Source organism: Legionella sainthelensi, assembly GCF_900637685.1.
Taxonomy (GTDB): domain Bacteria; phylum Pseudomonadota; class Gammaproteobacteria; order Legionellales; family Legionellaceae; genus Legionella; species Legionella sainthelensi.
In genome coordinates this window covers 1,934,900-1,992,570 of sequence record NZ_LR134388.1, presented here as the reverse complement: position 1 = coordinate 1,992,570, position 57,671 = coordinate 1,934,900, and the positions used below count along the sequence as shown (strand labels likewise).

Below are 57,671 nucleotides of genomic sequence, written 5' to 3'. Positions count from 1 at the left end.
TGGGACGTTCAACGGGGATTTACTTTGAGCCTGCCGAGATTAAACCGATTACAGAGTTTATCAAGTTATTTTGCAAGCAGTTTGAATTCAGTGGGCAAATTGCTTTTGATTTTATTTTAGCGGATGACAAAGCCTATGTTCTTGAGTGTAATCCAAGAGTTACAAGCGGTTTTCATTTGCTTACTGATAAAATTGATTGGAACGCTATTTTTAGTGGACAACGACAATGTGATATTCCCAACATGCAGCATATGAAACCTTATATGCTTGGCCAAGGAATGATTCTTCATGGTATGAAGTATTTTGCAAGAAATCCACGGCAATTTGTTAAAGATTATTGCCAAGCTCATGACATTTTAAAAAATCAAGCATATCCCTGGATTAGATTAAAGAGTACTCTAATGATGCTTAATGTTCTCTGTAGGGTGATCCAAGTTAAAAAAGGTTTTTATCCTGCTTCAACCTATGATATTGATTTTAATGGAATTAAAAACTCTATAGAATGAGATATAATTAAACTAGTGAATCAACAGGAATGATCAATTATTTATTACTCAGTGCCCTAATTTCTTGCATTGTAAATGTATAAGTAACCCAAGAAATTAATATGTTTCCGCCCTAATGGTGATAACTTTGCTTCATCTTCTTCATTTATCACTTCACCCTGTGCGCGCCAAGCTGTGGCGACTTTCACCTTTATTGAGTTGTATCAAAATATGACGTCGGTACTCTTCGCTATCAATATAATTGAGCAGATATAAGGTAGACCTAAGTTCATAAGGCTTTGGCCAGTCTAGATAGTCTATTTTTTCGAAATAAAGAACGGATTAAATCTGAAGCATTGGGGCTTTCTTAACCCTCAGCATCGTTTCGTTATCTAAAATTTAGGAGGATCTATAGCTTGCAGGCATTCCCAAAGAAGTCATTTTATTAAGTACACCACAGCCAATCATGGCCTCTTGTTTTTGTCTTACAAAATCTCTAGCATGCATCGTATTACCCAGTATTTTCTGATAACTCCGCATAGCAAGCTCGGATAGATCTCTCTTGCCATATTGCCTTTTTTCTACCACACCATTCTGCCGTGCTCCTTGAGCTTATTAAAGCCTATATCGTTAGATTGCCATTTTTGATACCAATACTCTTTGTTCATTTTTCTAACACCCGTTATCTTTTCCTACGGAAACTATAAACCCTAAATCAGGACAGTCCAATGACAATCCTATTATCCTAAATATTGAATCAATAAAGCCTTGCCTTTGCCGCAAGGGCAGCCTATAAACCTGGCGCATTTTATGGCACGTTATTATCGCAAAATCACTGTAACGCTTTGGTGTTCCAGTGCCGTCATAAACCCTGTCTTTCTCATACCACTGCGATATTGTTTCCGCTGATAACCAAACTATAATATTACCCCATTGCCGTAAGGCGTCATTATAATCTGACCAATTAGTTAACTTATATTTTGGTTTTGGAACGTTCCATCCTTTCTTTTGGGGATATTTATTCGGCATTATTGGTGGCCAGCTATTTATAATTTAAAGGTCGCAGAGCATATCAATAATTTGAGATTCTTATTTTAAACTGCCCTACTTTTGAGCTAAGACAAAGCCCCTTAATCACTCGATCAGCACAAAGACTGATGGCATTTTCTAGCTGTCAGCAGATCCTGGGAGCTTATACGAACGTTATTAGTTAAACCCATTGCGTCTCCCAATTAAACTCGCGATAATACATGATTAACACACAACTGATTACCAACCGATGCTGAACATCCTAGAGAATATTGATTTAACTCCTTTAAATACATTGCACCTAAAATCAACAGCATCTCATTATGTTGTCTTAAATCAAATCAAACAACTAGATGAACTTAGGAAGCTTATTTCTAAATTTTCTAAGTTCTTTGTCTTGGGAGGAGGTAGTAATTTAATTATACCCACTCGATATCAAGGTTTAGTTGTTCATAATGAGTTACGTGGTATTTCAATTACTACAGATGGGCAAGAGCAGATTGTTACGGCGATGGCTGGTGAGAGTTGGGATGAGTTTGTGGCTTATTGTAACACTCATGGTGCTTTTGGGTTGGAAAATTTAAGCTTAATCCCAGGAACAGTGGGCGCATCACCGATTCAAAATATTGGCGCCTATGGAGTTGAAGTTAAAGATTTTATAAAAAAGGTTTTGGTCTATGATCTTCAAACTGCGAAATTAGTTAGTCTCAGCAACAGTGAGTGTCAATTTAGTTATCGAAACAGTATTTTAAAAAATAATTCGCGCTATATCGTTATTAGCGTTACTTTTACTTTATTATCAAATCCAACTTTTAACGCAAATTACGGTGATGTTGCTCAAAGACTTTCATCTTTAACTAATCCAACACCATATGATTTGCGTAATATAATCATCAATATTCGTCAAAGTAAATTGCCTGACCCAAACGAGCTAGGTAATGCAGGTAGTTTTTTTCATAATCCAATCATACCAAAAAAATTAGCGCAGAAATTATGTATTCAACACCCTAATTTACCGGTGTACACCACGCATGAACACGAGAAAATTAAAATATCAGCAGGATGGCTGATTGATAGTTTGGGTCTGAAAGGATTGCGACAAGGGAATGTTGGAATTTACCAGAAACATGCATTGGTTATGGTAAATTATGGAGGTGCATATCAAGCAGAGTTATTGGAGTTTGCTGCCTGGATCCAATCACGAATTAAAGAGCGTTATAGTGTACAACTTAATATTGAACCGATTATTTTAAAATGAAGTCACCATCGTGGTTAAAAGTTGCAGCTAAAAAATGTATAAAATTTAAAACTGCAACTCGTCGCTTTGCTACTTGATTGAAGTCTCTCTATTTAATATGCCGCATAACCTGGGCTAATTAGAAGTGCTCCAGTAACATCACCCACCAAAAATCTAAACGCATCAAATGTATTAGTTGAGGTCGTCCCTTCAGGAAGAACTCTGAATGACAAAGTTAATGGTGCAGTAACTATAAAGTTCGTTCTCATCAGCTGCCATTGGGGATTAATTAACGTATCGTTATAACCGTAGGTACGAATATAAAATCGGTCTCCTTCATTAATGTCTACAACTTTGCTGGCCGTGTTTGTGCTTCCTATACCACTTTGAAACCCGGAAATTTGATATTCGTTGTTAATACGTCGCACAGAAATATATCCATCAACATCATCTTGAATTGGATTTAAAATTTGAGTGACCGGTATTAAGAAGTTAGTTTCATCAGGATTGTTGGGCGAAGCATCGTCTGGAATAAAAAGTACCGCCTGATCATTTAATATTGGCCAGTTATATAAATGTTCACTTTTATTAAAACTCAAAGAATATGCATTTCCTATTGTTGGCGTGACCTCAATTCCTGTTGATTGGTTACTGGTATAACAAGGAACGTTGGTTACCGGACTATTTCTATTATCTGTTAAATTAACACAGTTCTCATTTCCAACAGCTGCATAAAGCTCATTAAATGAGTTGGTTACAGTGCTGAGATAATTGGTTCCATCAAAGGTCGTGTCAGCTAATATCGCTTTTAGAGAGTTGATATTAGTTATATAATAGTTTCTATATCTCTGGACAAAACCAACATATGTAGATGAGAAAAATACTCACCATCAATTTGAGTGACATCTGGATATATTGTTTCGTATTGCGCCATTATGGATGGGAAGTAAGAGGTTAAACCATACGAATCTGCTCTATCAGCACTATTTTTAAGATAGAGCACTGCTTTATCTACTGCATTGATGACTGCTTGAGCAGTGTCATTTAGAGAGGGAATGGCTGTACCAATCCGTTGAGCAAACTCTACTAAGTCAACCACATCCACACTTTTATTATCCCAGACTGAAGTACTATAATCTGCTGATTTAAAACGACTTTTAGCAATGGTCATCCAACTTTCATCGTTTGTTAGATAGTTCTCAAGAGCTGTTGCAAAATGAGTAAGAGCAGTATTTAAATTCATTACTTCACTTAGATCCGAAAGCGATAGCGTAGTTGAGCCTGTGTTATTTTGTTCGGTATAACCATCAATAATAACTTTTCCTATGTCTTCGCCAGTGGCAGTGGGATGCTCATCAATATATTTTAGGAACGTATTATACTGCCAGCCTTTACCCGGCTCTAAATCTTCAGATGCAATAAAATATTTAGCATAACCCGAATAACTGGCTAGAGTTTCCGCAGAGGCCATTAAACATGCGTCAAATCCAATGATTTCAAAAAAGTGACTAATTCCTCCAGCAACTTCACCAACTACCTTAGATAAATCATTGATTGCAATTTTTCCAGGTGCGGGAGGAATATCCGCGCCACCATAACCGCCATTGGGACCCCCACCATGATCCCAAAAAATGGTAATGTATTTTTCAGCTGGATAATTTGTAATTCCCCACTGCAAAAAGTCTTTTATAACTGCGGGGTTACCCATAGCCAGACTACCCAAATCAGCAAGCTGCTGTGTTTTCCCTTTATAAACAATTTTTCGCTGAACAGTTTGATAACCAGGAGAACGAGATCCCCCTGTTTCTAATATAATATTCATATTGGATGTAGATCCTACTTGTTCCATTTGTGCAATATTAAAATTCGCAAAATTATGATCGGTCTGCAGATCAGAACCAATGATATATACCAATACGGTATATTTTGCTTTACTAATTTTTGATTTAATAGGACTCGTTAATGGACTACGTCCACCATAATTAATACTTAAATGACGATTTATATTAGCAGTAGCATTCGCTATAACTACAGAGATAGAACAAGTTGCATTGTATGCCAGGGTACTACCACAAGTAGTGGTAAGAGTTGTCACTTGAGAGGATTGATTATCACCATCATTGATAACCTGGATGCTTCGTAAAGGTAACGTGCGCCCTCTAACATTATTTCTAATTGTATAATTTAAAGTTTGAGTTTGCCCAATAGCAAGATCATTGATTGAAGTGGAAGAGATAAATGAAATGGGTAACTCAGCATGGCAGCTACCTGATATCAATAATAATGCACTGATTGAAATACAGCGCATCCTGCACCTTTGAATATGATTAGATAACATAGTGAACTCCAACTAAAAGGGTATTTGAACTCAGTGCATACGCTGGTGAAGCTAGAGTTACATATTCACCATTTAGTTGCCCAGAAGAACTGGCGCTAATATGACCATAATTAGTATATAAATAGCTTAGTGAGTATGAAAATCCTGCTGAATAGTGATAATTCAGACCAATACCTGCATCGGTGACCAATTTTGTTGTATGTTTATTATTTAAAGATACCCCCCCTTCTAAGTCACTTGAAATGGGTTTATCTTCATAATTAAATTTAGACCAGCCACCGCCGAGACCACCTAAAATAAACAAAGAGGCTTGTTTATAAGTAAGTACATCAAACGTAAGTTGTGCTAAAAGCCGAGTATTTTCAAAATAAAGGCGATAACGATAATTGTTTAAATCCGCTTGTTCAAATTGATAGACTTGACCATCAATAATAAAATTGGAAAATCCGCTGTAACGAAGATTTAACCCGACTCCAAACTGATTAAACCAAGGCGTTTGAATATTATTCAAAAGAGGAAATCTATAATTAACAGCCAGACCAATGTCTCCAGTGGCATGAGAAGTGCCTTGTTCTATAGAATCTGTTTCAATGTCCGTAACAATAATGTGTGTACTTTTAGGCGGGCTAAACCAATCAACCCCACCATCTAGGATCAACTCGATATTAGAATGTGCAGATAAGGCAGAAACATAAATGCTAAACCATATAATACCTCTTAGGATAAATTTCCGTATCATTTTTAATCCATGATTATGTAGTCTCACTAATAGTATTTAAAGGTGAAATGAAAGTAAATAAAAAACCATTTATCCTTATAAATTCTCTTTTAAAATTATAAGGTTATTCATTAAAAGCCTCATTAAAAAAATAAGTAATAATTTATAACGAAATACAGTTTTATCATATAAGGGAAGAAAGATTGTGTCATTCACTAACTCTTCCGTAAGGTTTAATAAGCCAACTTTAGTGGTTGTCATGTTTCTATCTATAAACAAGGAATAAACAGTTTTTAGTTTCCAAAGCGAAACTACTTGGACCAGATCAATAAGATAATTCCACATAAGATAAATAAAGAATGTATGCTCTTATCCAACCAGGACATTTTTTCTGTCGAATTTACCCTCTGCGCTGGTAAAACAGTCAACAAAACGATACTGATTAATCCACGAATAATAACGCCAAACAGACAAAATAAAGATCCGAGTAAAAATATTTGATATTTCGCATCAGGTGCATCAATAGTGATACATTGTGGCAAAATTGCCATAAAAAAAGAAGAACTTTGGGATTCAAAAGATTAATAATTACACCTTTGCAAAATATAAAATAATCTTTACTGACTAAATAAAAATTGTTTACCGGTTTTAATGTTTGCTTTTTTAAAGCCGATGCTCCAAGATAAATTAAAAATAAAGCGCATAAATATTTAGCCCCTATCAAAAAGAAAGGAATTTTAATCAGCAGAACGGTTAATCCAAGGGTAGCCGCTATAGTATGCACAAAAGTACCACATTCAATCCCAAAAAGTGATAAGAATGTCCTGCGACTATTTTTTTGCATACTGTGATGTATCACGTAAAACATCGCCGGACCAGGCATTATATTTAATAAAACAGCCATCATTAAAAAGTAGGTCATTTGGTCATCCTTAACAGTAATGAATTGTTTGAAACAAGGCAGCCAGGTTATTTGAGTCATGCGCAATTTGACTGCTTGACTCGTCCGTGCATAATGCTCTGGCGATAAGATTTGCAACCATGTTCATTTCAGATTCCTTCATGCCTCGGCGCGTCATTTCGGTTGTCGCTAATCTTAAACCTGTGGGTAAAATAGATGCTGCTCCAGGAATAAAAACAGGGTTTCCAATGATGTCACAGCGCTCTAATCGTCTGATAGCAGCCCACCCTCCAGCATAGGCGGTCATATCAAGAAGGACTTGATGGGTTTGAGTAAACCCTTTGCTTTTTGCCCAAACAGTCAGCCCATAGGCATCCAAAGACTGAGCCAATGCTTGGGCATTTTTAATGACTTGCGACATGTACGCATTACCATACTCTAAAAACTCCAGAGCAGTTAACCCTAATGCAGCAACACGATTTAACTGGTACGTACCAACAAAACCAGGAAAAATCAATGAAGAAAAATTCGCATGAAGTGTTTCATCATTCCATAACAAAAGTCCGCCTTGAGGACCACTGAATGTTTTTCCCGTGGAACCACTCACTACATCAATTTTTTGTAAAAAAGGATTGGCAAAACATCCCCCTGCGATTAACCCTAATTCATGCGCTGCATCGTAAAAAACCCTGGCGCCATGCTGGTGAGCAATGTTTTGAATCGTTTGCAATGGCAGTTCAAACAAAGACACCGATAATCCAAGACTAATCAGCGATGGATGGTGCTGATAAACCAATTGTTCTAGCCGTTTTAGATCAATGCTAAGGTTATCGTCCAAAAAAGGCATAGGTATTACATTGAGTTGTAATAACCCCGGCATACTTTGCTCACAATGACTTGAATCCCCGCCCTGCTCTGGCATAATAGCTATGACCGTATCGCCTGGTTTAGTAAGAAGAGAATAGACTACTTGACACGCCTGCGTACCGCCAATAAGCCGAAAATCACAAAATTGGCATTGAAAGAGTGATTTGAGGCTCTCGTAAGTATAAGCTTCCATTTCATCAATCCAATGAGTTGCGGCAAAATAGCGCTGCTTTGCTCCAATATGGCCTCCTGCTGTCCGTGTGCATAGATCAGCAGACAATAAAGATCTCGCCATTGGACTCAATGGACCTTCTGCAGCAACCAAATTGATACACCGACGCATTCGCCATTCTTGATTGCATTGAATGGTTTTTATAAAGTGATGCCGCCTATCTGAAAATGTAGGATAACGCAATAATTGCTGTTTTGCCCGCTGCAAAACAGCGGGATCAGCCAAGAGGACTTTATGCGACATGACGAGCTGCCGTTGCATTTACATTATCCCACCATCGGTCATCTACCTCATGAGAGCTTTTATTCATGTCACGGATACTTGCCCAAGTCATATTCAACATGATTCTCGTTGCATCGTAACGTAATGGCACCGTGCGGTGCAAAGTGGTATCCGCTTTTAAGAGATACACATCACCCGGAACAAAAGAATAAGTATGAATCGGGTGATCGCAAAGGTATTGATAGACATCAGGTTGCTCTTTATCCCAGCTGGTATGAGGAATACACTGTAACATTCCACCACAATCCACGGGCGGCACTTCCACAATCCAAATTAAAGCATAACCGTAATCTCCCCAATGCCACCCATGAGTATCGCCACTGAACTCTTGTTTGGTAATGACAAATTTTTCATCTTCTTTTACATCAGTGAAAAGTGGTTCTTGACACAGCATAGCCAAAAATTGCAATAATGCAGGCGACTCTCTGACTTCGCTTAATAAAGTGCTATGCTCCGCAATGAGTTCGCTTCTAACGACACTTAAATAACGCGGAGTATTGTCGGTTGTTTTTAAAATCAGATCACGACGTTCCGCATATTCTTTTAATAGTTTATGGATTTCAACATGAACAAGGGATTTAAGTTCATTGTTCACTACATCAGGTATTTTAATCATCCCTTGTCTTAAGAAAGCCTCACTTAATTTGCGTATTTTTTTAGGTGAAAACGCTTCTTTTGTATGCTTGGAAATTTGCTCATTTAACCTGTCCATTTTTGTCCTTTTATTGTTAAAAACAAGCCTATTTTTTATTTTTTTTTATTTGTAATCAATAGGTTATTTCAGTAATATATTATTTCATTTTTGCAATAATCAATGTGGTATGATTTCTGAGATTCAAGTTTTTATACAAGTGGTTGATAGCAACAGTTTTTATAAAGCGGCAAATGTATTAAAGATGTCGCCTGCATCGGTCACTCGAAAAATTGCCAAATTAGAAGCATCACTCGGTGTCACTCTTTTAAATCGTAACACCAGACGATTTTCATTAACGAGTTATGGCGAGTATTGTTATCAACACTGTCAAATGATTACTGGATTGATGTCAGAACTACACCAAAGTATTGCAGATAAAATTAAATCACCTAAAGGCACGCTTCATCTCAGTATTGCTGCTTATTCAGGCTATATGGAATTAATCCCCATTATTTCGGGATTCATTAAAAAATTCCCACTGATTAAAATTAACTATTTCAAAAGTAATATTTATCCTGATTTCATTGAGGATACTTTTGATTTTTATTTCCGATATAAAGAAGTTCATACTCGCACATTACAATCCCAAAAGCTTATTGAGCATCAATTAATTTGTTGTGCGTCACCTCATTACCTCCAGCATCATGGAGTACCCAAACATCCTCATGATTTGATTCATCATAATTGTATTATTCATCAAATTAATTTGTATGAAGGCGAAATATGGGATTTTGAGGATAATCATCAACTAACCTCTATCACCGCTACGGGCAATTTACGCGTCAACAATTCTGCTTTAGCATTGGAAGCTGTTATGGAAGGCATAGGCATTGCTCGGCTCCCACAATATTTTTTTCAAAAACATCTGAACAATGGAGAGTTAGTAGAGGTTTTAGCAAACTATCGTTGCCCACCGCTCGCGGTGTGGCTAATACATCCCCGTAACCAACATATGTCTTACCACCATAAAATTTTTATGGAATATCTTGTTGAAGCCTACCGTTGCTTAAATAGTAAAAATACTAAAACATTTATTGACAATTAAATGAAATAAAAGCATTTTTCATCTGCTGGAAAATTAATAAATGCGAAAATAAGGAGTAATCTATTGAACAATGCAACTATAGAAAAAATTTTAAACCACAGATTGATTGATTTGGATTTACCGTCACTTCCTGCAAAAAATAATCATCATGGCTGGGAGACCTTGTACCGACTTTATTTTCCCGAAATGCCAGAGGAAAATACGAATTTTTATGATGCTTTTAGCAAAGCCTACGTACAGATTTTCCGCGATGGGCTTGGTTCATTACCCATGTTGCAACATCGCTCAGAGGCTGTAAAAAGCGATAAACAGATTGTCTACCATGTAGTATCTTTTCGCGGCAATGAACTAAAATGGGCAGCTTATTCACTTCAAAATGACAAAAAAACAGTATTAGCTGCCGTTGAAGGCGATTGCAACGCGTTGGAATTTGCTTCTCCTTTGATGCAAGACGATGATGAGGTAGTGTTTAAAGCCATAGAGAATAAACGAGGCTGGGCGATAAAGCATGCGTCTCCACGGCTGAAAGAAAATAATGATATGCGTCAATCTGCCGTTGAAGAATATGGTTTGGCATTGGAACATATTCCTAGTAAACACCGGGATCTTAATCTATCTCTGCGCGCATTACGCTCAAATTTTTTTGCGTCATTGTATTGTACTGAGAATGTAAAAAAAACACCTGAATACCAGCAAGTGCAGAAGCTAACGGATTATCAAGAAAGGAATCAGCTTATTACTTTCTTTCTCTCTAAGGGTTCGGCCACTAAAAATGCCCGCAAGACAATTGCCACAGAGGTACCTAATGAGTCTATAGAAACACCAGGCCTGAAATAAGCGATTTCATCTAACAAGGCGGCGGCTTATCATTAACGTATTTACGCCGCTCAAGGCTTCTTACATGTTAGGCCTAGCCTACAGTAGAAACATATAATGGATCATTACTAATTGATACCCATTCGACCGCAGACGAAAATCAACTTGCTTATTATTCTTATTGCTTCTTTTGATTCATTTGACGTTTGGATATTGCATAAAGTCTGAATACTCAGGGATTTTGATAATCGCTTAACCACAATATGTGCCGTGTATGTTTGCTTACATCACTGCATCTATGTAAAACTTAACTGGGGAACGGGATTGGATTAGTTTTTTCTATTCGGGAGGCTTAGACAGTAAGAATGAAAAGTAAATCAATATTGCTTGTAGAAGATAACATTAAGTTAGCCAACTATCTCAAAGAAAGCCTACAAGAAGCAGGTTATGATGTATCTATTGAAAAACGTGGCGACAGAGCCGTCTATCGTATTCTTCGTGAACAACCAAGTGTGGTGATATTAGATATAATGCTTCCAGGGATGAATGGAGATCAAATCTGTCACACCATTCGAGATGATTATTTGGGGAAAATACTCATGTTAACCGCAATTAATGATATTGAAAGTGAAGTATCTTCTTTAAACTTAGGAGCCGATGACTATTTAACAAAACCTGTTGCAGACGAAGTTTTAAAAGCAAGAATAGAAGCATTGTTACGTAGACCTAATCTAGTTAATGATCAAAATCAATTTCATTTCGGCAACTTTTCTATCAATTTTAGTACAAAGAGTGTCCATCTCTTTGGTGAGGAAATTTCAATAAGTACCAGTGACTTTGAGGTTCTTGCTTTATTGGTTAAGAATCATGATAGATTACTTAGTAGAAATAGCATTCAGTATGCTCTTTCTGGTCGCGAATATGATGGGGTTGACAGGAGTATCGATTTAAAAATATCACGTTTAAGAAAAGCATTAAATGATAACAGTAAAAAGCCTTATCGAATAAAAACATTTCATAAAAAAGGATATGTATTTATATCTGAAGCTTGGGAATAATCATGCTTAATCTTTACGCCAAAACAGCCAGGAAGCACTAATATCCCATGTTTTCATGTTAGGTAGTTTTTTATTATGTTTGTATTGGGTATGCACGACCCCAGCTACCAATTTTATTGTAAGTCTACACAAATTATCTTAAAGAGATCTCTGTACAATATATATACATTTACAATGTGTACTCCTGATAAAATCAAAACATCAAAATAAACGTTCAAGTGGAATTCAAGACTATGGGTACTACTCCTTCAATGACTGCATTACAAGCAATAATTAAGCTAGGGCATATTCCTGCTGTTAGTTATGCCTGTGTCGAGCACAAAGAAAATGAAAAACATAAATTTGTAAGAACTTCAATATCTGTTGGCAAAAAAAATCTTCAACCCAAAGACGCAGAAATGACCGTAAATAATAAAACCAGATTTCCAGCATCCTCTCTCAGCAAAATTGTTTTTACTTATTTGATATTGCAGTTGGTCAAGCAGAAGCAAATTGCTCTGGACGAACCATTACATGACATATTGCATTATGAACGATTCAAAGTGGATGGTGAATATCCTAAAAAAGCGAAGGAATTAACGGCCAGACATATATTGTCACATACTACGGGCTTACCGAATTTTGGGGCAAGTTTATCTTCACCACTCATTTTTGACTCTAAATCGAAATTGAGTGAGGGATACTCCTATTCAGGCGAAGCTTTTCTTTACTTACAAAAAGCCATTGAAGCTAAAATTGGCAAAGATTTAGAAACATTGGCCCAAGAGTATGTGTTTGCGCCATTAAAAATGAGCCGCTCTACATTTATGCCAACATCAGAGGACGATGATAATGTTGTCGCAGTTCATACCGAGCTAGGAAAACCAACTTCAATTTACGTAGGAGAGCCTCTCGTAAACGCCGCTGGCTCGCTGCTGACAACCGCCGATGATTTTTCGAAATTAATGGTTGCATGGTTAGAAAATATGAAGGATCCCCTCATTGAACAGGCATTTGAGCCAATGAATACGGATGGCCTCATGACATGTGGTTTAGGCTGGCACATCTATAGACATGAGGATGAGGTAATAGCATATCAATATGGTGAAAATCCTAATACGCGTGCTTTTATTGCGATCAATATAACAACCCAAAAAGGTGCTGTATTTTTTACCAATTCAGAAAACGGGATGAGCATTGCAAACCAAGTGTTCTGCTCTCCTGATTTAACTCCTATTGGTACTATGGACAGGATCTATAAACAATTACATTATACTCAATGCGATGAGCCAGGATGGCAAGAAACGATTTTAGGTAAAATTGCTGAAATTGATGACCAATTTGAAGAGGCAAAATATTATTTTGAAAAAGCTTTTGAGTTATCGCCTGAGGATGAAACGAAACTGAGGCGTTTGGAATGGTTTAAACTGGTACATCATCCCTCTCCGAAGCAGGAATCTACCTTATCAATGAACGCATTTGTTGGGAATTATAAGAACTTATATAACGATGACGTAGAGATATCAATAAGAGATGGTGGTTTGATATTTAAGCAATTTGATCAACAAATAAAACTTGTGCAAGTAGCAGAGGCTGAGTTTTTACCTGAAAAGGACCAATCTTTCAAAATAGGATTTGATGGAGATCACTTGAGCATTTATTTTGTCCACGGTGGTCGTAATAAATTTTTATCAAAACAGCATTCACCAAAATATTCATTACAATATAAAGACGAAGTGAGGCAATTGCGAGTATCTCAGCTTGAAATGCAATACACAGACACAACATCCAAACCATCCTGGAGGTCATAAAAGAATTTATCTTAATGAATCTATAACATCTACTTTAAAAGACCCCCTCCCTCTGCAAAGAGGTTGAAAATGATTAAACTTGTTTATTTATCAACTCCCAAAAAAATACCGAGGCAGTCTAATTGTGAATCGAGCACCATTTAATATCGGGGATTGTGTAGCGAACACCTTTCCTCCATGGAGATTAACAATTTTTTTAACAATGGCTAAGCCTAACCCAATATGTTTATCCCCAATTTCAGCGTCTTCGGCAATCGAGTATTCAGAAAAAATGTCATCCACACCCTCATGCGGTAAGCCTGGCCCATCATCGTCAATGTGGATTAAAATGTACCTATCATCCAGCGAAATAGTTAAAGAAATATGGTGTAGAGCAAATTTCATGGCATTTGTAATTAAATTTGTAATAGCATGTTTTAAAATACTTTCATCTATGTATGCTTCAATAGAATTTAATTCATTCGCATGAAATGTAATTTCAAATATCGATGATGCATAAGGCTCTAATAATGTTTTCAACCATGATATTATATCTGTCTTCGACTTTTTTAATTTTAATTCACTGGAATGCATTTTTGAGTAAATCAAAAAAGTACTGACGATGCGATTCATGTCTGCAATATCTTCTTGTATACTGTTAACTTGTTTAGTGAGTAATATATCTTCTGTGTTTTTTCTTTTGATACTATCCGTCGCCATTTGAACGGTTGACAAAGGAGTTCTAATTTCATGTGCGACAAATCGACACATTTGTTTATGTGATTCAATCAGCTCTTTTAATCGTTCGCCCATGTGGATGATATTTATATAAAGCCCGTACAATACAGAAGCCGTGCTTATTTTCCGATGAAAATCAAAGTTCCCTTGACTAAAATTTTTAGTGATCTGATATACCTTTTTCATATTTTTCACAAAAAGCACGGAGAGAAATGTAATAAGGCAAAGGGATAAGAAAAAGAAAGCCAATATAAAGTAATATATTACGTCACTTACTCTTGCTGAAATTGATAGATAGTTGAGTGGGCCAATTTTGAGTATTCCTCCACTAAAACCATAATAGAGAATACCAATTTGTGACGAATTTTTATTTGTTTCAAATACCAGATGATTTGTTGATAAAGAGTTAATTATATTACGTGGTACGTGCATACTTTTGGTATTATAAATATGAAGTGGGAAGCCATATATTTTTTCTAGCTTTAATATTTCTTTATTCCAGGTATTTTTGGGTATTAATAATAAATGTTGAACGATTTGTTTTAAAGCGGGGCTCATATAATCAAAAATAACTTGGCCTGGATCTGAAAAATAATAAGCTAATACGTATGGGGTCTTACCAATTTTTTTATAAGCTATATGTTGTACAATGACTAAGTTGAGAAATTGATAAGTTTTACCTGTTAAATAAATTATCTCACCATTATTTAATTGCTTACTCTGCGTCGCTGTAAGCTTTAGGCGGTCGATTGTTATAATATGGACAATATCATCTGTCTTTTTCTTTATTAGTGGATTCCAGTTTGATTTTGGGTTATTAATTAATTCATTTTCTAAACTAATTAACAGCCCTTGTGACATCGTTTTTCCTGCATTAATAACTATATCTGTCTCAAGTGATTTTAAATATCTAAAAAATGTCAAAACAAAAATTAAAAAAATCACAAAGAATGCACCCAAAATTTTAATATATATATTAAATTTCATGACTTATGTACTCTAAATAAATAGATACTTTTGCACAGAAAAGCTTCTATTTATGATCTGCTTTATCAAGGATAATCATAAACTCATCTAAGAGTCGCGATTAGTGGGTTTACTCTCAATTTTTCTCAATTATCAAATGAGTGTAGCATTTATTACTGTTATAATTTATAAGTTCTATCTTTTATCTCGCCAGATTCAATTGCGCTGATCAATAATCGTCAATTTTTTTAAAAATTTTCCCGGGACAATACATTAATGAGATTTACACACATCAATATAGAAACTTTGATTTTGGTCGCTATTTGGGAACAGCCCAGTATATTTCAAGGATGTTTTAAAATTTCTACTCTAAAAAATGAACAGGAGAAATACTTCTTTTTTCGATGTGAACTAAATAATTCCATTGATTTTCTTGGACATGAGTTTCATCCAGATAATTATTGTTTGACTCATTTTTATTGTAAGGAAGAGAAAATTGACTTGGGTAATGGAGGCGAATCAATTGAGTATGCTTTATATATATTAAAGTACGCACTCTACATCACTATTAAAGAGATGTTGACTCACCGTAACCAAAAACATCAATTCCTTTATATGGATGATGTTGTCTTAGAATCTCTAGTTCAAAAAATCAAACCTATTTTAAACCAAAGCTCATTATGGAGTGAGGCCATGAAAGAAATAGGTTTTGCGGTAGCTATGGACTTTTGTCCGCAAGAGGCAATGGCAGAAATTGCAGTACAAACATTGTTATCTCATTTTTCAGAACTCAAAGTTTAAATGCAATCCTTCAAGGTAGTCCTGTCTGGAGCAAGCACTAACTGTTAATAATAAATTAAGTCAACTCGCTTAATTTAAGATGCTTCACTCCATGTTTTTTAAATTCATTAGCGTATTGCGCTTTAACCTCTTCGACTTTCCTCATGCGTTCCATAGGCTCCATCTTCTTATATTTTTCCACTCCCATTGCCTCCATTACATCTCGTTCACTTAATCTATGAATTAACTCATCCCAGAACAATTTTTGTTCATAAGGTTCAATAAACTTTTCATTAAGTAACTCTTCATACTGAGTTTTTTCAAAATGTTCATTGAATTCTTGAGAAAATTCTATCTGCTCATCTGCTTCCATTTCTTTAAAGTAAGATAAAAACTTCTGTTTTAAAGCTTCATACTCATTTTGTTTCGTTTCCTTTATGGTATAGGAATGCAGTACCCAGTCGGCTATGTATAACATATCAAGCAAGGTGCGATATTCTTTCTTAGTAATATTAACTTTCATAATTTATTCCTCGTCTTTATTAACTTGCAACACTACAAGTTTTATTTTCCTTCGCATCCCAAATAAAATCAGCACAGCTTATGCAAGCCAGTTAGGATTTTATCCTTATTTTTGTTCCTTTCTAACAAGTAATTTGAGGCAATTCCGTCGGTACGATTTTTTAGAATATTTAATGTTGATTTAATAATCATTTGGTATAATTTCGCCACAAGTTATTCCAAAGAATCAAGGTGATGTTGATGAAGATTAAATTTGAAAAAAAATTATTTGATAAAAAAATAACAAGTAAAATAACAAATAAAAACCAGACTTGCTCAAAAAAACATGATAAATCGATTAGCCAATCAATGTTGCATAAAAAAACAAAAAAAATAACAGAGGGTACGAACCCCGAACCAATTGAAACTATTGAAATCCCTAATGATAATATGCCTAACCCTAATCAATTTTTCAATAAGAATTATATCAAAGGCGAAAAGCAAAAATCCAAAAATGTAACTGGAACTCGTCAATATCATACGAGTCAAAAATCGCACAAGCCAGAACAGGGAGTTATTGATTATCTCCATACCAAATCCAAAGATTTAGACAAAGAGGTTGCTCAAAAACAAAAAGATGGTGGATATAAGCCTGATGACTGGGGCATGGCTACCTTTGGACAAATTTTTAAGAAAAATGGAGTCAATATTGTTGTGCAATCTTTAGTTAGTGGCGCCAATAGCTTAATTACTGCACTAAATAAGCCCCTAAATGAGATCACAGTAGACGATTTACGCTATCTCGGCGTTTTGTACATGAATGGTCAATTCCCTAAAGGAGCGAGTTTATATTTTGCTTCACCTAATGCACTTAAAACAGGCCTGATCCATCCAGAATATTTATCCAATAAAGAATGGAAACACTATGGACACTTTACCCAGGTATCCCCTACTCGTTGCCCCCACACTGGGGACGTCAAACGAAATCTAAGAGAAACTACAGGACTTTTTAGAATCCCAGACTGGTTAGATGAAATTCCATTAGCAGTTTCTGAAGTCAAGGCAAACTCCAAGCAAACAATGACCCTTACCAATGGTACCGACAAAGAATTTGATATTGGTTGTGGTGGAGTATTACAAGTATATGTAAGTCCTGAGATTATGGGTATTCTGCACCAAAATGTGACCAAAGTTATTTATCAAACAAATGATAAGCATGGCATTAAAACAGCAGTTCGTGATAATGAAGGTGTCATTGTTGAGTTTAAGTTTAAAGGACATAATGGCAAAGCGGGTGAAAAAGGATTTATTATTGATTTAAGTGGAGGAGTGAAGGAAGCCCACCCCACTATAGAAGTGACGCCTAATGGCGAAGCTTACCCAGTTTTTAGAGGATAATTAATCATAAAAAATGCGTAATAACGAGCACATGTTAACTCGAACGGCAGAATTTATCCCAAAATACTGCCGTTAAGAGCCAATTACTTATTAAAACGCCACTTGAATTTGGTAGTTAACCGGTTGTACATCAAGGTCCAAATATAGATTTTAATAAAATTTCGACATGAGATTGGGTGGAGGAGTATCCTCAAGTAATTTGATAGGCTCTAAGTGATGATAATCTACTTTATGTTCTAAAATTTCTTTAGCCTCGGGTGAATCATTTAATTCGGATATATCTATTGATGGGCAAGTTAATTGTTTTTGTACCTTGAATAAAGCAAAGCCACAACCCCGCTGCCGCATTTCTTCCCGAATATCTTCCATTTTATGAGAGTAGAGAATATTTGGGGTATAAACACTAACAGAATCATTTTCGTTTTTTAGGATTCGATGTTTGGTAAAACCAACTACCTTTTGACCTTGTTTGAGTAAGGTTGAATCTGTATTATTACTTTTCACCTTATCCATGGATGGTTCTATTGATTTAGATAATACGTTTTTTTCTATTTTTTTAATAATTAGCGCATTATTTTTTTTGAAAAACTTCATCATTTAATACACTCCCTGTTCAATTTTTATTATTCATAATAACAGTAATTTAAAATCAAATGCAAACTCTTTGATTTTTGGCCGGACACTATTGACTTGCTCTCTGGTTTCTCTTGGTGAATGCCCACATAAAAACTTAAAAAAACCTGAGGCTTAAATTAATTCTATATTTTAACTTTATCCCTGTTTTTTTAAGGTTATTTATTATCGAGTCATTTGAACTATTCCTTTGCATCAATGAATACTCAAAGCAGGTTCTCATACTCCATATCATCTCAGAGTCACCGTTCTATTTTTTTGAGTAGTCAATGTGCTCTAAATTTTCTACCGCTGTCAGACACTGCAATCTTTTTTTGAAATCTATAAACGATTTTGAGGACATAGGGCTTTGAGGAATAATAGTGCGCATCGCAATTACCAAACCTAATCCTTCATTAATAATTTGATCTAAACTATCCATTTTTAATTGAGTTGTTTGCTGATAATGGTCCGTTAGTTTTTTTCGTGCTTTTCCAAGTGCCTGACTAATTGCATCAACATCATAGTCTTTGCCCTCCGCCTTGAGTTGCAAAAGTTCTTTCCGTAAAAAATCTGCAATTTCACTCTTCCTTCCCAAATTAATTTTAGGACAGGGAATTTTATATAATTTCAAGATATGGGTGACTGAATGCCAGAAGGTATTTCGTTGATAATATTGATTTAAACGTTCAATAATTTTTTCAGTGGTATTAGTTTTATCATGATGTACATTTGCGAGTTGGTTGAGATTTTTTGCTAAAGAATCCAAATTTATAATTTGAGATGGATTTTGAGAAAATGTCAAGAAAGCCATTTTTAAAAGATTTCTCTGCAATTGATACTCATTTTCAGGACGAGTAACTTCTGATTTTAATAGAAGAACCAGCTTTCTTATTTCTTGACATTGTTGCATTGGATTTTTCTCTTGAGAGGCCAATATGGTATCTACTTCCTCAATAGCAAAGTGAATAAGCTCTCGTTGAGAGCTCAATAGAATTTCATTATGTTGTAGATGCTTCTGTAATAGGTTTTTTACTTCTATTCCATATTTTTGCGCATCGGGAGCAATAAGATTGATTTGATTCCATATGAAACCCTTTTCATTGTTTCTCTGAAGAATTTCCTTTACTAATGCAATTTTTTTTTCCAAATGTAAGATAGCCTCGCTCTCGGGTTTATTACGAGAGGCCTGAACACTTTCAAGCAGTAATGTTTTAATTTGATCACTAATCTCGCTTTTTGTATTACAATGATAGTGGTAATAATTGGCAATCGAAGTGAGTCTATATTGTAAGTTGGATAATCGATATTCTGGTTCTTCTCTAAGTAGAGGCTGTCCCCGATTAAATTGCTCATTACGTTCTACACCTCTAGGCAGTGATAAAATATTAGGAAGTTTGTTTTTATTAAATCGAAATTGTTTAGCGAGTAAAGAACAAAAATGTGCTTCTTCTGGACTAAGCTCCATATTTTTTAATTCATTTGCAACTAAAGCCATTTTATCGTTTAGCTGTTTTTTTTGGGATAATAGGTTTGTGAATTTTTTTTGCGGATTTAGAGGATCGTAGTTTTTTTCAAAAAACCAATTAAATGTAGCAGGATAAAGCTTTTTAAATAATTCTCGATGCTCTTGATTAATAAACAGTGAGGAGTCTTGTACATAGTCCTCTCGATTCAACAAAATTTTTCGCTTATTAATTGAGAGTCCTTTGCTATAGCTCCCCTCATTTTTTTCATGCAACATAAAAGCTTAAAACGTGCTAAATCGGACAACTCCAAATGACTTTCGATGTGTTCTTGTTGTATTCGTCCTTTGGTGTTTCTATGAGTAATATAAAATTTAGAGTTTATTTGGGGTAAAGTACCCGTTTTTCGACAAAAACGATTTAAATCATCATGTAAAAGTAAGGCAGTATGGTTTTTTTCATGATGTTCTAACCGGTTTCCTATGCCATGTTCTCCATAGTAAATTTTTATATTTGTTTTGGTTCTTTCTGGTGCACTAAATACATATCTACCCGCATGTTGTGGATCAAAACCTGGCCTATATTCATGGAGCATTAATGTTGATTCAAAATTTTCTACATTAGGTGGAATTGTATAAGAAGGCGCATGATCACGCCGCCCGGGTCCAGGAACTTGATCAATAAGAAATAGATTTACTTTAATCTCGGGATAAAGCAGATAAATCACATTAGCCATACGCAGACATGCATCAGCACCTCGACTAAAGCCTTGTAAATTGATTGCTTTTGGAAGTGTGCCCTCATTTTTTTCGATAATATTGTTAAGATAAACTGTAGCTTCAAACAATAAATCCTCCACTCCTTCCCCAGCAAGAACGCCTGTCAACTGCTGCATGGCATCTGATATTTTTTTGGACATAGAGGCGTTAATTGGTACCTTAGCATGTGTCACGGGATTGTAAAAATAAGTACCTGGAGTCGGGTGTTTGCTTGTAGGCGACTTAGGAGTTGAACCTGGCCCATCAAACAATCGTGCAGCTATAGAAGTGTTATTTCTATTTGCTTGTAAAATTGTATTATGAAAATTACTGATAATATGAAAATCAGATTCGCGATGCTCACCAGTACCAAGAAAGCTAAGGTTTACTATTTGTATTACTTCTTTGTTGCCCATAACATATAAATAAAAGTCATAATGATTATAGTGTAGACCAAAACAAGAAATGATCAATAATAACACAAAAACGAACAGCGACTTTTATTAATAGTGTATTAAGACTTTTTATATTTTGTAATGAACTGTTTGAATAGATTAGACAAATCACGCCAAAACGCGATTATTATTACTAAAAAAGTAATCAAAACGACAGCAACTACCATTTGAATGATATTGAAATTAAGGGCATCTCGCGCGACAAACCAACTTGTTATTGACCCTGCTGCCACCAAGAGTATTCTTATGATCCATCCCAATTTTTTTCCACACTCAAGCAATTCATAATAATTCAGTATTGATTATTATTTTAAAAATCACAACCTATGCGTTGTTTCCTATTTAGAGATTAATTTTTTATGCAGGCAATGTTTAAGGGAATGCCAACCGATCTCAGAATAATTTATGTATAATTTGTATTCATAATGTCTTGCTGGATGTTTTAAGAGCTATATTAGAAGCATAGGGATAATTATACTAAGGAGCATTGCAATGATATTTGATCAACACACTTGGATTATTACTGCAGACACCACTACTTGCCGCATTTATGCATCAAAAACAAAACATCATGATCTTACCTTAGTAAAGGAAATGGTTCATCCTCAAAGCAAACTTAAAGATATTGAGTTAACTTCAGGTAAAGCGGGTCGTACAGAACAAGGAACTTATACGCAACAATCCGATCCTAAAGAAATTGAGATCGATAATTTTGCCAGGATAATTGCTGATGTGTTGGATGATGGTAGGAATATGCATGCTTATGAGCAATTAATTGTAGTTGCCCCACCTCGTATGAATGGACTTTTATTTCACCATACCAACAAACATGTAACTCACTTAGTCACCCATAATTTTAAAAGTGATGTAATGCATTTCTCTAACCAGGAATTATGTGATTTTTTAGATAATCATTTGCGGTTCCATTAGATATTCAAAGAAACAACCAAGTGATAACCAAAGCTCATATTTTTTAGTTTAGGCTATTCACAAGATCAATTAATTGGGATCAATTGATTCAAGTCAAATGGTCTCATCTTATAAATACCGGTGAGTTTAAAAATTAGAATTTGAAACACTCATATTAAATCATGCAAATATCAGCTTATGTTGTGCTAACCTTTCTAAATAGGTGAAGTAAATCGTTAGAGCCATTTTATTCAATAATTAACTATATAGGAACACTGGGTGATTAATTTTTTACTAGTCTTTTTAGCTTTTATTTTGGTTTTACTCAATGCTTTTTTTGTAGCTGCTGAATTCGGAATGGTAAAACTTCGTTCAACTCGAGTAAAAGCAATTAAAAACATCTATGGTTTACGAGGAAAAATTTTATTTCATGTACATAAACACCTTGATGCATATTTATCTGCTTGCCAATTAGGGATAACCTTCGCATCTCTGGGACTAGGTTGGATAGGAGAGCCTGCTTTTGCTCATCTTTTAGAACCGCTTTTGTTCCTTATTGGGGCTAATTCACCTCAACTAACAACAATAATCGCATTTTTTATATCATTTTCATTTATTTCTTTTCTGCATATTGTCGTTGGGGAATTAATGCCTAAATCGTTAGCTATTCGACAATCAGAAAGAGTTTCTTTATGGACAGCTTTACCTCTATATGGATTTATTGGCTCATGTTTCCTGCGATTTGGGTTCTCAATAATTGCTCAAATTTTTTGCTAAAAGTTTTTAATCTAGATGCAGTTCATCAAGGTGAACACTCATACTCTACAGACGAAATAAAGTTACTCTTAAATGCAAGCCATCTGCATGGTGAGCTTACTGAAGAAGAAGTTGAAATTATTGAGCACACCCTTGACTTAGCTGATCTTAAGGTTACCGAGGTCATGCGATTTACCGAAGAAATGGTCACGATTCCTATAAATAAACCCATTAAGCAAGTCATGGATCTCATTATGGAACACCGCTATACTCGTTACCCTGTATACGATCCTGATAAAAAGGATGTCATTGGAATTATCCATGTGAAGGATCTTTTACCCGTCTTATATCAACAAGGTGAGGTAAAAGAATTACGTACATTACTAAGGCCAATGCTAAAAGTTTCACGCCGACTTCCTGCATTGGATTTATTACGCAAATTTCGCGAAGGGATGCCCCATTTCGCTCTTGTTTACAGTGGTAGAAAAACGATATTAGGATTTGTTACACTCGATAATTTACTTCAGGTACTTATTGGCCGAATTAAAGATGAGTTCCACCGCACTAAAGTTGATTGGGTATTAAACAATGATGGAAGTATATCTGCATCAGGAAATTGTTCCATATACTCTTTGGAGCAAGCTATTGATCGTGATATTGATGTGGATAATAACATTGATATTTTGAATGGTTTGTTTTTTTATCGACTAGGTTATGTACCTAAAGAAGGAGAGCACATTGATTTTCCAGAATTCCATGCAGAGATAGAAAGCGCAATTGCTTCAAAAGTTCTTAAAGTAAAAATTTACCCGAAGAAATTATCTGATGAACCCTAGAAACATGAGTTAATTATGAATAAAAACACCACACGTTCTTCTGTCGCTCTTTTAACACTTGTTAATCATGAAGATTTAAAAGGAGAGTTAACATTTCAACGCATTTTACAAACCCTCGGGGAAAGAGCATTCGGTATAGTGCTGTTGTTTTTTGCTTTACCAAGCGCATTACCTTTTTCTACTATTCCAGGTGTTTCGGTTATTTTTAGTGTACCTATATTGCTATTTGCTTGCCAAATGGTATTTGCCAGAAAAACGTTATGGTTACCAAAAACTATTGCAGAACATACTATTCACCAAAAAAGTATTTCAAAAATTATTCATGCAACAGTACCCTGTTTGATTAAAATTGAATATTTCTTAAAGCCTCGATGGTCATTTATGACGTGTCGTTTTATGGAAATAATAAACGGAACTATTATTTTCTGTTTAGCGATACTTTTGATGCTGCCTATTCCTTTCAGTAATTTTATTTTTGCAGCGTTACTTATTACTTTTAGTTTAGGTCTAATAGAAAAAGATGGATTATTTATTATTTTAGCGTATGTTGGTGTCTTTTTTTATGTCAGTTTTATTTATGTATTTATTGTCGCGATAATTAAGCATTTTTTTAATTAGATAAAGCGAACTTCTACTCCAAAATCATTACATTTTTAGTCAAAATTACTCTATCGGAGCATATATGCCATTATTTACCCCTCAAGACCTTGTGCCTTTAGCAAAAAGGAATTTGGGCCTAAGACTTACTGCAAATGTTACAGAGGCTAATTCAGGTGGATTTGGCGATGCAATACCTTTATCTCATCTTGGCGGTGCTAAAGATATTATAGAGTTTTTAACCTTGGCTTTTCTTCCTGAGTTGCCGAGAGATCAGATGGAGGTTATTTATAATCGATATAAAGAAATCGATGTGCACTCAAGTGAGTGCATGCCACGTTTGATATTACACTATGCAGCAAAGAATAATATTGGAGATGCTAAAGAGAGGTTATCTAATAAAAAAGAGGATGCAATATCGATACTTTTCTTTAAATTGGAGCTTGCATCGATTGAAGTTGAAGCAAAAAAACTAGCATCATTTTATACTTCTACCTCAATGATAGCTCCTTTAGAATTAATCACAAATCAATTTCCTTATTTAGCTCAAGAGTTAGCTTATAATTTTAATGAAAAATTTTTTTTACGCTTGAAAAAAAATTGGAATGCCTATGCAACTAGCGCTGATATGGATTATCTATTTTTATCGGACACTGATTCCCATGTTCAAAAATATGAGCAGGGTTATGATTTTAATAATTATCCATTAGGTAAAGTTGGTCGTCATCGCTTTGAGACAATACAGGTGATAAAGCAGGTGATGTTTTTAGGCGGTGAACACCGCACTCCTGATACGGAGAAGAATTTAGATCAACGTATTTACAACGCTATAAAGAGTATTATGAAAGATTCATTATATACATCATTAAATCAGCAACAACATATTATTGAAATAAAATTATCGCAACATCGAGATTATCCTGTTAATTTTAAAAGGGCTTGCAATGCAATGGTAATGCTAGTCGTTAAACTACAAGAAAGCGAACAGCTGTCCTCAGAAGAATCGCTTGATCTTTTAAAAAAGACAGAAGGTTTAATCGATAATCCAGCAGAATATAAGTCATTTCTTACGGCGGCAAACAATTACCGTATGGTTGCTGGAGGTCAATTATCAGCATACATGATGTTAATTGCTGGTTGGGCTGCTAAGATTATGACAGTAAATTATATTGGTGATGCGTGGATTAGGTTCGCCACTGAGAAACTCGAATTAATCTCAACATCCCAAGAACTTGCTGATGTTAGCCAAGCCTATTCCATAAGCTTATAAAAGTCTAAACAGCATGACCTCCATCAACCGTAAGAACTGTACCTGTAATCCAACTTGCTTTTTCTGAAGCAAGAAATAAAGCCATATGAGCAATGTCATTTGGCGTTCCAGGTCTTTGTAATGGGATATTGTTCAGTAGATAATTCCATAATTCTGGATTGGTGGTAGCAGTATCCTCATTCATTCCTGACTCTATAACACCAGGCGCAATCGTATTTACTCGTATCCCATATTTTGCTAGATCCAAAGCGGCATGTTTCGTCCATTTATTTAACGCGGCTTTTGAGGCACCATAGCCAATACCTTTAGGCATGGTGATTGTTCCACTAATTGACGAAATATTTATAATGCAACCTTTATTTCCAACATCTACCATATTCTTAGCACAAAGCTGGGTTAAATAGAGTGGAGAAATACAATTGATTTGGAAAACTTGTAGCATTTTTTCTGGAGGTAATTCAAATATTGTTTCACGAGAAGATATACCAGCGTTATTCACTAATATGTCTACACGTCCTAAATTATTAATTGCTTGTTCAGCAAAAATTGGGACTTGATTTATATCGGAAAAGTCTGCATAAAATGCTTGAGCCTTTCCTCCTATCTTTGTAATCGCATGGAGGGTTTTCTCGGCACCTGAGGCGTCACTATGATAACTAATGACTACTTCTGCTCCTTGTTCCGCAAAAGCTATAGCTATTCTTTGGCCTATGCTGCGATTTGCTCCCGTAACAATAACCTTTTTCTTTTTAAAATCCATAGAGTCCTCGTGAAACAAAGTCGGTTAAATTTTTTGTAAGCTATGAAATGTACAAGAAATTTAATTACTGTTAAAATGAATTGTAGCTAATAATTTAATAAAAAAATGGAATTTTTATGCGTTTTTTTTCGTATGTTTTATTCGTTTTTCTGACTATATCAACAGTTCACGCTGAAATCAAAATAGGAACTATTCATTATTATCCTCCATTTATTATTAATAAAAATCAGGGATTTGATATTGAATTAATGAATTACATTTGCCAAAAAATAAAAATCAAATGTTCATTTGTCCAGATGAATGACAACGAATTATTTAACGCTTTAGAAAATAGAAAGGTTAACCTTCTAATAGCAGGTATAATGACCTCTCCTCATAATGAGGGAAACTTTATATTTAGTTTGCCCTATTTGCCTGTTCGTGCTGTCTTTATTGTACCTGCTCAAAGTAAACTGAAACAGGAAACAGAGCTCCAGGGGAAAAAAGTGGGAGCCGCAAATGATCTCAATGGTGAAGTTTTTGTTGATTATTTACAAACCAATTATCAGAATCAATTACAAGTTAAAAAATACGACTCTCCTGAGAATTTAATTAATGATCTAGAGAATGGTTCTTTATCTGCTGCATTTGTTCGTGAATTCTACGCAAATTATTGGCAAAATAATGGGTTAGCCAACATTAGGGTACTAGGAAAACCCCGAGAAGTAGGAAATGGAATGGCGATTGTCGCTGTACCTGAAGAACAGCCATTAATTGATAAGATCAACAAAGAACTACAAACCATTGAAAAAAATGGCCACTATCTAAAATTATATAAAACCTATTTTGGTGATAAATATTAGTGCATTTTTGTAACTATAGAACAAATTATTTACCTTATATTATAGAAAAGTTTTTACCAAAAAAATCAACTGACTCATTCAATATTTTGCTAATATATATATATAGGCTCTGTTGGCAATTCAGATTCCAACTTCGCGAGTTGGATGCAGGATCAAGCTTCACTCTTACAAAAACCAAAGAGTTTTATTTTTGGCCAAGTTACTGGCGCCCGTGACCAAATCGCGAAACGTAAATGTTGAATTTTATGAATTATCAACAAACTCTAGCATTTTGTTTAATCAAAAATATATTTTGGAGTTTCAAAAATGTCCGATAAAACACGCAAAGGTTTTAGTAAATCTTTAGACTGGAATATAACTACTGATAAAAACAGAACAAAAACACTGAGCGAAAATACAAAAACAATTGCCAAAGAATTGGATAAAAACCCAATACCCGATAACGACCAATCAAATTCAGACAAGAAGAAGTAATCAATGTTCTTGACCTTAAATTAACATATAATACTTGCATTTTATTTATAAAAATTTATTATTGCTGTAACTGAATTTTAGAAAAGGAATTGATCATGATGCTTTTTAAAAGGTTTATTACTCCTAATACCCTCAGCAAAGTGATTAAGAATCCCCCAGCTTCCTCTAACTTTTTTAAACAGATGGATTGGTCTGTAGTTAAAAAAACCGAACAAGGACAACAAATAAGCAAATCTGTTCAAACCATTGTGAAGGAACTTGAAAATACTTCAGCATCTGATGCTCCAGGCCCCCTGCTAAAAAACTAAGGAACCGTCCCTGGTTATTTTGATTAGAGTATTGTGCAGAAACTTTGTGATTTTTTAGAGGCTAAAGTATCTAACTCTTCAAAATGTTCAGGGGCAGTAGAACGTAATACATCAAAGTGTTCTTTATCCAAAATATTAAGTTCACCCTCTTGAACAACAGCTACTATGTTTTTCTCGAGCTCATTAATTGCTGTTGATTTAATATCTGACTGAACAAAAGCAATTTTAGCAGAACCAAATTTACTGGGATCAATTACTCTTTTCATACTGGTAGAAATAGTAAGATCTGCATTTTCGTAAAGTTCTTGTACACTAGTTGCTTTGCTATTAAGTTGGCTTTGATTAATAAAATCCATGTATTGCAATAAATTGACTATATAGATTGTATTGGTCTCACAATCTACAACAACGGCCGGTTTATTATCCTCAAGCTCCTGATTTTGTTCTTTACTGAATTTTTTCTCAATTGCTAACTCGTTATTTACAACACTAATAATTACTTTTTTTGACTGGTTATCCTGAATAACTTGTGGAAAACGCTCACTAACACTACGATATGAGTTTAATACATACTCTGGGGGCGTGACAAAATCATTATTTTCAATTCCTCTTTTGATAACACCCTCAACTGCTTTCTCAGGTTTTCTTGTTGAAACTGATATTAAATAGGTTCCATCCTTTTTTAAGCCTATGTCAAGCCAAGTGGGCCAAATATTGCACATTTCTTTGAACACATTAGGGACTTTTTTATTTTGATCCATGCGACGAGATAAGAACTCTCCACTCATATTGTAAGTGACAACAGCCTCATCATGAGTCAATGTACCAATATGTTTTTTATGGGTACCCTTGACACAATCATCGTCATAATAAATTGTTCGTTTTCTATCCACGGTAAGAAGTGCAAGCTCATCTAATGCGTATCCTGTTTGTTGCTGTAATTGCAACGCAAAGCTTTCTGTTGTAATCGACTTACCACTTCCAGGTCCCCCTGCCATCAATACTGTAAAACGATCTGGATAACTGCTTAAAGGTTTTTCGAGAGAACCAATAAATGTATTCGCATCAACTGCCGATACTAATGGTAATGCTTCAAGCTTGCCGTTTCCAATAAGTAATTCAATTTTATTTTCTGCAATGGTTGACAATGTTGTATCTAATTCTTGTTTAAGCAATGCATCGGCTACACGTCTAACGGCTAACTCAGTTATTTCAGAGTCGGATAAAGTGATAATCTCCTTTTCTCTTCGTTTTAAAAGTTCTGCTTTAGCTTGGTTAAAAAAATGATGTATTCGTGGATGTTCCTCTCTTGTATCACTATTGGTTACAATGGAACAAACCCAACTAAAATATTTTTCACGTAGTCTTAACAGATCTGATTCGGGGAGATATGGGATGATATGTTGTACATGAAAGTCACGTACAAATTGACCAAAATCATTATTTTTAGGGGGCGTTTTTACTAACAATGGAATTAAAGCCCCTGTGACTTGTAAAGAGCGGCGTTCCGTCTCAAAAACCATCAAGTTACCGATTGATGAACCATCATGTCCCTTATAACGTCCAAACGCCTTCAATATCTGTGTTAGCTCTTCTTGCTTGTGGACTGAGTTTTTTATTGCTGTAAATTCAACGGTATCATCTTGAAATATATCGGGAAATGATTTTTTTCCAGATAAAAGCACTGACTCAATAGAGCAAGAACTTTCATTGAATTTTTTCCAATTGTTTTCTGAATAAAACCGAACAATACTTGTATTGCCACCTAAATACATCTTTTTGGATAATTTTGATAATTTGTTTAATTTATTTAATTTCGTCAACATAATGAACCCCTTTTCATAGAGTGGTTACATCATACAAAAAATATCTTAATTAAATATTAAGCAATGAGAACATTTATTTACTTATGTGATTTTAATATGCATAAACCTATGTGTATTTATGATTCTATAATTAAAAGGCATTACTCAGAGCTTACCAATTTATAGAATCGAAAGTGAGACGCAACATCCTATACAAGTCCAAGCATCGCGCTGATGGAGGAGTCACAATGAAAAATCCTTATGGTACCAAAGAATACAATGCCTTATTTCAAGAGAATGAATCAGAAATTGCCGACCCACAAGGGCGTCCCATATACGATAAAGGGATATCATGTCACGTGTTTGCCATAGCAAGCCCGATTCATTGGACTACCTGTAAAGAGCTAAATAACCAATACTGTGAAATTGGGATGCAAAAAGAACTGGAACGTGTAATGAACGATATCCCATCCCCTATAGGTGAGGAACTGATACTAGAACGGCAAACGAACATGCATGATATTCTTCAACTTCGAAATAACCAAGAAACTTGTTTACAAGTTGATGAAATCTACCTATGTGGTGGGTTCCGTGAAGGAAAATCTTGCCCCGAGCACATGTGGCTAGAAGATGCTACACATAATATGTCTTTAGACACCTTCATCAATCGAAACGGGATTGCATTGAGAAATTGCACAGGGAATTTGAATCAAGGGTTTCAACCTGGATGCGAAGGCCATCAATTCGAAGCGAACGACATCATTCGGGTGAAAGTTTCGGGATACACCTACGGGCAGCTAGTAGCTATAGCCGCTGGCTCGGAGCAATGTGATGCTTAGACCACTCAAGCGATGCCCAAATTTCCTCATGCCATTGCGGACAAACCGCAAGTGCTTATGGCTATCGCTGCAGTCAATCGAGCCAGAGAAACCCTAAATCAGGGCGGAGATAGACATGCAGCACGAAATGCTGCATATGTGCATCCAGATTGGCTATTTGCGATAAAAAACACGAATAACCGATTGGCTAAAGGAGGTTTTACTTCCAGCAACGATACAACACTTAATTGACCATAATCAGACTAAAGAAGCGGATCACGAGCAATTTTACCAGGCCGTATTAACATCAATCGAGAGGTTCGTACCCCATGTCAGACAGGCCCAAAATCTAATGGATCAGATAGGTCAACTCGATCTAGGGGGATCTCAAGATACAATAACAAATCAATTGCAAGCTATCAAAAATAATATTTTGCAAAATTCTAATTCATCAAAAGATTTATCCGACAAATGGATAGAGTTAGCTGGCGATTTAAAGGATAAAGTGCAATTATATCAGGACTATCAAAAAGCAAGACAAGAGCTGGTTGCTTGTAAATTTAGTAGTAATGATGCCCGTATCAACAAACTTTTAGCCGATTCTGCCCTAAAAATAGGACAACAAAATATGACGATGGGACAAATCAAAGCGGTCATTGAGCTTTTAAATTTACAAACACAAGCATTAAAAAATTCACCCGCTGAATCACTTAGAACACTCATAGATCTAGGAAAACGTATGCCTGGCCGTCAAGAGTGGGCCCAAGATATTGAAGAAGCTATGGCGACATTGCCTCTTGCACATCGGGTCAACTTTCCAACTAACCAGAGTAATTCGGTAAAAGCAGCACTTTTGATTTTAACGCAGGGACAAAAGGAACATGCGATAGCCTTATTAAACAACCCTCAGATGTTCACCGAGAAGATAAATAAAGCAATCCAAAATTTGAATAAAGAACTTCACCCTGAACCAGATGAAGAAGAATTTGAGCCTAATAATATGCGGTTTAATTGTTGAGTATCACAGATACTGAAAGAGCTAATTCATTAAATCTTAAAACTTGGGCAATCAGCTCTTTCCGTTAAGTCAATGGATTTTCATAAAGTTGTAAATAACGAATCGCTAGATGATATGAAGCGTAATCAGTAATATGTCCGGAATCACGAAACATGGGTATACCATTAATGTCCGCGCTACATTGGCCTTTGAGACATTGAGCTTGTTTCGGATCAATAATTATTAATTGCGTATATTTCCTTTTAAGACGTTCAAATAATTCATCTTGCCAATTTGATTGCATCGCAAAATCACATTCTTCAGATTGATACTTCTTTCTCAGTTTAATATGATAAAAAAAACAATTATAAGAATTATTGACTACAATTGTTTTAAGTAAAACAGGTGTGGCGCCGGAAGCAATAATAATTTGCAAGGCATTATCTAATGCTTTTTCGATTCGTTGTTTCGTCAACTCTACGGACTCATTGACAATGAGTTTACCGCCTAGATATCCATCCCAATTTTGTCCTAAAATCACAAAATCATAATGATTATTTTTTATCATATTATAATAACGGTTGATTTGTTCGTGGCATGCAGCATAAACCTCTTTATTCCAATCATATTGCTCAACTCCCGGTAGAGTGAGGCATGCCGCAGTTGCATGAGCCAGAATAGATATGTTCGCTTTTTTTGCAAGAGCATCCATAAATCCCCATAAATGATTCGCATGAGAATCCCCAAACATGAAACCCGTTCTTCTATTTGGGCTTTTTGCTCCAAGAACACAATTATTATTTATTTCAACGCTCTTGTCTTTAAGACATTGCGCTCTGATCGGATAGGAATATTGTTTTAGCTGCTTATCAATTTGAGCCATTTCATTGAAACGTTTGGGGTATCCCTCCTGCTTTTTGATTGTGTAATCCCCTAAATGAATTAAAAAACCAGGAAGTATACATAAATAGATTAGGCTGTAACCAAACCTAATGGTGTGAAATTTACGTGCTGGTTTCTCAATAAATCGCCAAGAAAAATAAGCAATGATGAAGGTTAAAGTACATGCATACATTAAAACAAGGGATGTCTCTTCAATTTTTAAATAACGAATAATCACAAATATTGGCCAGTGCCAAATATATAGTGAATAAGAAAGTAAACCGATAAACACTACAGGTTTCAAGGAAAGAAAGCGGCTTAGAAATGTCTGAGGATAGCTTGTCCCCGAAATGATCAGAATACTTGTTGCACAACACAAAACAATAGCATACCAATTTGGAAAGCCTATATGAGTATTCGCATTCATTGCTATATAAAATATACTTATAACTGCAACGATATTTAGACTCTCTATCCAATACCTATTCAATGAAAATTGATTTTGTCTAAATACAATACATGAACCTATTAAAAATTCAAAAATGCGACTCAATAATTGATAGTAGTTTTTTGCCGGTTCATTTGTTGATAAAAATAACGCTAAAATTAAAAAAAATGCTGTGAGTAAATAAGTTATTTTTGCAATATGCTTTTTATTAACAGTTCGATAAATGCCATAGATTATTACAGGTAGAATCAAATAACATTGCCATTCTATTGATAATGACCAAGTATGTAACAAAGGTAATTGATTCGCATTTGGTGAAAAATAACCTTTTGTTGCTCTTTCAAAAAACATATTTGAAAGAAATAATGAAGTTTTTCGAGCACTTTTGGCATATTGAATCAAATCCTCAGGCAAATAAAAAATCAAGGAAAGCAAAAAAGTACTTACAATCAAACAAATAAATATGGGTTGCAATCGCCATAATCTTCGGCTATAGAAATCAATGAACGAAAAACGATTATTTTGCAAAGCTCCATAAATAATACTGGTGATTAGAAATCCTGAAATAACAAAAAAAATATCTACACCGATAAAGCCAGAAGGAAATAACTTCACACCTGCGTGAAAAAGGATTACCAACAAAATAGCAACCGCTCTTAAGCCATCAATATCCGGCCGGTACTTCATTGTATGTATATCCACTCACTATCACACTGTTTTTTTGATTTTTTTGATTTTTCAACAGTTATTGTCCAATCAGGACCAGATCCAATTTTATGGATTTTAGCAAAACTACCTTGATTTGTTGCTATTGCCAAATGAAGCAGGCTATTTAAATAAAGTAAATCTTTACCTTTTGAAATATCGCCAAATGTTTTTTGGTATAACAGCAGACCTACGAACGTGTTATGATTTTTGTGATAGATCCTCACTTTATAGCATGCACCAGGCTCAAAGCCATATTGCTCTAGTAATTGCTTATCAATATTAGTCCAGAGGTTTCCATATTGAGGATCAAGGATTACTATTGTACCTTGTAATTTATCATTTTCGATCGTAGCTTTTTGATACGGGATTTTTACAATTGGTTCATAAAGCTTAGGGCCAACTTCTTCAAATGAAATCTTTCCAGAAGCTAATTTTGCAGCAGTATAGCCATACACATCTCTACCAAAAAAAGTATTAGAGGAGCCAGAACCGTCTAAACGATTTTTGGTTTCATCTATCTCCCGTACTTCTTTAATTCCAAATCGATTATCAATAAGAGTTAAGGTTCCATTGTCAGGAGTTACAAAATATTGTCCATTATTTGTTAAAACAACTATAGAACGACGCTTAGTCCCAACCCCAGGATCAACTACGCTTATAAATACAGTGTCTTTTGGCCAATATGGGGCAGTTTGATATAGGCGATATGATGCCTCCCAAATATTATAAGCGGGTATTTCATGTGTTAAATCTGAAATAATAAGTGAAGGATCTACAGTGTACATCACCCCTTTCACTTCACTAACCGCACCATCTTTAGTACCAAAATCACTTTGAAATACCACAATAGCTGATTGAGCCCTGCAGGTTAATAAGCAAAGAAAAAAAACAGCAACACGTTATTTAAGTTGTAGAAGATATGCTTTATTTTTACCATTAATGAATTCATTTATTTTTAGAGTTATCTATGATAAACATCTGATAGATTATGGTCTATACCCAATACTCTTTTTATTTCAATATTATTTAAGTGATATTGCAGATAATCTAATCAATAACAATGTTTTTTAATCTTCTTCATCAATTTGTACATTAAAAGTAGTAGATGTGCTGCCACATTTATTAGTGACATGAACAAGAACATCGAAATTATCTTTGCCATCCGCTTTAATTTTTATTCTGCCATTATTTGAATCAATAGTGACTTGATTTACTTTGTTATGAGGATGTGCCTTTACAGAATAAATTAAATTTTCTCCTTGAAATGCATGGCTTGTTGGAATATCAGCTGTGTTAAAGGCAACTATTTCCCAATTTTCAATTGGAGTAACAACTTGTGGTTTGCAGGATTTAGTACCCTGATTTGCAAATACCACTGATGAAATGAAACATATTAGTAGGCTTGATAGTGGTTTAGACATTTCATCATCCCTCACAATATATTTGTTGGTAAAATACCTGGTGAATCTAAAAAAATACTGTGCGCTAATAAGCACTCTTATAAAAGAGTGCTTTAGTAAACACTTATTTCTTATTTAAAGCATCTAAACGCTGAACAGAGGGATCTAATCTATCTAATGCTTGAAAAGGAAGCATCCAACCAGGATACTCAGGTGGTAAAGAACTAACCTCGTCTAACAGTTTTATTTCATCTGAGGATAGCTTTAGAGCTACTGCGCTAAGATTATCTTGTAACTGATCAATACGCTTAGCGCCAATGATCACAGAAGTAACAGCGGGTCTGGTGAGCAACCAGGCTAATGATACACGAGCAGCACTGCAATGATGATGTCTTGCAATAGGCTCCATAACCTCAAGAACTCGCCACACTCTCTCCTTATCCACAATTGGGAAATCAAAATTGGAACGGCGAGAATCTTCTGGCTTTTGATTATCACGGTTAAATTTACCTGAAAGCAAGCCACCAGCTAAAGGACTCCAAACAAGCAAGCCCATTTTATCTTCTTCCAGTAAGGGAATAATCTCGCGCTCAAGGTCGCGTCCAGCAAGCGAATAATAGGCTTGTAACGTATCAAAATGAACAAGATTCTTCAGCTGAGAAACACCCAAGGCTTTTGCAATTTTCCAAGCTGGCCAATTGGAACAACCAATATACCGTACTTTTCCCTGTTCTACCAAGGTATCTAATGCTCGCAATGTTTCATCTATGGGCGTGATAGGATCACTTCCATGAATTTGATATAAATCAATGTAATCTGTATTTAAACGGCGAAGGCTTGCATCAACCGCTTCCATAATATGCTTTCTAGAAGCACCTATATCATTGTATCCAGGGCCAACTCTGCCGTATACTTTAGTTGCAATCACTACATCCTTTCTGGGGATGTTAAGATTTTTCAGCGCTTGACCAAGAACACATTCACTTTCACCCTCAGAATAAACATCAGCAGTATCAAAAAAATTGATTCCAGCATCAAAAGACGACTTTATAATTTCATCGGCATTTGACTGTCCGACTGAGCCGATTGCCTCCCAAAAACCTTTACCACCAAAAGTCATAGTACCTAAACAAAGACGAGAAACTAGTAATCCGGTATTACCTAAGGTTCTGTATTCCATAAGAAAATCTCTCTAAAACTTCATTTAAAAATTAAATAACATGATTACGAATATAAAGCAAATATAAATCAAAAAGGATAATCAGATACATCTAGTTTGGTGCTGACCAAATACGGCAAGACCTTGACTGCGAAACCAATGATCATCATTCTCTAAAAGATATTCTTTAAGGCCGGGAATATCATAAATATTTGTATATTTTGTCGTCATAAAATAACGTTTCCCAAATAAATGAAAATCTTTAACATCTTTAGAAGGACTTACTATAATTCGTCCATTAGGAATTATTTCAATCAATTTTTTTAAAAATTGCACTATCTCTTTTTCGTTTTCTATGCCGTTTTCTACGCCTAAAAGGTAGGGAATAAAAGCGGTATGAAAACTTTGCTTTCCATGGATTATAGAAATTTCCTCCACTGTTCCCACATGAAATTGAATTTTTTTATCAAGTTCAAAATCTTCTTTTCTTTTCATTTGAAGAGCTTTTTGAACTAATTCCACCATGTAATGAATATAGGTTCGTCTTAAGGAGTTAGGATGCCCGATCCATAGTAAAAAATGGATTAATTTCACTCCAGGGATCTTAATTAAAGCAGGATACCAATACGTAAGTGAGGTAAATAACTCACCAATTGAGGCTAGAGATTTCCCTTGGGCATCATATTCTCGGTAATGATAATATTTTTTAAATGCTTTCATCCAGGCAATCGTTATGGGATCTTTATCATAAACAGTTACTGATTTTGCTCCAGCCTGAGCCACTAAAAAACTACTGTTACCATGGCCAGGAATCACTAAAACATTTTTCCCTTCTACATCTGCGCGAATATTGTATCGACACTTTTGATTGCCCATCAAAGCCGAAGATAAATAGCGCTCTGCCCCCATGGGATATATTTGTACCTCTCTATTATCAGAGAGTCTGGTTACACGCCGTTCCAAAATCCATTTTTTCTCTTGCTTGCTTAAAATTGTTTCATAAGCGTGCATAATGACTTCCTGATTTTATTGTAATTAATTTAAACTTAATGGTTTTATTCTCTTTCTGGTAAATAGATTCAACCGTAAAGAATTTAATTTAAGTTCTGTTGCAAGTTTTCTACCTAATCTTTGGGATGGTTTTTCAATAAAGAGATGAAGAAACCAGGAAAGTGTAATGGCAACGGCACTAACTATAATTAACGCTACACCAGCATTAAAACCTTTATCTAATAAAATACGAAGAAACATATAGCCGCCAATACAATGAATAATATACAAGGGATAACTAATATCTGCTAAAAATTTAACGAATGGATTTGTCTTAAATAAATAAGGAAAAGTATAAGCAAACATAAAGGTTAATAATGCTAAGGCATAACTCCATGCTAAAATCAAACTCTCTGAATAAGGTCCTGCCCACCAATTAATACAGAATAAAAGAAATAAAAATCCTATCGCAAAATAGCCCTGATCAGGTGCAATTTTATGACAATACAGATAGTGAAATACAACACCTAGAAACATAAAGATAATATATTGAGAGGGCAAAATAAAAATTCTACTCCAAATAAAGGCTGTGAAATTACTTACCGCCCATTCGGGAAGCATATAAGATAGGTAACAGTTCAAAAGAAAGAAAATTATGGGCATAAAGAATACTTTTATTGAGTATTTACGAAACCAAAATCCCAATAAGGCAACGAGTAAATAAAATTTCATCTCAATTTCTAAAGTCCAAATAATTGAATCTATATTTTTTGATTCAAGTATGTCTCGGATTCCTGGAAAATAATGAATGATTATTTCTTGTGGAGAATAAGGCCAAGAGATTAAAAAATATTGGGTTCCTAAAAAAAGAGCCAGTATAGTGATACTAAATCCCACAACATACGTAGGGATAATTCGCAAAAAGCGGCTAACTAAAAACCCGAATACACTTGTTTTTTGTAATGAAAAAGGAATAACAAAACCACTTAAGAGAAAAAATAAACCTACTCCATAAGAGCCCCAATCAAACAAAGAAAATTTATTGAGCCATACTACATAAATCGGTGCATTAAAGTGTTCCGGCTCCAGTATGGGGGCATTAATTAAATGCGCTATGGTATCTCTTTTGTACCAAAAGGTACTGAAATAATGAGAGAGGACAACAAATAGAGCAGTAATCCCCCGTAATGTATTCACAAACTCAATCTTTGTTTCGGATTGTATATTTTTTTGCACTTAACAGCCTAATTGTTTAGATGAATTTCATTTAAGCGACTTATTTCTTTGTTAACTAAAGCTTTAAATTGCTTTGCTTCGAGTTCTTTAGGTTGATTTCCTGCACTATTTATTAAAATATACATATAAGTTTTATAACCTATATTAGTTATTAAATTATTGTATGCAGATATATCCAAATTTTGTAATACTTTATCTTCTGCTGGCATCTTTGGTTTTACTCTTGGCCGCGATTTTTTCTCATATGCATAAGCCATTTCGAGGAGTTTTCCTTCACTAAATTGTGGTCCAATTAATTCCACGCCAATAGGCATTTGACTGTGATAACCAAAATTAATTGTGATTGCGGGTAGGCCGGAATTAGAAGAAACCGGTGCAAGCCAGGTGTTCACGTCATAAGGTTCATAAGTCGCAATGCCTGCAGTGCTTATGGGCATTAATAGAGCATCAAGTTTTTGTTGTTTCATTACTTGTTCAACATATTTTCTATTTTTTGCAAATGTTTTTAATGCAGTCTCATATTTTTCCCCATATTTAATCGGCATTAATGCAAAAAATTTGACGCACTTTTGAGCATCACCAAAAACTCTTATTCTATTTGAATCACATAAATCTTGGAAATCCTGACGTACAGAAGGATAAGAACTTAGATAATGATCCACATCTTGCCTCATACCCGCCATATTAGGAGAGCGATCGGTGTCAAATTCAGATAAGTTCACTTCATTAATAATGGTCGCGCCTGATTTTTCCAAGTTGAGTAATGATTGTTTCATAATTTGTGAGATATCCTTGGGCATCTCTTTAAAGACATTTCTATTTCCAACCTTATGCACAATTCCAATACGTTTTCCAATTAATCCATCTTCATTTAAGTAAGCAGCATAAGTGTTTTCTCTTGGAACATTTACTGTTTTCATATCTGTTGGATTTGCTTTGGCAATGACATCTAAAACAGTCGCAAGATCCTGAACTGTTCGGGCTAAAGGCCCTGGTGTGCCATCTAAATTTCCCGAAGGAAAAATTCCGCTTTGGCTTATTAAACCCGTACTTGGGCGCAAACCATAAACACCATTAAATGCAGCAGGAATCCTCACAGAACCACTATTGTCTGTACCAATTCCAATCACTGCAAAGTTGGCACTGACTGCAACAGCAGACCCTCCGCTTGAACCCCCAGGACTTTTTCTTGTATCATAAACATTACCAATACGCCCAGTTCTACTGCTGATACCAAACATACCCGCCGCCAACTCATCCATCCCACCTTTACCCAAAATAATTGCTCCTGCTTTTCTTAACTGAGTTACTAAAAAAGCATCTTGGTTAGGCTGATTTCCCAATAATGAGAGAGATCCAGAGCTTGTAGTTGCATCATAAGTATCAATGTTGTCCTTCAGTATAATGGGAATACAATGCAATGGCCCCATAAGTTGGTGCTTATTTGAATGGATTTTATCGAGTCCTCTTGCTTGATCGATTACATTTTGATTGATTTCTACAAATGCATTAATCGGTGCAAATTCTACCGCACTCAAATTATATTTTTTAATACGTTCAAGATAGAGATTAATTAATTCTTCACAAGTCAATTCGTTATTATTTATTGCTGTATGAATTAAGCTAATCGTGGTTTCTTCTAAAGAAAATGAAGGATGTTTTGGAGTAAAATCAACATCATCTGCCTTAGCCACATTAGATAGAAAAAATGCTATTAAAAAAATAAACGGTATGGTCCTTTCCATAGCATAATCCCTTTATATTCAATAATATTTTGTATGATTCATGAGTATAATGCAATTTGCTAAACAAACATAAGAAATCTTTCGCTTGCAAAGAATAATGATGCTACATTATGTGGTTTCATTATCTTAGGGTAATTCTAAGCAAGTTTTTAAAACTAGGCGTACTCATTTAACCATTCAATTTAAGGAAAAATTATGGCTAAAATTCTGTGTGTTCTTTATGATGATCCAATTCATGGTTACCCAAAAACCTATGCGCGTAACGACTTACCTATCATTGAGCAATATCCTGATGGACAAAGCATCCCTACTCCGAGGCATCTCGAATTTAAACCGGGTACTTTATTAGGTTCGGTATCTGGTGAGCTAGGATTACGTCAATTTCTTGAGTCTCAAGGACATCAATTTATAGTAACCTCAGATAAAGAAGGCCCAAACTCTATTTTCGAAAAAGAATTACCTGATTCAGATATCGTTATTTCACAACCTTTTTGGCCCGCCTACTTAACTTCTGAACGAATAGCTAAAGCTAAAAAATTAAAGTTAATAATCACTGCCGGAATTGGTTCTGATCATGTGGATTTACAAGCTGCGATGGAAAACAATATTACTGTCGCCGAAGTGACCTATTCAAACAGTATCAGCGTTGCCGAACATGTGGTCATGATGATTCTCTCCTTAGTACGTAATTATTTACCCTCCTATGATTGGGTTGTACAAAATGGTTGGAATATCGCTGATTGTATTGAACGCTCTTATGACCTGGAAGGGATGACCGTAGGCTCAGTTGCATGTGGGCGTATTGGTTTAGCCGTCATGAAACGTTTAAAACCTTTTGACGTCAAATTACATTATACAGATCGTCACCGATTACCTGAAAAAACAGAAAAAGAATTAGGGTTAATTTTTCATGAGCATGTTGAATCATTGGTACAAGTATGCGACGTGGTTACCATTAATTGTCCGTTGACTCCTGAAACAGAAAACTTGTTTGATGAAAAAATGCTTCGTAAAATGAAACGAGGTGCCTATCTCATCAATACAGCACGAGGTAAAATTTGCGATCAGAATGCCATTGTAAGCGCCTGTAAAAATGGTCAACTCGCTGGCTATGCGGGTGATGTTTGGTTTCCACAACCAGCGCCTAAAGATCATCCATGGAGAACTATGCCGCATCATGGCATGACACCGCATATTTCTGGTACATCATTATCGGCACAGGCTCGTTATGCAGCAGGAACTCGTGAAATTTTAGAGTGTTGGTTTGACGGTCGCCCGATCCGCGATGTTTATCTGATTGTTAATAATGGGAGACTGGCAGGTACCGGCGCCCACTCTTATACGACAGGTAATGTAACCGTAGGAGCCGAAGAAGCCTAGGTTTACAATATGAATAAAATGAATGTTGTTAGTGCTTGTTTAAGAACAACATTCATTGTTGATTTCTTATTATAAGTATTTCTAAGAGTTAATCTTTCTGTTCGAATTATAGGTGTTAAGAAATCATAATTGTTCAAGAACTTAAGTCTGCTCCTCATTAGTAGCTCGTGAGATGCTTTAATATCCATAAAAGTCGACGAGAACAACAAAAGCAACTTTTGCTCGCATATTCGCTGCGGAAGAATCCACTCATTTGAATCTGATATTATATATAAAAATCAATTTGACCTAAAATTAATTATAAAGCGTATATACTTATAGAAAAATAATACTAAAAAATAGAAAAGGCTAAAAAGCATTATGATTCATCACATTAAAGTGAGCATTTATCTATGCATTATTACCTTGTTTGTGGTTTTATTAAGCCTTGTCGGTGCTACCATTATTAGTATTAATTATATTGGATTAAATAAAATCCTTAGTTCCAGCGCTCATAGTTCAATTGAACAAACCTCTGAAATAATTAAATCTCATATTTCCGAATACTTACTTCCCCTAAATCACGATCTTGTCCAAATTCAATACATGCTCACTAACGGGATTATTGATGATCGCGATGAATTCGAGTCCTTTATTTTTAACACAGTTCGTAAAAACCCAGGAATTTCAGCAGCTTATTACGCAACAATAACGGGAGATGTTTATGGCGTTGATCGCCAAGAATCAGGAATAATTGCGGTAGATATTATTACTAATTCAATAAAACCCCCTTATAAAACCCGTTATGAATACAATGACCAAGGACATTTTCTAAAAAGACGACACTAGACATAAATTATGATCCAAGAACACGCCCATGGTATCAAGATGCTGTTACAGCGAAGAAACTAGTCTGGACTAATATCTACCAATTTCACTCATTCACTAAAAACACTGATATTACCTACGGTATTACTGCAACAATTCCTATTTACGGTGAACATCATAAACTAGAAGGCGTATTGGGGATGGACATAGCCGTGAACAGCATGCAAAAATTCATTAATAAATTACAAGTTACCCCAAACTCAATTATTTATATAACCAATGAAAAAAATCAAATTATAGCTTATAGAAATCCTAAACAGTTATTAGATATTCGTGGAAAAATGTTAACTCCCAAAGATCTTCGGTTTAAAATTCCAATCCCACTTTCTAAATTAGACTCGGATAGCCAGCAAATTCCAGTGACATTCTATGAATATAACAATCGGCAATTCTTTTTAGTGAATCAACCTATTTTTAACGCGAATTCAGAAAAAATTTGGCATATTACGATTATTGTTCCAGCTAGCGATGTTTTAGCACCGCTTCGAACGCTAAGTATCAGAATATTATTTTTGACTGTTTTTATTCTTATTCTAGGGGTTCTGATTGCTCGTCTTGTTTCGCAAAAAATATCACGTCCGATTATTAAATTGTCTAAAGAGGCACAAGAAATTACACAATTAAATCTTGAACCCAAACCTTTACTTAAAACAATGATCAAAGAAATCAGTTACATGGATAAAAGTCTTTCAAATATGCGCTCGAGTCTTGCTTCATTTCAACGCTATGTTCCAAGTTCATTAGTAAAAAAATTATTGCGTAGTGGAAAAATTGCTAAAGTAGGTGGAGAATATCAAAATATCACTATTCTATTTTCTGATATTAAAGACTTCACTAAACTCGCCGAAGCCACTCCTCCCAAACAGCTCATGAACTATCTCTCTGGTTACTTTCAACTGATGACAGATACTGTTCTGATTCATCAAGGAATATTAGATAAATATATAGGCGATGCGATTATGGCGCTTTGGAACACTCCCTTGCCTGATGAATTTCATATTCTTCATGCCTGTCAAACTGCGGTTAGCATGATAGAACAAGTTAACCAGTTTAATATCAAAAATCAAAATCAAGATCTCCCTGAGCTTATTTTGAGAATTGGAATCCATTCGGGTAAGGCTATTGTGGGTAATGTTGGCTCAGCAGAACGGCTTAGTTTTACGGCTTTAGGGGATTCAGTGAATTTAACAAGTCGTCTTGAAGCAATTAATAAAGCCTATAACACACAAATTATTGTCAGTAAATCCATTTTCGAAGAAGCCAAAAACCACTTTTCTTTTCGTATGCTTGATAAAGTAGCTGTTCGTGGAAAACGAGAAAGCACCACCATTTATGAGCTTATTACTGCCCAAAACATTCAGCATTTAAAACAACATATAGAAGAATTCGAACATGCATTCCATCATTACCAAAAAGGTAATTGGCACGAAAGTCTTAAGTTATTTGCAAAACTTACTCCAGCCTACCCGGGGGATCAATTAGCGGCACTTTATATCGAGCGTTGCCACATATTAATAAAAAAGTCACCCGAAGATTGGGATGGGATATGGCGCCATGAAGCAGAATTTTAATTGCTTAAGATGATGAGCATTATCTTTATATCCCTAATTCTTGCTTCCTTTAAAAAAGTCACTTCAATTACAAAAAATCTATTGAATTCAATCCTATTTTCAACAAAATAATCTATACTATTCTATGATTTAACTCACTAAGGATGGACATAACATGTATAAAAAAATCGCGCAAACAGTTTTATTCGCATGCACATTAGTGCTTAGCCCCGTTGTTCTAGCACACTCTTGTGGTTGTGGTGAAGGATTGAAACATATGGTTAGCTCTTTAAAACTTGATGACAACCAAAAAGCTAAAATCAAACCCATCTTAGAACAATTAGCCTCAACAATAAAAAACGATGCAAGCCAAATGAACGATTTGGATCAACAACTTCAGCAGCAAGCTGAATCAGCTAATATGGATCAAGCAACAGTAGATAGCTTGATTGACAAAAAAACAAAACTTATTGGGGACATGATGAAAGCAAAAGTAACTGCTAAAAATCAAATCTATGCTGTCCTTAATCCGCAACAAAAGACAGAGTTGCAAAGCAAAATGAAAAAAATGGAAGAAAAAATGGCAGATCAATTCAAAAGTTGCCATGATGATGAATAAATAAAACTTCAACTCAGGAACAACACGTATTGTTCCTGAGTTTTATACTACTAGGTAGCTTAATGTTAGTAAACGAATATATTCAGTATGATGTACATGGACTTGCTCAACTTATCAAAAAAAAGAAAGTAAGCGCTCGTGAAGTTCTTGATTGCGCATTAACGCGAGTTAATGAGGTGAATCCGTTTCTTAATGCCATTGTCTTAAGCTGTCCTGATTTTGCAATAAAATGCCTCGAGAATCTTAATGGTAATGAACCTTATTATGGGGTTCCTTTATTAGTTAAAGATTTAGGACATCATATTACTGGTGTTCATAGTACAGAAGGATCGCGTTTTTTTGCGATGAATATTGATGTATTCACTAGTGATTTAGTGAGTAAGCTTATTTCTTTAGGTTTTATTCCTTTTGCAAAAACAAATACGCCGGAATTAGGCCTTTCTTATGTTACTGAATCCATTTTACATGGGCCTTGTCGTAACCCCTATGATCTCAATCGAACCTGTGGGGGGTCTTCTGGTGGTTCAGCTGCTGCGGTTTCAACAGGTATCGCTCCCATAGCCACTGCAAGCGATGGTGGTGGTTCTATTAGAATCCCTGCGTCATGTTGTGGATTAATAGGTTTTAAGCCAACCAATGGACTCACTCCAGCAGGGCCTTTAACGAATGAACTTTGGTCTGGTATGGCAGTAAATTTTGTCTTGACTCGTTCACTTCGCGACTCTGAGACATTATTTCATGAGCTAATAGCCCCTCGAAAATTGCCATCGATTTCACCTAAGAAAGTATTTAATGTCATTCGACTAGAGGGGAGTTTTTCACCAGTCCCCATAGCATCTCCGTATCTAATTGCTATTAATCAAGTCGAAGAATTATTAAAAAAATTAGGGCACAGGATTGAAAAACGAAATTTAGATTTGGATTTTAAAACAATTGGAGAGTGCGCCCTAGCTTTAATAGCAACGAATACTTTCACAGCAATAAAAATCCAAGAAATACAGTTAAAAAGAAAAGTAACTGTTGACGAACTGGAGCCCGTTACCTGGGATTTTTATCAAAAGGGACAAGCCATTTCTGCATTTGAATATCTTATTGCTAAAAGAAAATTATATCAATTATTTCGTCCATTGCATCAGTTATTGGGTCAAACAGATATAATTTTAACCCCCGCATTAGCTAAACTTCCATTATTAATCGGTGAATTAAAAACAGATGATGCGTTTGATAATTACTTACAAAAAAACCTTGAGTTCTCCCCATTTACCTCTTTGTTTAATCAAGCAGACTTGCCTGCTTTGACAATTCCAGTGACGTATCACAATCATCTCCCAATTTCAATACAGCTTGGGGCTGCTCAAAACAATGATTTGCTGCTTTACTCACTGGCAAAACAGCTACAATCAATGTTACCTGATTTTAGTCAAGCCATAAACATTACAACAAATCGCCCCTAGTTTAAAAATATCGTCGACTTGCCTAATTTCTTCCAGCCATAACACCTCCATCCACATTAATGATTTCCCCTGTTATCCAACTTGCTTTATCGGATAAAAGAAACTCAATTGCATCAGCAACATCGCTTGCTTTACCTATTCGCCCTATAGGATGAAATTGATTAAAGTTTTGCAATGATAATTCAATTTTATCTTCATCAATAAATGATTTATAAATCGGAGTCATGACTACTGCCGGTGCAACTGCATTAACTCTTATATTATACTCCGCGAGCTCCATAGCTAAATGTTGTGTTAAGGAATGAAGCCCTGCTTTTTGTATGGAGTAAGCTGAAGAAGGGGTTGCTTTAACTGCTTGATTGGCCCACATTGATCCTATATTAACAATTGCTCCGCCTCTATTTTTCTTCATATTTTGGACCACGGCCTGAGTAATAAAAAAGAACGCTTTGTTGATATTTATCTGGAGATCATAATCCATTACCGTATGATCTAAAAAACTGATCGGTTTGAAGCTTCCAGCTGCATTAACAAGATATTTTATTTTACGATCTTCATTATTTATTTTATGCATTAACTTTGATAGATGATCTTCGTTATGAAGATCAATCACCGCAATTTCCACTCCTCCTCTATTTCCATCAATTCTTTCAGCAGCCTTGATCAGTTTATGCTCATCTCTTCCTGTGATTAACAAATCCAAACCATATCCTGAGAGTCGTTTCGCTGTTTCTAATCCCATGCCGCTTGATCCACCAACGATAATGGCTAAATCATTACGTAACATTATTATTCACCTCATATTTGTTATACCCAATTTATTATTAAGGAGATATAATCGTAAAAAAAGTAAGTACCAATTGGTACTGTAAGAACTTTCTGGTCCAACTTATTGAAATGTCTGATAAAAAAAGTTAAATCAAAAAATGCCACCGCTCAAAGCAGCCACGATGGTAGAAACTATTTATGGATGTAAATGGTCTTTAACTGTCTATTCTCTCTTACGAGAGGGAATCAATCGACCTGGAGAAATGGTACGAAGTGTTGAGGGCCTTTCAACAAAAGTTCTAAACCAATGTCTTAGGAAAAACATAGATTTCGGTATTCTTGACAAGAAGTCGTTTCACGAAACTCCACCTAGAGTAGAATATTTTGTAACACCCTTTGGGGAAAAATTCTTAAAAATTCTCGATAAAATTGAAGAGTTAAATGCTCAAATCAAACTCTAGTTCCCAAAAATTCAAGTAAATTTTCTAATCAACAACGGAAATACGCGACCTAAAACATTTAGAGTGTTATATGATGAAAAGATGCACACTGTTGCCTGGCGCAACGTTCTGAATCCCGCGTGCAAGCCGCGGGATGTAGGCACTATTAACTAAATCAATTTAATTGATCTATTTACGAACAATTAATGTTTTTGGATGTTCAAATCTTGTGCGCTAGTTTTTTCAGGAATAGCATTCACATTTGATATATTTTCACTAACTTTTTCGGAGCTTTGGATTGATTCTTTGGCATGAACTGATGTTGGAGTAGATTTTTTAGTCTTCTTTTTTTCAATTTTTGTGTCATGTCCTTTACTCAGTTTAGGGGTCTTAGTATCTTTTTTAGTATTGGGTGTTGTGGTCTCTGAAGCAACTTTTTTGGCAGTAGCTACTGATTTCTTTGTAGTAGCAACAGCTTTTTTGGCGGAGCTCTTAGATGCAGTAGCTACCTTTTTAGCGCCTTTTTCTATAGTATCAGATGCTTCTCTCATCACTTGTTGTTGATTTTGATCAAAATTACGGGAAATATTGAACCAATGATTTTCTAATATACTAAAAGTAGTTCTCATATAATCGAGTATCATTTGACTGTTTTGGGCAAACAGTTCGATTTGTTTTTCAAAAACTTCCTCAGGTTTTTTTACACTTAATAAATCGAGGGGCTTCATATAAGATAAATTTTGCATCATTTTAACATTGAGCTCCATTAGTTTTTGGATTGGAGCATCAAAATTATTAAATATTTTTTGATCAAAAAATTGGTTTTTCATAGCATCTCCATATGTTGCATTGCACAATTCAAGATTAGTTACTCTCTTTATATTTGTCAAATAAAATCAAATTTTGTTTCAATCTGAGTATCTTCATTTACATCATAGACAACAAAAAAAACTATTTTCTACTAGGCTGAGAATAATTAGCTATCCAGTCTATTTCTATAATATATTCATTAATAATTTTATGAAAGTTGATAAATAGAATTTCTAATCCGTTCAACTGTTTGATCTGACTTGGTTTGCGAAAATAAACCTAATCTACCGGTGAGTTGATAATTAACCCCTAATGCGAAAAGATATCCGATTCCTAACAAACTAATTGCAGTGATTATTTCAGCAACTATCCATCTTGAATCACGGTGTTTTTGTAACATCTTTCTGGATGAATCTATTTTTTTGATACATTTTTTGCGATAAAGATTAAATAATGTTGGGTCCGGATTTTTAGTAAGTGGCTCTGTATATTGCGTCAATTTCTTTGCCAAATACTCTGCTTTTCTACCTTCTTGTCTAAACCCTCTATGGATTAACTCAGAACCTTTTTTAGAAAGTTGCGAAATCAAGGTCACTATTGTTTGAATTTGCTGTTCAATGGTTTTTTCATATTGTCTCAGCTCAGTTTTAGACACTTGCTGAACTTTCTTTAATTGATATTTGCGCGGATCTATTTTTATAAATGATTGCCTCGCATCCTCCACAGTCCAACGCTCAGTAACATTTTCTTTTAATAGACCATTAAGACATTCCTTAATTTGATCTTCATCTTTTTTGAAAAGAGTGACTTGCGGATCTGAAAACAAATCATTATTTGTGGTTTTCTTTTTAATTTCACTCCAAGGAGTTTTGTGATCTAAATAATAATTTTTATAATCATCACCCCATAAATAACTTAAAATTCGCCCCACAGCATAAGCATCTGATTTTTGAGTATAGCTTGGTGTGCCCAAGTAGAGTTCGGGAGGTCTATAAGCGGTTGTACCTACTCTGCGACTTTCTTTACGTTCACCTCTTATGGCATTTCCATAATCAATGATAGTTACTTTAGAGAGAGAATCAACGCTCTTACTGAAATCAATTATCATATTACCAGGTTTTAAATCACGATGAATCAAATCATTAGCAATTACTTGTTCTGTCACGGCATTAAGAATTGCAAAAGTGATTTCTAGACGTTTTTCTACAGTGAGTATGGGAATAAAATCCGTACACTTCTTTCGTTTATTAGGATTAAGCAATATTTCCAGGGGAATACCTCTTGCTCGTTTCATTACTAATAAACTTTTTTTTCCATCGTAATGAGCAAACACAGGAGGTTTAGCACCTAAATGTCCCACATGGACTAGGTTACTATATTCTTGTAGCACCGAGTGACTTCGATCATGATCCTTATGCTGTTCTATCTTGACTATTCGACTTTTACTCGTCTTTAAAATTGGAGTATTCGCTTCAAACTTAATTGTTCCTAATATGGGATAAACTACAGCATAACCACCTTGACCTAAAGGCTCATTACTTAAATCAAATATTTCGAAACGATCTCCCTCCTTAAGCTTACTTCGTTTCCTTCTTAACAGCGATTTAGTAAAATAAAAAACATATTCAATTCCTTGAGTTGTAGTATATTGATATTCTTGATTTTTGAGCCAAACATTATCAATTTGTTTGTTTTGTAAAAACTCCTGGAGGGCATTCCTGTCGGCTTCAGCTAGATTTGCTTCATAAATTTGAATGGGATCAAGATTGATTTTTATCGACATCTACTTTGTAAATATATTTAATCAATGTGTTATATTGTATATCAATATAATTGATTCGTTAACTTGTTTGCCAATAAATGTATTATTTTTCTTAAAAAAGAAATAGCATATTTCCTATCACTTCATGTAGGATGAATGAGGTTTTATTGATTATTTTTTTCAAGGAGAGTACTGTGGGCAAACTAACTGTTGAAGGAATGACTGCCGTTGAAAAAAACAAAAGAGAACGTGCAGATGCTTTAAAAATTTTAACATCAAAACCCTTTAACCCAAATGATGATGAGCAACAAGCCTCGCTCAGAAAATACATTAATAACTTTGAATACAATGCCAATCTGATGTATCTCTTTCAAGGAATGAGTACAGGGCTCACAGCATGGGGTGGTTCTTGGCTTGTTGGCTTTCTTTTACCTGTTCCTGAATTTGCAAATTATTTTTTAAGTATGTTTCTCTATTGTGGAGCTGCTGGTTATATTCTTCAAAATTTTAGTCTTGATGACTTTCATAATCAACTTGACGAAATGAAAGCCATTTATAATTGGTGCCTAAAAAATGGACTACAAAAATACGATGGTACAGATAATACCGCAACTCTCACCAATCCCGATATTCAACGATTAATTAAATTAATTGCTCCGTTATGTACTACAGAGTTCATGCTGGCATGGAAGAAGGTATCAGAAGACGAGCAACCTAAAAGCACCATTTGGACTAGTATTTCATCAGCCTATTCATTTTTTACAGCACCCACACCTAGCGTAGATCACAATCGTCTTCAGGATTTGAAAGCCAGTGTAGAAAGACGAGAGCTTGATGTAGGTGTTTTTAAAGGAGTTGAAGGTGCTGTTCGTTATTTTGCAACAGATCCTCATTTTAGAGAACTTTTAACCTCCAAAGTAAAACAACCAGTAGATCAAATTAGAGAGATGCTTCCTTCGGTACTGAGTTTGAATTACTCTAAAACGGACTAATTAATATATCATGAAGCGAAGAGCCATCTACCTTTCGCTTCATACGCAACATATTTTAACTGTTTGATTTGACAATAATTTTTTATTATGTAGAATCCCTTGCTTTTTATAGGAGCTTAAAATATGGGTAATACCTCTTCATTTGAAAAATCAATTGCAAAACAAGAAGAATATGTAAAAAAACGAATGAAAGATTCTGATATGAATCGTTTAAAACATGGTTTTTTTAGAGATGGCCATGAGAAATACTCGGAGCGCCAAATTAAAGGTTATCTACGCCAAGAGTATAACAATACACGTAAATCAAATTCATATGTTTCAGATCATGATCTAAATGAGTCCAAAAGACACAGAATATCTTAAAAGATAAGAACGAACAGAGCGCTCAGCGGCGAAAAACATGAGCGCTTCAGAAATGTTTAGTTCGTAATCTGCAGGAAATAATGAGAGACCTAGCTCTAACTCCACCATGCTAGAGCCCTATTCTGAGTATGTTCCAACGTATTTCGTCATCAAATCACCACATGATCATTACGTATCGAAAATAGTTAAAATCATATACTATTTCGATTTCCACTCTGCTCGATAGCGGGAAAAGACAATTGCGACACTATTTGCTGTATTTTTGGTAATCCGAAAAATCGATTCGTAGAACTATTTTTATGGGAAGCATAAGAACCATTGCCTGCCATAATGCCACCATCAATATTGTATTGGGAGCCCGTGATGAACAAAGAATCATCAGACGCTAAAAACACGGCGAGATTGGCCACTTCACTTGCTTGTCCCATACGTTTCAACGGAATTGTATTTGTGTACTCTTCTATACGTTGAGCACGCTCCTCATCCAGGCCGAATTCAGAGTCCCACATTTCAGTTAAAATAGCCGCAGGAACGATAACATTGCAACGAACAGGATAGCCAGTTTTGGCACAATGCATGGCTATTGTTCGTGTAAGATTCAAAATAGCAGCCTTACTTGATGCATAAGCAGCATTAGAAGGAATACCTACTAAGCCTGATCGAGAGCCCATATTGATAATTGACGCATTAGCACTTTTTTTCAAAAGCGGCATCATCGTTTTACATCCCAGAAAGGTTCCATCCAAGTTTACCGCATGAACAGCTCGCCAATCGTCAAGGGAGCAATTTTCTATATCTTGAGGTTTATCCGATTTAGGAGCAGAATCTATACCGGCATTATTCACTAAAATATCGAGTTTTTGATATTTGTTTTCGATATATTCAGCTACTTCTTGCCAATTTTGTTCGGAACAAACATCTAAATAATGGTAATCGCTAGCTCCTATTGATTGTGCAAATTTTTCTCCTTCAGACTTTGAAAGCCTTCCTGTTACGATTACTGTAGCGCCTTTTTTACAAAAGGACTCTGCAATTGAAAGACCAATTGATTTAGTACTACCTGTAATTAATGCAATTTTATTCTTTAATTTTGCCATCGCTACCAATCCCTGATTTATTTGTTTCGATAATACGATTTATTGACAGTAAAATCATTGATTATTTTATTCAATTAAGGAGAAATGGAGATAATAAAATCAAAGATTAGAAATCTTTAATAGTAGGTTGTCTCAATCGATCTTTTATATGAAACCTCGACAAAACATCACGTTACTTCTAATAGATTATCTTTGTGCGTTGTCATTCGCTCTATTAGGAAATACAGGCTGATACCTAAAATGATAGCACCATCAATAACAAGGGCAACAGGACGCATTGAACCATCAAATAACAGACCAGTTAGGGCTACAGCCCCTGATGAAACAAACAAGCGCGTGGACACAATGAACGAGGAACATGTTCCCTTGAGGTTAGGTAAAATTTCCAGTGATTGTGCAAAAGTAACGCTCATGGGAAAAGCGCAACCTACCGCCATCCAGCACATTGCAAATGTAATTAACCGTGGAGAATCTGGATAGTGGAAAGCAAAATAAGTGAACAGCACAATGGATATTGTACAACACACCATCCCCAAATTGACTGCTTTTCGACTTCCAATTCTTTCAACCACTTTATCAGCATAAAAACTGGTAAGTGAAAATATCAATACAATTAACCCTTGTTGCATGGCGAATTGAAAATAAGACAATTTACACGTATTAATATAATAAAAAGAAGCACTTCCCACAAACGTTAAATAAGCCGTAACTAACATATTAGGCATGCTGGCATAAATTAAAAATTTGCCATGAGAGAAGACTGTCCAATAATCTTTAAATAAAGTCGAAATATTTAAAGGTTGCTTCTTGGTTTTAGTTTCAGGCAATTGCCAGATCAAAAAGAGCCAAGAAATTAAAGCAATCATCGCAATTAAGGCAAAGTTCGCTCTCCAAGTAAAGTAATTGATAATGGCGCTACCCAAAATGGGTGCTGCGGCCATAAAAATAGTAACGTAAGCATTAATTTTACCAATGTAATTTGCTGCTACTTCGCCACTATATCGATCGGAGATCATCGCAAAGCCCATCACTAAAGTACTACTAGCACCTAAACCTTGAATAAAACGCCAAAACATTAATTGGTATATGGAAAATGAAAATACACAACCAATAGCCCCAATCAAGAAGCATGTTGCACCAAAAATCATCAAACCACGTCTACCCCAAGATTCTGATAATGGACCGTACAACAATCCAGACATACAAAAAGCCAAAAAATTAAGACTTAATGTACTTTGAACTTGTGCTTCATTGCTACCAAAATAAGTCATAATGCTAGGAAAACTGGGCAAGGAAATGTCGATTTCCATACAGCAACCTAATAATGAAATAACAATGAGTGGTACAAGCGGCAGCCGACATAAACTGGATAACATGATGCATCTTCTTAATTAGAATGAATAAGGGGTATTGGCTGAATGAAATTTCAACAGCCATGCAATTATATCGGCATTTGTACATTTTTAGAATAGCAATGATCTACTAAAACAATTTTTTGAGAAAATACAACTATGCCCCACAAGAATAACATTTTAGAAGGTGCTATGTAAGGCACATCGCCTTCGCGAAAGCAGAAAGTCTATTGAAAGCTATGCTGCGGCTTTAGACCAGCAATCCTTAAAACACTTATAGAGCAAGTGAGGATCCCTGTTAATGCAAGCACGATGCTTCTATAAAAACGGACGCCCGCTCTTTGCAAAGACGACGAAACATATGGCAGTGCTACTCAGACTGTACGGTTCTAAATAGCGACTGATCCTCACTTCTGCGACTACTTTAACAAAGCACCCACATTCGCAGCCACTCTGACAGTAGCCGCTGAGCCTAAAAGTATTTTGGGACAGAAACACTCTTAAGCTTATTTAGAGAAAATTGGCTCATAATTATCTATCCCAACTCCATTGACACAAGTAGGAATCTCAATTTTTTCCTTCTTTAAGAAAAAAGAAGGGTGTAACTTGGGCTCATAATTATCTACCCCAATTCCGTTTACACAGGTCGATAAAGCTTCGTTCTTATTTGCTATGAACAATGTTTTCCGCCTCGGCTCATAGTTATCTATCCCCACTCCATTCACATAAGCAGGATGTTCATGTTGTTTTTCCATTGTAGCAACTGGAGTATGATGATTGAGCTCATGGTTATCTATCCCAATACCTTTTAGATGGCTCTCTGTTTTTGTAGAAAAAAATCGACCTTGTTTTTCTATATTATTTTTTAAAACGGTACTTATTTTTTTCTCAGATTTATTAGTAAATATTTTTTGAAATAGTTTCATAGGAGGTTCCTAAAATTAAATAAACACCCGGTGGCAAGCCACAGAGAATATTGGTTCAAGTTAAGTATTCAAAATATTTTTCTTATTTTGTGTTCGCGAAGGGCTATATTTGTTTTAAAAGTTCATTAAAGTAATTAATTGCACTCACATTGATTCTTATTGAGGCGTAGTGTATCAAAGCATACATTAAGGCTCAAACAGAGATCACGCACTGAGAATATACTTCAAAAAAAATTTTGCGCTCATGCATGAATCTTAATTAATTTATTTAGCTTTGTTGTGTCATTTTTGCATTCGGTTAATGATTGGTCTTTGTCTGGAAAATTAGAAAAAATTGTTAGCGGCAAGCCATTATATTGAATATTGATTTATTCTTTTTTGATATTTTTCCTTTCATTTTACGTATAATGGGCGATTTATAAATAGTAAAATATTTACTTGACTCAGAAAGTCTTGGGGTTAGAGTCGATCTCCAAAAATTTTTGCGGTAAAACTACTTCTTAGGTAAAATCCGCGCGGTAGTGTTTTGATTTTATTACCATGACAATCAAATCCATAACATAGAGATTTTCCGTTTGCTGCTTTAGGTCTTACTTGTAAATAGTCTCCAGATTTTGCATCAAGAGCCTCAAGATGCCCCGTGCTGATTTGTAATGTTAAATAATTCCAATCAGCCTCTAGAATATGCTCTTGTCCTTCATTTGGAGACCATAAAAAACCTTGCCCAATTCTTCGTTGTGGGTAAGGAATATCAGTATCCCCTTCAATAGGAATCCATAAAACTCTCTTGAGCTTAGCGTAACATTGTGACGTTTTCCATTGTTGGTGATGGACAGTTAGTAAAGGAATAGATGTAATAAAGGTTGACTCAGTAGGTCTTCCGGATTGACCAATAGGAAGGGTTTTAAGTTCTATGCCTAAATCTTTGAAATCTGGCAATGATTGATTCGAGGCATTAGCTCCTAGAGCTAATTCAATGACTTGCCCAATCCACCCTTTTCGTTGATTAGAATCGATTGGAATCAATAAATTTAAGCTCAAGCTTAATTGGGCAAAACTAAGGCCAGCAATATCGGAACAACGTTTTATTAACTCAGCTTCAGTTTGTGGTGGTATGCTTTTTAGCAGTGAAATCATTCTGCCCTTCTTTCTCTTTAATCTCAACTGCAATAGGTTCGATAGGTGGCTTTACATTTGCCGCTTTAAATTGAGCCATAATAGCAAACAACACCTTAGACCGTACTTCAAAACGAGTATGAATTTGGACATTGATAAAATAGCGTGCTTCAAATTCAAGCAAAGCTTCATCAATTTTCTTAAGGAAAACCTGAGCCGGTGGATCTGCAACAATTTCTGGGGTAGTGGCTAAAACATCTAGAATAATTTGTTGAATCATTACTGGATCATCTGAGCGACTGACTTTTATAGGAAAAACTGTTCTGACAATACTGTCTTGATGTGTCCAGTTCGTAAAAGGTTTATTAAACGTTTCTGCATTAGGAATCAACACTTCCATATTATCCCATGAAGAAACTCGCATAGAACGAATACCAATATGAGCAACTCGCCCTTCATGTTCCCCTATAGTGACTAAATCCCCCTCTCTTACTGGTCTTTCAATAAGAAGCATAAGACCACCTACAATATTGCTGGCAAAATCCCGCAAGCCGAATCCCATACCTACAGCTAGCCCTCCAATTATCATTGACATACCGCTAAAATCAAATCCCAGCACATGGAGTGTAACAAAACCGCCTAAAAGAACAACAGCATATTGGCTAAAGACCGAGAGGCTGTGACGTATCCCTGCATCTTTAGTATTTTTATAGACCCAGCGATAACAAAACTCCCTAGTCCACTTTGAAGCCCAAGCAAAAAACGCAAGCAGCATAAAAAATTCGATTGTGCTGTACACAGTAATATGAATGCCAGGAAAATTAACAATTGTATATTGAGCAAATTTCCCTAAATTTATCATTACTAAAGAGTCAGAATGCCAACCAAATAATTGAAATAAAACTAAGATACTTACAATAAGCAAAAAAATCCGCATTATATTATCTATAGGCTTTAAAAAAACCTCGATCCATAACCATCCATTTCGCAATGAGGAAATCATTAATTCAGAAAATAATTCAAGCGCATCGAATAACAATCCTCTAGCTAGAATATATCCTACCAACACAAGTAAAGCATAAGCCAAATACAGACTCATGCTCCAGGCTAAATTAGTAAAACCGAATAAACCAATTACTGCGGTAGAAAATACAGCGATTGGCATCAAAATAACCAATAGAGAAATAGCATTTCTTACATATCGCTTCTGGCTATTTAATAAAGGACGAAGTAAATAAGGAATTACATCCTTACTTTTCCATGCAACCAAAGATACTGTTAAAATAAATAACATAAATAATCGGTTAAATATATCCTGGATTAGAATAGACAGAGGGAGTAAATGACCAATAGTCATTAAAGCAGTTGTCCATCCTCCAAAAAGTAATAACCATTTTAAGCGGTAATATAATTTAACATCCTTTCCAGAGGAGTCCGTTATTCGCTCTAATAAAACTAAACGAGCAATTAAAATTAAAATCTTAAAGATGAACCAAACTGCAATTAATTTAAATAATAATTGATAATTCGCGAATGAAATATGAGTAATAGCAAGTAATACCCACAACATGGAAACAACACATAGATAAGGTATATTTCTCTGTACTAAAACCAGTACTCCATCATACAAATAACCAGTTAAACGTGAACGCTCTTTGTCACTACCCAAAGTTTTTAAGAAGCGGCTTATTAAAAATGAAATTACTGCGATTATTACAAAACTACTCCATAATACGACCACGGATAAAGGGCTTAACCACAAATAGCTATCATAAACTTTTAAGCTTAATGTCTTTATATATTTGTAAAACAACCCAGGAATCGCAGCTATTTTATTAAGGATAAGTGGCCAACTATTAATGTTATAATCAGCCAAGGTTTGTCTTGAAGACATCAATTTTTTAAGTTGTGCTTGATAGTCCGTTAAACTTTTAAACAAAAGCTGTTTTTGTTTTTTTGATTCATTGATCTCTTGAGTCAACGTTTTTTGTAATGAAGTAATTGACTGTTTCAAATTGAGAGCAGTAACTAGTTTGATTTCATTCTCAAGAAAGGTATTTATTTGCTGTAGTGATTTTTCAATTTTGGAG

Annotated in this window: 52 protein-coding genes and 4 pseudogenes (2 of these 56 running past the window's edge); 26 read left to right on the top strand and 30 right to left on the bottom strand. The window is 35.2% G+C overall.

Annotated features, from left to right (window positions below):
* Nucleotides 1–506, top strand: the 3' portion of a protein-coding gene (locus tag EL220_RS08805; protein ID WP_027270058.1) for an ATP-grasp domain-containing protein. The gene continues 637 nt to the left of window position 1, outside the view; the window shows 506 of its 1,143 coding nt (coding positions 638–1,143); the start codon falls outside the window, past its left edge; its stop codon occupies nucleotides 504–506.
* A gap of 162 nt (nucleotides 507–668) precedes the next feature.
* Here EL220_RS08805 and EL220_RS19785 read toward each other — a convergent pair.
* Nucleotides 669–843, bottom strand: a pseudogene (locus EL220_RS19785) (Tn3 family transposase); the annotation flags it as partial.
* A 41-nt stretch (nucleotides 844–884) separates the two neighbouring features.
* Nucleotides 885–1,514, bottom strand: a pseudogene (locus EL220_RS19780) (transposase).
* A gap of 250 nt (nucleotides 1,515–1,764) precedes the next feature.
* Between EL220_RS19780 and murB the strand changes: the two are divergent.
* Nucleotides 1,765–2,772 (top strand): UDP-N-acetylmuramate dehydrogenase, encoded by a 1,008-nt coding sequence (gene murB, locus EL220_RS08780; RefSeq protein WP_051544703.1) that lies wholly within the window; start codon nucleotides 1,765–1,767, stop codon nucleotides 2,770–2,772.
* A 92-nt stretch (nucleotides 2,773–2,864) separates the two neighbouring features.
* Here murB and EL220_RS08775 read toward each other — a convergent pair whose 3' ends face one another.
* The 6 genes from EL220_RS08775 to EL220_RS08750 all read right to left on the bottom strand — a co-directional run bounded on the left by EL220_RS08775 (nucleotide 2,865) and on the right by EL220_RS08750 (nucleotide 8,801).
* A complete protein-coding gene (locus EL220_RS08775) occupies nucleotides 2,865–3,350 on the bottom strand; it encodes a hypothetical protein (protein WP_128130863.1) in 486 nt (161 codons plus the stop codon).
* A 227-nt stretch (nucleotides 3,351–3,577) separates the two neighbouring features.
* Nucleotides 3,578–5,059 carry a clostripain-related cysteine peptidase gene (locus EL220_RS08770; RefSeq protein WP_164838758.1) on the bottom strand — a complete coding sequence of 494 codons (1,482 nt, stop codon included), beginning with the start codon at nucleotides 5,057–5,059 and terminating at the stop codon, nucleotides 3,578–3,580.
* Nucleotides 5,060–5,078: 19 nt separating this feature from the next.
* A complete protein-coding gene (locus EL220_RS08765) occupies nucleotides 5,079–5,828 on the bottom strand; it encodes a hypothetical protein (protein ID WP_027270054.1) in 750 nt (249 codons plus the stop codon).
* Nucleotides 5,829–6,249: 421 nt separating this feature from the next.
* The gene (locus tag EL220_RS08760; RefSeq protein WP_232002718.1) at nucleotides 6,250–6,729 is read right to left on the bottom strand and encodes a LysE family translocator; all 480 of its coding nucleotides are present in this window, start codon (nucleotides 6,727–6,729) and stop codon (nucleotides 6,250–6,252) included.
* 10 nt (nucleotides 6,730–6,739) lie between these two features.
* Nucleotides 6,740–8,050: an aminotransferase class I/II-fold pyridoxal phosphate-dependent enzyme gene (locus EL220_RS08755; protein ID WP_027270052.1), complete on the bottom strand. Its 1,311-nt coding sequence runs from the start codon at nucleotides 8,048–8,050 to the stop codon at nucleotides 6,740–6,742.
* Nucleotides 8,040–8,801, bottom strand: coding sequence for a HalD/BesD family halogenase (locus EL220_RS08750; RefSeq protein ID WP_027270051.1), 762 nt, complete (start codon nucleotides 8,799–8,801; stop codon nucleotides 8,040–8,042). Before EL220_RS08750 ends, EL220_RS08755 begins: the two co-directional genes overlap by 11 nt.
* Before the next feature lie 109 nt (nucleotides 8,802–8,910).
* Here EL220_RS08750 and EL220_RS08745 point away from each other — a divergent pair, with 109 nt between their 5' ends.
* The 4 genes from EL220_RS08745 to EL220_RS08730 all read left to right on the top strand — a co-directional run bounded on the left by EL220_RS08745 (nucleotide 8,911) and on the right by EL220_RS08730 (nucleotide 13,492).
* Nucleotides 8,911–9,828 (top strand): LysR family transcriptional regulator, encoded by a 918-nt coding sequence (locus EL220_RS08745; protein ID WP_027270050.1) that lies wholly within the window; start codon nucleotides 8,911–8,913, stop codon nucleotides 9,826–9,828.
* Nucleotides 9,829–9,891: 63 nt separating this feature from the next.
* Entirely contained in the window at nucleotides 9,892–10,665 is a 774-nt protein-coding gene (locus tag EL220_RS08740; RefSeq protein ID WP_027270049.1) for a DUF4116 domain-containing protein, read from the top strand.
* Between the two features lie 344 nt (nucleotides 10,666–11,009).
* The gene (locus tag EL220_RS08735) at nucleotides 11,010–11,702 is read left to right on the top strand and encodes a response regulator (protein ID WP_027270048.1); all 693 of its coding nucleotides are present in this window, start codon (nucleotides 11,010–11,012) and stop codon (nucleotides 11,700–11,702) included.
* 233 nt (nucleotides 11,703–11,935) lie between these two features.
* A complete protein-coding gene (locus EL220_RS08730; protein ID WP_027270047.1) occupies nucleotides 11,936–13,492 on the top strand; it encodes a serine hydrolase domain-containing protein in 1,557 nt (518 codons plus the stop codon).
* A 90-nt stretch (nucleotides 13,493–13,582) separates the two neighbouring features.
* Here EL220_RS08730 and EL220_RS08725 read toward each other — a convergent pair whose 3' ends face one another.
* Nucleotides 13,583–15,196, bottom strand: a complete 1,614-nt coding sequence (locus tag EL220_RS08725) for a sensor histidine kinase (RefSeq protein WP_027270046.1) — start codon at nucleotides 15,194–15,196, stop codon at nucleotides 13,583–13,585.
* Nucleotides 15,197–15,451: 255 nt separating this feature from the next.
* Between EL220_RS08725 and EL220_RS08720 the strand changes: the two genes are divergently transcribed.
* Nucleotides 15,452–15,976, top strand: coding sequence for a hypothetical protein (locus tag EL220_RS08720; protein ID WP_027270045.1), 525 nt, complete (start codon nucleotides 15,452–15,454; stop codon nucleotides 15,974–15,976).
* 55 nt (nucleotides 15,977–16,031) lie between these two features.
* Here the strand turns inward: EL220_RS08720 and EL220_RS08715 are convergent, their stop codons facing one another.
* Nucleotides 16,032–16,478: a hypothetical protein gene (locus EL220_RS08715; protein ID WP_027270044.1), complete on the bottom strand. Its 447-nt coding sequence runs from the start codon at nucleotides 16,476–16,478 to the stop codon at nucleotides 16,032–16,034.
* 239 nt (nucleotides 16,479–16,717) lie between these two features.
* Between EL220_RS08715 and EL220_RS08710 the strand changes: the two genes are divergently transcribed.
* Nucleotides 16,718–17,854, top strand: a complete 1,137-nt coding sequence (locus tag EL220_RS08710) for a hypothetical protein (protein ID WP_232002717.1) — start codon at nucleotides 16,718–16,720, stop codon at nucleotides 17,852–17,854.
* Nucleotides 17,855–18,004: 150 nt separating this feature from the next.
* On the opposite strand, the gene EL220_RS08705 is transcribed toward EL220_RS08710, so the two are convergent.
* The 3 genes from EL220_RS08705 to EL220_RS08695 form a co-directional block, all read right to left on the bottom strand.
* Nucleotides 18,005–18,451, bottom strand: a complete 447-nt coding sequence (locus EL220_RS08705; RefSeq protein ID WP_232002716.1) for a hypothetical protein — start codon at nucleotides 18,449–18,451, stop codon at nucleotides 18,005–18,007.
* Between the two features lie 286 nt (nucleotides 18,452–18,737).
* A complete protein-coding gene (locus tag EL220_RS08700) occupies nucleotides 18,738–20,210 on the bottom strand; it encodes a Dot/Icm T4SS effector Lem25 family protein (RefSeq protein ID WP_128130861.1) in 1,473 nt (490 codons plus the stop codon).
* Complete coding sequence (locus EL220_RS08695; RefSeq protein WP_128130860.1) at nucleotides 20,141–21,106, bottom strand: hypothetical protein; 966 nt, start codon at nucleotides 21,104–21,106, stop codon at nucleotides 20,141–20,143. Before EL220_RS08695 ends, EL220_RS08700 begins: the two co-directional genes overlap by 70 nt.
* A 531-nt stretch (nucleotides 21,107–21,637) precedes the next feature.
* Here EL220_RS08695 and EL220_RS08685 point away from each other — a divergent pair.
* From EL220_RS08685 to EL220_RS08670, 4 genes and pseudogenes are all read left to right on the top strand, one after another.
* On the top strand, nucleotides 21,638–22,075 hold the full coding sequence (locus EL220_RS08685) for a host attachment protein (RefSeq protein WP_027270040.1): 438 nt from the start codon (nucleotides 21,638–21,640) through the stop codon (nucleotides 22,073–22,075).
* Nucleotides 22,076–22,333: 258 nt separating this feature from the next.
* Nucleotides 22,334–23,646, top strand: a pseudogene (locus EL220_RS08680) (hemolysin family protein).
* A 15-nt stretch (nucleotides 23,647–23,661) separates the two neighbouring features.
* Nucleotides 23,662–24,264 (top strand): exopolysaccharide biosynthesis protein, encoded by a 603-nt coding sequence (locus tag EL220_RS08675; RefSeq protein WP_027270038.1) that lies wholly within the window; start codon nucleotides 23,662–23,664, stop codon nucleotides 24,262–24,264.
* Nucleotides 24,265–24,328: 64 nt separating this feature from the next.
* Complete coding sequence (locus EL220_RS08670; RefSeq protein ID WP_027270037.1) at nucleotides 24,329–25,513, top strand: hypothetical protein; 1,185 nt, start codon at nucleotides 24,329–24,331, stop codon at nucleotides 25,511–25,513.
* A gap of 4 nt (nucleotides 25,514–25,517) precedes the next feature.
* On the opposite strand, the gene EL220_RS08665 is transcribed toward EL220_RS08670, so the two are convergent.
* Nucleotides 25,518–26,273 (bottom strand): SDR family NAD(P)-dependent oxidoreductase, encoded by a 756-nt coding sequence (locus EL220_RS08665; RefSeq protein WP_027270036.1) that lies wholly within the window; start codon nucleotides 26,271–26,273, stop codon nucleotides 25,518–25,520.
* A gap of 116 nt (nucleotides 26,274–26,389) precedes the next feature.
* Between EL220_RS08665 and EL220_RS08660 the strand changes: the two genes are divergently transcribed.
* The 3 genes from EL220_RS08660 to EL220_RS08655 all read left to right on the top strand — a co-directional run bounded on the left by EL220_RS08660 (nucleotide 26,390) and on the right by EL220_RS08655 (nucleotide 27,897).
* Nucleotides 26,390–27,115, top strand: a complete 726-nt coding sequence (locus tag EL220_RS08660; RefSeq protein ID WP_027270035.1) for a transporter substrate-binding domain-containing protein — start codon at nucleotides 26,390–26,392, stop codon at nucleotides 27,113–27,115.
* A 306-nt stretch (nucleotides 27,116–27,421) separates the two neighbouring features.
* Nucleotides 27,422–27,589 (top strand): hypothetical protein, encoded by a 168-nt coding sequence (locus EL220_RS18175; RefSeq protein ID WP_164480579.1) that lies wholly within the window; start codon nucleotides 27,422–27,424, stop codon nucleotides 27,587–27,589.
* Nucleotides 27,590–27,684: 95 nt separating this feature from the next.
* On the top strand, nucleotides 27,685–27,897 hold the full coding sequence (locus EL220_RS08655) for a hypothetical protein (protein WP_027270034.1): 213 nt from the start codon (nucleotides 27,685–27,687) through the stop codon (nucleotides 27,895–27,897).
* A gap of 23 nt (nucleotides 27,898–27,920) precedes the next feature.
* Here the strand turns inward: EL220_RS08655 and EL220_RS08650 are convergent, their stop codons facing one another.
* A complete protein-coding gene (locus EL220_RS08650) occupies nucleotides 27,921–29,723 on the bottom strand; it encodes a hypothetical protein (protein WP_027270033.1) in 1,803 nt (600 codons plus the stop codon).
* Between the two features lie 227 nt (nucleotides 29,724–29,950).
* Between EL220_RS08650 and EL220_RS08645 the strand changes: the two genes are divergently transcribed.
* From EL220_RS08645 to EL220_RS08635, 3 genes are all read left to right on the top strand, one after another.
* The gene (locus EL220_RS08645; protein ID WP_027270032.1) at nucleotides 29,951–30,541 is read left to right on the top strand and encodes a hypothetical protein; all 591 of its coding nucleotides are present in this window, start codon (nucleotides 29,951–29,953) and stop codon (nucleotides 30,539–30,541) included.
* A gap of 12 nt (nucleotides 30,542–30,553) precedes the next feature.
* Nucleotides 30,554–30,772 carry a hypothetical protein gene (locus EL220_RS08640; protein ID WP_027270031.1) on the top strand — a complete coding sequence of 73 codons (219 nt, stop codon included), beginning with the start codon at nucleotides 30,554–30,556 and terminating at the stop codon, nucleotides 30,770–30,772.
* Nucleotides 30,773–30,872: 100 nt separating this feature from the next.
* Complete coding sequence (locus tag EL220_RS08635) at nucleotides 30,873–31,538, top strand: hypothetical protein (RefSeq protein WP_027270030.1); 666 nt, start codon at nucleotides 30,873–30,875, stop codon at nucleotides 31,536–31,538.
* Nucleotides 31,539–31,602: 64 nt separating this feature from the next.
* Here EL220_RS08635 and EL220_RS08630 read toward each other — a convergent pair whose 3' ends face one another.
* From EL220_RS08630 to EL220_RS08600, 7 genes are all read right to left on the bottom strand, one after another.
* Nucleotides 31,603–33,534 carry an acyltransferase family protein gene (locus EL220_RS08630; protein WP_027270029.1) on the bottom strand — a complete coding sequence of 644 codons (1,932 nt, stop codon included), beginning with the start codon at nucleotides 33,532–33,534 and terminating at the stop codon, nucleotides 31,603–31,605.
* Nucleotides 33,531–34,400 (bottom strand): SAM hydrolase/SAM-dependent halogenase family protein, encoded by an 870-nt coding sequence (locus EL220_RS08625; RefSeq protein WP_232002713.1) that lies wholly within the window; start codon nucleotides 34,398–34,400, stop codon nucleotides 33,531–33,533. The genes EL220_RS08630 and EL220_RS08625 overlap by 4 nt, the downstream gene beginning before the upstream one ends.
* A gap of 222 nt (nucleotides 34,401–34,622) precedes the next feature.
* Nucleotides 34,623–34,976, bottom strand: coding sequence for a hypothetical protein (locus tag EL220_RS08620; RefSeq protein WP_027270028.1), 354 nt, complete (start codon nucleotides 34,974–34,976; stop codon nucleotides 34,623–34,625).
* 103 nt (nucleotides 34,977–35,079) lie between these two features.
* Nucleotides 35,080–36,135 carry an aldo/keto reductase gene (locus EL220_RS08615; protein WP_027270027.1) on the bottom strand — a complete coding sequence of 352 codons (1,056 nt, stop codon included), beginning with the start codon at nucleotides 36,133–36,135 and terminating at the stop codon, nucleotides 35,080–35,082.
* An 81-nt stretch (nucleotides 36,136–36,216) separates the two neighbouring features.
* Entirely contained in the window at nucleotides 36,217–37,125 is a 909-nt protein-coding gene (locus EL220_RS08610) for a hypothetical protein (RefSeq protein WP_027270026.1), read from the bottom strand.
* A gap of 24 nt (nucleotides 37,126–37,149) precedes the next feature.
* The gene (locus EL220_RS08605; RefSeq protein ID WP_027270025.1) at nucleotides 37,150–38,340 is read right to left on the bottom strand and encodes an acyltransferase family protein; all 1,191 of its coding nucleotides are present in this window, start codon (nucleotides 38,338–38,340) and stop codon (nucleotides 37,150–37,152) included.
* An 8-nt stretch (nucleotides 38,341–38,348) separates the two neighbouring features.
* Entirely contained in the window at nucleotides 38,349–40,085 is a 1,737-nt protein-coding gene (locus tag EL220_RS08600; protein WP_027270024.1) for an amidase family protein, read from the bottom strand.
* A gap of 195 nt (nucleotides 40,086–40,280) precedes the next feature.
* Here EL220_RS08600 and EL220_RS08595 point away from each other — a divergent pair, with 195 nt between their 5' ends.
* The 5 genes from EL220_RS08595 (at nucleotide 40,281) to EL220_RS08580 (ending at nucleotide 45,955) form a co-directional block, all read left to right on the top strand.
* Nucleotides 40,281–41,465 carry an NAD-dependent formate dehydrogenase gene (locus EL220_RS08595; RefSeq protein WP_027270023.1) on the top strand — a complete coding sequence of 395 codons (1,185 nt, stop codon included), beginning with the start codon at nucleotides 40,281–40,283 and terminating at the stop codon, nucleotides 41,463–41,465.
* Nucleotides 41,466–41,825: 360 nt separating this feature from the next.
* Nucleotides 41,826–42,293, top strand: coding sequence for a hypothetical protein (locus EL220_RS18870; protein ID WP_232002712.1), 468 nt, complete (start codon nucleotides 41,826–41,828; stop codon nucleotides 42,291–42,293).
* A gap of 2 nt (nucleotides 42,294–42,295) precedes the next feature.
* The gene (locus EL220_RS08590) at nucleotides 42,296–43,903 is read left to right on the top strand and encodes an adenylate/guanylate cyclase domain-containing protein (RefSeq protein WP_232002742.1); all 1,608 of its coding nucleotides are present in this window, start codon (nucleotides 42,296–42,298) and stop codon (nucleotides 43,901–43,903) included.
* Between the two features lie 154 nt (nucleotides 43,904–44,057).
* A complete protein-coding gene (locus tag EL220_RS08585) occupies nucleotides 44,058–44,501 on the top strand; it encodes a Spy/CpxP family protein refolding chaperone (RefSeq protein ID WP_027270021.1) in 444 nt (147 codons plus the stop codon).
* Between the two features lie 62 nt (nucleotides 44,502–44,563).
* Nucleotides 44,564–45,955, top strand: coding sequence for an amidase (locus EL220_RS08580; protein ID WP_027270020.1), 1,392 nt, complete (start codon nucleotides 44,564–44,566; stop codon nucleotides 45,953–45,955).
* A 22-nt stretch (nucleotides 45,956–45,977) separates the two neighbouring features.
* Here EL220_RS08580 and EL220_RS08575 read toward each other — a convergent pair whose 3' ends face one another.
* Nucleotides 45,978–46,742 (bottom strand): SDR family NAD(P)-dependent oxidoreductase, encoded by a 765-nt coding sequence (locus EL220_RS08575; protein ID WP_027270019.1) that lies wholly within the window; start codon nucleotides 46,740–46,742, stop codon nucleotides 45,978–45,980.
* A 163-nt stretch (nucleotides 46,743–46,905) separates the two neighbouring features.
* Here EL220_RS08575 and EL220_RS08570 point away from each other — a divergent pair, with 163 nt between their 5' ends.
* A complete protein-coding gene (locus EL220_RS08570) occupies nucleotides 46,906–47,184 on the top strand; it encodes a winged helix-turn-helix transcriptional regulator (protein ID WP_232002711.1) in 279 nt (92 codons plus the stop codon).
* Nucleotides 47,185–47,366: 182 nt separating this feature from the next.
* On the opposite strand, the gene EL220_RS08565 is transcribed toward EL220_RS08570, so the two are convergent.
* Nucleotides 47,367–47,993: a hypothetical protein gene (locus EL220_RS08565; RefSeq protein ID WP_027270017.1), complete on the bottom strand. Its 627-nt coding sequence runs from the start codon at nucleotides 47,991–47,993 to the stop codon at nucleotides 47,367–47,369.
* 188 nt (nucleotides 47,994–48,181) lie between these two features.
* On the bottom strand, nucleotides 48,182–49,756 hold the full coding sequence (legK1, locus tag EL220_RS08560) for a Dot/Icm T4SS effector kinase LegK1 (RefSeq protein ID WP_027270016.1): 1,575 nt from the start codon (nucleotides 49,754–49,756) through the stop codon (nucleotides 48,182–48,184).
* 173 nt (nucleotides 49,757–49,929) lie between these two features.
* On the opposite strand from legK1, the gene EL220_RS08555 reads away from it, so the two are divergent.
* The gene (locus EL220_RS08555) at nucleotides 49,930–50,727 is read left to right on the top strand and encodes a hypothetical protein (protein WP_027270015.1); all 798 of its coding nucleotides are present in this window, start codon (nucleotides 49,930–49,932) and stop codon (nucleotides 50,725–50,727) included.
* A gap of 123 nt (nucleotides 50,728–50,850) precedes the next feature.
* Nucleotides 50,851–51,090, top strand: coding sequence for a hypothetical protein (locus EL220_RS08550; RefSeq protein WP_027270014.1), 240 nt, complete (start codon nucleotides 50,851–50,853; stop codon nucleotides 51,088–51,090).
* Nucleotides 51,091–51,281: 191 nt separating this feature from the next.
* Here the strand turns inward: EL220_RS08550 and EL220_RS08545 are convergent, their stop codons facing one another.
* The 5 genes and pseudogenes from EL220_RS08545 to EL220_RS08525 form a co-directional block, all read right to left on the bottom strand.
* Entirely contained in the window at nucleotides 51,282–52,187 is a 906-nt protein-coding gene (locus EL220_RS08545) for an SDR family NAD(P)-dependent oxidoreductase (RefSeq protein WP_051544701.1), read from the bottom strand.
* 167 nt (nucleotides 52,188–52,354) lie between these two features.
* A complete protein-coding gene (locus EL220_RS08540) occupies nucleotides 52,355–53,497 on the bottom strand; it encodes a multidrug effflux MFS transporter (RefSeq protein ID WP_027270013.1) in 1,143 nt (380 codons plus the stop codon).
* A gap of 548 nt (nucleotides 53,498–54,045) precedes the next feature.
* On the bottom strand, nucleotides 54,046–54,465 hold the full coding sequence (locus tag EL220_RS08535) for a hypothetical protein (RefSeq protein WP_051544700.1): 420 nt from the start codon (nucleotides 54,463–54,465) through the stop codon (nucleotides 54,046–54,048).
* A gap of 459 nt (nucleotides 54,466–54,924) precedes the next feature.
* Entirely contained in the window at nucleotides 54,925–55,602 is a 678-nt protein-coding gene (gene mutH / locus EL220_RS08530) for a DNA mismatch repair endonuclease MutH (RefSeq protein WP_027270012.1), read from the bottom strand.
* Nucleotides 55,565–57,671: pseudogene (locus EL220_RS08525) on the bottom strand (mechanosensitive ion channel family protein) (it continues 775 nt past the right edge of the window). The gene mutH and the pseudogene EL220_RS08525 overlap by 38 nt, the downstream one beginning before the upstream one ends.

Excerpts from the sequence above, each read along its gene's own strand:
- EL220_RS08720 (WP_027270045.1), top strand. The coding sequence starts at position 15,452 with ATGAGATTTACACACATCAATATAGAAACTTTGATTTTGGTCGCTATT.
- EL220_RS08595 (WP_027270023.1), top strand. The coding sequence starts at position 40,281 with ATGGCTAAAATTCTGTGTGTTCTTTATGATGATCCAATTCATGGTTAC.
- EL220_RS08600 (WP_027270024.1), bottom strand. The coding sequence starts at position 40,085 with ATGGAAAGGACCATACCGTTTATTTTTTTAATAGCATTTTTTCTATCT.
- EL220_RS08700 (WP_128130861.1), bottom strand. The coding sequence starts at position 20,210 with ATGTTGCATGAAAAAAATGAGGGGAGCTATAGCAAAGGACTCTCAATT.
- EL220_RS08735 (WP_027270048.1), top strand. The coding sequence starts at position 11,010 with ATGAAAAGTAAATCAATATTGCTTGTAGAAGATAACATTAAGTTAGCC.
- EL220_RS08710 (WP_232002717.1), top strand. The coding sequence starts at position 16,718 with ATGAAGATTAAATTTGAAAAAAAATTATTTGATAAAAAAATAACAAGT.
- EL220_RS08550 (WP_027270014.1), top strand. The coding sequence starts at position 50,851 with ATGGGTAATACCTCTTCATTTGAAAAATCAATTGCAAAACAAGAAGAA.
- EL220_RS08540 (WP_027270013.1), bottom strand. The coding sequence starts at position 53,497 with ATGGAAATCGACATTTCCTTGCCCAGTTTTCCTAGCATTATGACTTAT.
- EL220_RS08635 (WP_027270030.1), top strand. The coding sequence starts at position 30,873 with ATGGATCAGATAGGTCAACTCGATCTAGGGGGATCTCAAGATACAATA.
- EL220_RS08535 (WP_051544700.1), bottom strand. The coding sequence starts at position 54,465 with ATGAAACTATTTCAAAAAATATTTACTAATAAATCTGAGAAAAAAATA.
- EL220_RS08695 (WP_128130860.1), bottom strand. The coding sequence starts at position 21,106 with ATGGGCAACAAAGAAGTAATACAAATAGTAAACCTTAGCTTTCTTGGT.
- EL220_RS08565 (WP_027270017.1), bottom strand. The coding sequence starts at position 47,993 with ATGAAAAACCAATTTTTTGATCAAAAAATATTTAATAATTTTGATGCT.
- EL220_RS08730 (WP_027270047.1), top strand. The coding sequence starts at position 11,936 with ATGGGTACTACTCCTTCAATGACTGCATTACAAGCAATAATTAAGCTA.
- EL220_RS08610 (WP_027270026.1), bottom strand. The coding sequence starts at position 37,125 with ATGCACGCTTATGAAACAATTTTAAGCAAGCAAGAGAAAAAATGGATT.
- EL220_RS08650 (WP_027270033.1), bottom strand. The coding sequence starts at position 29,723 with ATGTTGACGAAATTAAATAAATTAAACAAATTATCAAAATTATCCAAA.
- EL220_RS08615 (WP_027270027.1), bottom strand. The coding sequence starts at position 36,135 with ATGGAATACAGAACCTTAGGTAATACCGGATTACTAGTTTCTCGTCTT.
- EL220_RS08645 (WP_027270032.1), top strand. The coding sequence starts at position 29,951 with ATGAAAAATCCTTATGGTACCAAAGAATACAATGCCTTATTTCAAGAG.
- EL220_RS08580 (WP_027270020.1), top strand. The coding sequence starts at position 44,564 with ATGTTAGTAAACGAATATATTCAGTATGATGTACATGGACTTGCTCAA.
- EL220_RS08670 (WP_027270037.1), top strand. The coding sequence starts at position 24,329 with ATGCCATTATTTACCCCTCAAGACCTTGTGCCTTTAGCAAAAAGGAAT.
- EL220_RS08750 (WP_027270051.1), bottom strand. The coding sequence starts at position 8,801 with ATGGACAGGTTAAATGAGCAAATTTCCAAGCATACAAAAGAAGCGTTT.
- EL220_RS08675 (WP_027270038.1), top strand. The coding sequence starts at position 23,662 with ATGAATAAAAACACCACACGTTCTTCTGTCGCTCTTTTAACACTTGTT.
- EL220_RS08575 (WP_027270019.1), bottom strand. The coding sequence starts at position 46,742 with ATGTTACGTAATGATTTAGCCATTATCGTTGGTGGATCAAGCGGCATG.
- EL220_RS08745 (WP_027270050.1), top strand. The coding sequence starts at position 8,911 with ATGATTTCTGAGATTCAAGTTTTTATACAAGTGGTTGATAGCAACAGT.
- EL220_RS18870 (WP_232002712.1), top strand. The coding sequence starts at position 41,826 with ATGATTCATCACATTAAAGTGAGCATTTATCTATGCATTATTACCTTG.
- EL220_RS08765 (WP_027270054.1), bottom strand. The coding sequence starts at position 5,828 with ATGATACGGAAATTTATCCTAAGAGGTATTATATGGTTTAGCATTTAT.
- EL220_RS08760 (WP_232002718.1), bottom strand. The coding sequence starts at position 6,729 with ATGACCTACTTTTTAATGATGGCTGTTTTATTAAATATAATGCCTGGT.
- EL220_RS08570 (WP_232002711.1), top strand. The coding sequence starts at position 46,906 with ATGGTAGAAACTATTTATGGATGTAAATGGTCTTTAACTGTCTATTCT.
- EL220_RS08665 (WP_027270036.1), bottom strand. The coding sequence starts at position 26,273 with ATGGATTTTAAAAAGAAAAAGGTTATTGTTACGGGAGCAAATCGCAGC.
- EL220_RS08545 (WP_051544701.1), bottom strand. The coding sequence starts at position 52,187 with ATGGCAAAATTAAAGAATAAAATTGCATTAATTACAGGTAGTACTAAA.
- EL220_RS08725 (WP_027270046.1), bottom strand. The coding sequence starts at position 15,196 with ATGAAATTTAATATATATATTAAAATTTTGGGTGCATTCTTTGTGATT.
- mutH (WP_027270012.1), bottom strand. The coding sequence starts at position 55,602 with ATGATTTCACTGCTAAAAAGCATACCACCACAAACTGAAGCTGAGTTA.
- EL220_RS08640 (WP_027270031.1), top strand. The coding sequence starts at position 30,554 with ATGCCCAAATTTCCTCATGCCATTGCGGACAAACCGCAAGTGCTTATG.
- EL220_RS08705 (WP_232002716.1), bottom strand. The coding sequence starts at position 18,451 with ATGATGAAGTTTTTCAAAAAAAATAATGCGCTAATTATTAAAAAAATA.
- EL220_RS08715 (WP_027270044.1), bottom strand. The coding sequence starts at position 16,478 with ATGAAAGTTAATATTACTAAGAAAGAATATCGCACCTTGCTTGATATG.
- legK1 (WP_027270016.1), bottom strand. The coding sequence starts at position 49,756 with ATGTCGATAAAAATCAATCTTGATCCCATTCAAATTTATGAAGCAAAT.
- EL220_RS18175 (WP_164480579.1), top strand. The coding sequence starts at position 27,422 with ATGTCCGATAAAACACGCAAAGGTTTTAGTAAATCTTTAGACTGGAAT.
- EL220_RS08630 (WP_027270029.1), bottom strand. The coding sequence starts at position 33,534 with ATGAAGTACCGGCCGGATATTGATGGCTTAAGAGCGGTTGCTATTTTG.
- EL220_RS08585 (WP_027270021.1), top strand. The coding sequence starts at position 44,058 with ATGTATAAAAAAATCGCGCAAACAGTTTTATTCGCATGCACATTAGTG.
- EL220_RS08655 (WP_027270034.1), top strand. The coding sequence starts at position 27,685 with ATGATGCTTTTTAAAAGGTTTATTACTCCTAATACCCTCAGCAAAGTG.
- EL220_RS08620 (WP_027270028.1), bottom strand. The coding sequence starts at position 34,976 with ATGTCTAAACCACTATCAAGCCTACTAATATGTTTCATTTCATCAGTG.
- EL220_RS08685 (WP_027270040.1), top strand. The coding sequence starts at position 21,638 with ATGATATTTGATCAACACACTTGGATTATTACTGCAGACACCACTACT.
- EL220_RS08660 (WP_027270035.1), top strand. The coding sequence starts at position 26,390 with ATGCGTTTTTTTTCGTATGTTTTATTCGTTTTTCTGACTATATCAACA.
- EL220_RS08755 (WP_027270052.1), bottom strand. The coding sequence starts at position 8,050 with ATGTCGCATAAAGTCCTCTTGGCTGATCCCGCTGTTTTGCAGCGGGCA.
- EL220_RS08770 (WP_164838758.1), bottom strand. The coding sequence starts at position 5,059 with ATGCGCTGTATTTCAATCAGTGCATTATTATTGATATCAGGTAGCTGC.
- murB (WP_051544703.1), top strand. The coding sequence starts at position 1,765 with ATGCTGAACATCCTAGAGAATATTGATTTAACTCCTTTAAATACATTG.